General features: G+C 39.2%; 44 protein-coding genes, 2 tRNA genes and 10 pseudogenes (2 of these 56 running past the window's edge). 22 read left to right on the forward strand and 34 right to left on the reverse strand.

Annotated elements, in window-relative coordinates; translation table 11 throughout:
* From nusB to JFY49_RS00545, 6 genes and pseudogenes are all read right to left on the reverse strand, one after another.
* On the reverse strand, window positions 1-173 hold the start of the coding sequence (nusB, locus tag JFY49_RS00520) for a transcription antitermination factor NusB (RefSeq protein WP_086196721.1). Its footprint begins 277 nt before the window's first position; 173 of the gene's 450 nt are visible here — the first part of the coding sequence; the start codon lies at window positions 171-173; its stop codon lies beyond the left edge, outside the window.
* A 4-nt stretch (window positions 174-177) separates the two neighbouring features.
* Window positions 178-648 carry a 6,7-dimethyl-8-ribityllumazine synthase gene (gene ribE, locus JFY49_RS00525; RefSeq protein WP_086196720.1) on the reverse strand — a complete coding sequence of 157 codons (471 nt, stop codon included), beginning with the start codon at window positions 646-648 and terminating at the stop codon, window positions 178-180.
* An 18-nt stretch (window positions 649-666) separates the two neighbouring features.
* Window positions 667-1,782 carry a bifunctional 3,4-dihydroxy-2-butanone-4-phosphate synthase/GTP cyclohydrolase II gene (gene ribBA / locus JFY49_RS00530; RefSeq protein ID WP_180176252.1) on the reverse strand — a complete coding sequence of 372 codons (1,116 nt, stop codon included), beginning with the start codon at window positions 1,780-1,782 and terminating at the stop codon, window positions 667-669.
* Between the two features lie 585 nt (window positions 1,783-2,367).
* On the reverse strand, window positions 2,368-2,604 hold the full coding sequence (locus JFY49_RS00535) for a VF530 family DNA-binding protein (protein WP_002058193.1): 237 nt from the start codon (window positions 2,602-2,604) through the stop codon (window positions 2,368-2,370).
* A 118-nt stretch (window positions 2,605-2,722) separates the two neighbouring features.
* Window positions 2,723-2,907 (reverse strand): annotated as a pseudogene (locus tag JFY49_RS17450) (type II toxin-antitoxin system HipA family toxin); the annotation flags it as partial.
* A gap of 64 nt (window positions 2,908-2,971) precedes the next feature.
* Window positions 2,972-3,274, reverse strand: coding sequence for a helix-turn-helix transcriptional regulator (locus tag JFY49_RS00545; RefSeq protein ID WP_087013817.1), 303 nt, complete (start codon window positions 3,272-3,274; stop codon window positions 2,972-2,974).
* A gap of 199 nt (window positions 3,275-3,473) precedes the next feature.
* Here JFY49_RS00545 and JFY49_RS00550 point away from each other — a divergent pair, with 199 nt between their 5' ends.
* From JFY49_RS00550 to JFY49_RS00565, 3 genes are all read left to right on the forward strand, one after another.
* A complete protein-coding gene (locus JFY49_RS00550) occupies window positions 3,474-4,565 on the forward strand; it encodes an ATP-binding protein (RefSeq protein WP_180042640.1) in 1,092 nt (363 codons plus the stop codon).
* Window positions 4,566-4,895: 330 nt separating this feature from the next.
* A complete protein-coding gene (locus JFY49_RS00560; protein WP_087013822.1) occupies window positions 4,896-5,174 on the forward strand; it encodes a helix-turn-helix domain-containing protein in 279 nt (92 codons plus the stop codon).
* Window positions 5,175-5,358: 184 nt separating this feature from the next.
* Window positions 5,359-8,706: a DEAD/DEAH box helicase gene (locus tag JFY49_RS00565; protein ID WP_180038326.1), complete on the forward strand. Its 3,348-nt coding sequence runs from the start codon at window positions 5,359-5,361 to the stop codon at window positions 8,704-8,706.
* A gap of 17 nt (window positions 8,707-8,723) precedes the next feature.
* Here JFY49_RS00565 and JFY49_RS00570 read toward each other — a convergent pair whose 3' ends face one another.
* The 10 genes and pseudogenes from JFY49_RS00570 to JFY49_RS00615 form a co-directional block, all read right to left on the reverse strand.
* Entirely contained in the window at window positions 8,724-10,013 is a 1,290-nt protein-coding gene (locus JFY49_RS00570; protein WP_180082144.1) for a type II toxin-antitoxin system HipA family toxin, read from the reverse strand.
* The gene (locus JFY49_RS00575; RefSeq protein ID WP_004282130.1) at window positions 10,010-10,318 is read right to left on the reverse strand and encodes a helix-turn-helix transcriptional regulator; all 309 of its coding nucleotides are present in this window, start codon (window positions 10,316-10,318) and stop codon (window positions 10,010-10,012) included. The genes JFY49_RS00570 and JFY49_RS00575 overlap by 4 nt, the downstream gene beginning before the upstream one ends.
* Window positions 10,319-10,508: 190 nt before the next feature.
* Window positions 10,509-10,769, reverse strand: coding sequence for a helix-turn-helix domain-containing protein (locus JFY49_RS00580; protein WP_004907126.1), 261 nt, complete (start codon window positions 10,767-10,769; stop codon window positions 10,509-10,511).
* 295 nt (window positions 10,770-11,064) lie between these two features.
* Window positions 11,065-11,427, reverse strand: a complete 363-nt coding sequence (locus JFY49_RS00585; protein WP_004907123.1) for an MbcA/ParS/Xre antitoxin family protein — start codon at window positions 11,425-11,427, stop codon at window positions 11,065-11,067.
* Window positions 11,428-11,557: 130 nt separating this feature from the next.
* The gene (locus JFY49_RS00590; RefSeq protein ID WP_004907120.1) at window positions 11,558-14,773 is read right to left on the reverse strand and encodes a tyrosine-type recombinase/integrase; all 3,216 of its coding nucleotides are present in this window, start codon (window positions 14,771-14,773) and stop codon (window positions 11,558-11,560) included.
* Window positions 14,757-17,084: a hypothetical protein gene (locus JFY49_RS00595; RefSeq protein WP_004907117.1), complete on the reverse strand. Its 2,328-nt coding sequence runs from the start codon at window positions 17,082-17,084 to the stop codon at window positions 14,757-14,759. Before JFY49_RS00595 ends, JFY49_RS00590 begins: the two co-directional genes overlap by 17 nt.
* On the reverse strand, window positions 17,084-17,752 hold the full coding sequence (locus JFY49_RS00600) for a hypothetical protein (RefSeq protein ID WP_010588950.1): 669 nt from the start codon (window positions 17,750-17,752) through the stop codon (window positions 17,084-17,086). The genes JFY49_RS00595 and JFY49_RS00600 overlap by 1 nt, the downstream gene beginning before the upstream one ends.
* Before the next feature lie 553 nt (window positions 17,753-18,305).
* Window positions 18,306-18,728, reverse strand: a pseudogene (locus JFY49_RS00605) (polyphosphate kinase 2 family protein); the annotation flags it as partial.
* A gap of 261 nt (window positions 18,729-18,989) precedes the next feature.
* Window positions 18,990-20,249, reverse strand: coding sequence for a type II toxin-antitoxin system HipA family toxin (locus tag JFY49_RS00610; RefSeq protein WP_200223455.1), 1,260 nt, complete (start codon window positions 20,247-20,249; stop codon window positions 18,990-18,992).
* 4 nt (window positions 20,250-20,253) lie between these two features.
* Window positions 20,254-20,556 carry a helix-turn-helix transcriptional regulator gene (locus JFY49_RS00615; RefSeq protein ID WP_044431308.1) on the reverse strand — a complete coding sequence of 101 codons (303 nt, stop codon included), beginning with the start codon at window positions 20,554-20,556 and terminating at the stop codon, window positions 20,254-20,256.
* A gap of 188 nt (window positions 20,557-20,744) precedes the next feature.
* Between JFY49_RS00615 and JFY49_RS00620 the strand changes: the two genes are divergently transcribed.
* Entirely contained in the window at window positions 20,745-20,960 is a 216-nt protein-coding gene (locus JFY49_RS00620) for a hypothetical protein (RefSeq protein WP_227609507.1), read from the forward strand.
* A gap of 180 nt (window positions 20,961-21,140) precedes the next feature.
* On the opposite strand, the gene JFY49_RS00625 is transcribed toward JFY49_RS00620, so the two are convergent.
* The 3 genes from JFY49_RS00625 to JFY49_RS00635 are packed head-to-tail and all read right to left on the reverse strand — an operon-like array spanning window position 21,141 to window position 26,910.
* Entirely contained in the window at window positions 21,141-24,104 is a 2,964-nt protein-coding gene (locus JFY49_RS00625; RefSeq protein WP_200223457.1) for a site-specific integrase, read from the reverse strand.
* On the reverse strand, window positions 24,101-26,281 hold the full coding sequence (locus JFY49_RS00630) for a hypothetical protein (protein ID WP_200223458.1): 2,181 nt from the start codon (window positions 26,279-26,281) through the stop codon (window positions 24,101-24,103). Before JFY49_RS00630 ends, JFY49_RS00625 begins: the two co-directional genes overlap by 4 nt.
* Window positions 26,278-26,910 (reverse strand): hypothetical protein, encoded by a 633-nt coding sequence (locus JFY49_RS00635; RefSeq protein WP_227609509.1) that lies wholly within the window; start codon window positions 26,908-26,910, stop codon window positions 26,278-26,280. Before JFY49_RS00635 ends, JFY49_RS00630 begins: the two co-directional genes overlap by 4 nt.
* Before the next feature lie 169 nt (window positions 26,911-27,079).
* On the opposite strand from JFY49_RS00635, the gene JFY49_RS00640 reads away from it, so the two are divergent.
* Window positions 27,080-27,343, forward strand: coding sequence for a hypothetical protein (locus JFY49_RS00640; RefSeq protein WP_078210212.1), 264 nt, complete (start codon window positions 27,080-27,082; stop codon window positions 27,341-27,343).
* A gap of 68 nt (window positions 27,344-27,411) precedes the next feature.
* Here JFY49_RS00640 and JFY49_RS00645 read toward each other — a convergent pair whose 3' ends face one another.
* The 3 genes from JFY49_RS00645 to JFY49_RS00655 form a co-directional block, all read right to left on the reverse strand.
* The gene (locus tag JFY49_RS00645; RefSeq protein WP_078210213.1) at window positions 27,412-27,726 is read right to left on the reverse strand and encodes a hypothetical protein; all 315 of its coding nucleotides are present in this window, start codon (window positions 27,724-27,726) and stop codon (window positions 27,412-27,414) included.
* Between the two features lie 99 nt (window positions 27,727-27,825).
* Window positions 27,826-28,131, reverse strand: a complete 306-nt coding sequence (locus JFY49_RS00650; RefSeq protein ID WP_200224775.1) for a DUF4236 domain-containing protein — start codon at window positions 28,129-28,131, stop codon at window positions 27,826-27,828.
* 20 nt (window positions 28,132-28,151) lie between these two features.
* A complete protein-coding gene (locus tag JFY49_RS00655) occupies window positions 28,152-29,180 on the reverse strand; it encodes a transposase (RefSeq protein ID WP_200223267.1) in 1,029 nt (342 codons plus the stop codon).
* Window positions 29,181-29,335: 155 nt separating this feature from the next.
* On the opposite strand from JFY49_RS00655, the gene JFY49_RS00660 reads away from it, so the two are divergent.
* Together JFY49_RS00660 and JFY49_RS00665 are read left to right on the forward strand one after the other, a co-directional pair.
* Window positions 29,336-37,714, forward strand: coding sequence for an ESPR-type extended signal peptide-containing protein (locus JFY49_RS00660; protein ID WP_200223461.1), 8,379 nt, complete (start codon window positions 29,336-29,338; stop codon window positions 37,712-37,714).
* Between the two features lie 71 nt (window positions 37,715-37,785).
* Window positions 37,786-38,616: an OmpA family protein gene (locus JFY49_RS00665; RefSeq protein ID WP_004912705.1), complete on the forward strand. Its 831-nt coding sequence runs from the start codon at window positions 37,786-37,788 to the stop codon at window positions 38,614-38,616.
* A gap of 205 nt (window positions 38,617-38,821) precedes the next feature.
* Here the strand turns inward: JFY49_RS00665 and JFY49_RS00670 are convergent.
* Window positions 38,822-39,007: pseudogene (locus JFY49_RS00670) on the reverse strand (transposase); the annotation flags it as partial.
* A 64-nt stretch (window positions 39,008-39,071) separates the two neighbouring features.
* On the opposite strand from JFY49_RS00670, the pseudogene JFY49_RS00675 reads away from it, so the two are divergent.
* Window positions 39,072-39,605, forward strand: a pseudogene (locus tag JFY49_RS00675) (IS3 family transposase); the annotation flags it as partial.
* Between the two features lie 66 nt (window positions 39,606-39,671).
* On the opposite strand, the pseudogene JFY49_RS00680 reads toward JFY49_RS00675, so the two are convergent.
* The 6 genes and pseudogenes from JFY49_RS00680 to JFY49_RS00705 all read right to left on the reverse strand — a co-directional run bounded on the left by JFY49_RS00680 (window position 39,672) and on the right by JFY49_RS00705 (window position 43,680).
* Window positions 39,672-40,895 (reverse strand): annotated as a pseudogene (locus JFY49_RS00680) (IS3 family transposase).
* Window positions 40,896-40,972: 77 nt separating this feature from the next.
* Window positions 40,973-41,395: pseudogene (locus JFY49_RS00685) on the reverse strand (ATP-binding protein); the annotation flags it as partial.
* Between the two features lie 10 nt (window positions 41,396-41,405).
* Window positions 41,406-41,960, reverse strand: coding sequence for a DUF1376 domain-containing protein (locus tag JFY49_RS00690; protein ID WP_200223462.1), 555 nt, complete (start codon window positions 41,958-41,960; stop codon window positions 41,406-41,408).
* 68 nt (window positions 41,961-42,028) lie between these two features.
* Window positions 42,029-42,277: a hypothetical protein gene (locus JFY49_RS00695; RefSeq protein ID WP_004895356.1), complete on the reverse strand. Its 249-nt coding sequence runs from the start codon at window positions 42,275-42,277 to the stop codon at window positions 42,029-42,031.
* Window positions 42,267-43,451 carry an Arm DNA-binding domain-containing protein gene (locus JFY49_RS00700; RefSeq protein WP_200223463.1) on the reverse strand — a complete coding sequence of 395 codons (1,185 nt, stop codon included), beginning with the start codon at window positions 43,449-43,451 and terminating at the stop codon, window positions 42,267-42,269. The genes JFY49_RS00695 and JFY49_RS00700 overlap by 11 nt, the downstream gene beginning before the upstream one ends.
* Before the next feature lie 13 nt (window positions 43,452-43,464).
* Window positions 43,465-43,680 carry a hypothetical protein gene (locus JFY49_RS00705; RefSeq protein WP_078210241.1) on the reverse strand — a complete coding sequence of 72 codons (216 nt, stop codon included), beginning with the start codon at window positions 43,678-43,680 and terminating at the stop codon, window positions 43,465-43,467.
* Between the two features lie 110 nt (window positions 43,681-43,790).
* On the opposite strand from JFY49_RS00705, the gene JFY49_RS00710 reads away from it, so the two are divergent.
* Entirely contained in the window at window positions 43,791-44,009 is a 219-nt protein-coding gene (locus JFY49_RS00710; RefSeq protein WP_010588955.1) for a helix-turn-helix domain-containing protein, read from the forward strand.
* A 387-nt stretch (window positions 44,010-44,396) separates the two neighbouring features.
* Here JFY49_RS00710 and JFY49_RS00715 read toward each other — a convergent pair.
* Window positions 44,397-44,472, reverse strand: a tRNA-Gly gene (locus tag JFY49_RS00715).
* Between the two features lie 48 nt (window positions 44,473-44,520).
* Window positions 44,521-44,593, reverse strand: a tRNA-Gly gene (locus tag JFY49_RS00720).
* 234 nt (window positions 44,594-44,827) lie between these two features.
* On the opposite strand from JFY49_RS00720, the gene JFY49_RS00725 reads away from it, so the two are divergent.
* The 5 genes from JFY49_RS00725 (at window position 44,828) to JFY49_RS00745 (ending at window position 47,684) form a co-directional block, all read left to right on the forward strand.
* Window positions 44,828-45,142, forward strand: coding sequence for a BolA family protein (locus JFY49_RS00725; RefSeq protein WP_166169801.1), 315 nt, complete (start codon window positions 44,828-44,830; stop codon window positions 45,140-45,142).
* A 13-nt stretch (window positions 45,143-45,155) separates the two neighbouring features.
* A complete protein-coding gene (locus JFY49_RS00730) occupies window positions 45,156-45,548 on the forward strand; it encodes a SirB2 family protein (RefSeq protein ID WP_180176462.1) in 393 nt (130 codons plus the stop codon).
* 83 nt (window positions 45,549-45,631) lie between these two features.
* Window positions 45,632-46,468, forward strand: coding sequence for a ParA family protein (locus tag JFY49_RS00735; RefSeq protein ID WP_086196684.1), 837 nt, complete (start codon window positions 45,632-45,634; stop codon window positions 46,466-46,468).
* A gap of 15 nt (window positions 46,469-46,483) precedes the next feature.
* Entirely contained in the window at window positions 46,484-46,870 is a 387-nt protein-coding gene (locus JFY49_RS00740; RefSeq protein WP_200223464.1) for a hypothetical protein, read from the forward strand.
* A 223-nt stretch (window positions 46,871-47,093) separates the two neighbouring features.
* Window positions 47,094-47,684 (forward strand): LysE family translocator, encoded by a 591-nt coding sequence (locus JFY49_RS00745; RefSeq protein WP_086196681.1) that lies wholly within the window; start codon window positions 47,094-47,096, stop codon window positions 47,682-47,684.
* Here JFY49_RS00745 and JFY49_RS00750 read toward each other — a convergent pair.
* Window positions 47,681-48,313: a DedA family protein gene (locus tag JFY49_RS00750; RefSeq protein WP_200223465.1), complete on the reverse strand. Its 633-nt coding sequence runs from the start codon at window positions 48,311-48,313 to the stop codon at window positions 47,681-47,683. The genes JFY49_RS00745 and JFY49_RS00750 overlap by 4 nt on opposite strands.
* A 194-nt stretch (window positions 48,314-48,507) precedes the next feature.
* Between JFY49_RS00750 and JFY49_RS00755 the strand changes: the two are divergent.
* The 4 genes and pseudogenes from JFY49_RS00755 to JFY49_RS17455 form a co-directional block, all read left to right on the forward strand.
* A pseudogene (locus JFY49_RS00755) lies at window positions 48,508-48,962 on the forward strand (DoxX family protein).
* A gap of 163 nt (window positions 48,963-49,125) precedes the next feature.
* Window positions 49,126-49,485 (forward strand): NirD/YgiW/YdeI family stress tolerance protein, encoded by a 360-nt coding sequence (locus tag JFY49_RS00760; RefSeq protein ID WP_413784597.1) that lies wholly within the window; start codon window positions 49,126-49,128, stop codon window positions 49,483-49,485.
* Window positions 49,486-49,759: 274 nt separating this feature from the next.
* Window positions 49,760-51,328 carry a glutamine-hydrolyzing GMP synthase gene (gene guaA / locus JFY49_RS00765; RefSeq protein WP_086196676.1) on the forward strand — a complete coding sequence of 523 codons (1,569 nt, stop codon included), beginning with the start codon at window positions 49,760-49,762 and terminating at the stop codon, window positions 51,326-51,328.
* Window positions 51,329-51,586: 258 nt separating this feature from the next.
* Window positions 51,587-51,670 (forward strand): annotated as a pseudogene (locus tag JFY49_RS17455) (restriction endonuclease); the annotation flags it as partial.
* Here JFY49_RS17455 and JFY49_RS00770 read toward each other — a convergent pair.
* A complete protein-coding gene (locus JFY49_RS00770; protein ID WP_086196675.1) occupies window positions 51,671-52,939 on the reverse strand; it encodes a GGDEF domain-containing protein in 1,269 nt (422 codons plus the stop codon).
* Window positions 52,940-53,403: 464 nt separating this feature from the next.
* Here JFY49_RS00770 and JFY49_RS00775 point away from each other — a divergent pair.
* Window positions 53,404-53,592 (forward strand): annotated as a pseudogene (locus JFY49_RS00775) (transposase); the annotation flags it as partial.
* Window positions 53,593-53,608: 16 nt separating this feature from the next.
* Here the strand turns inward: JFY49_RS00775 and JFY49_RS00780 are convergent.
* Complete coding sequence (locus JFY49_RS00780) at window positions 53,609-54,637, reverse strand: transposase (RefSeq protein ID WP_086197162.1); 1,029 nt, start codon at window positions 54,635-54,637, stop codon at window positions 53,609-53,611.
* Between the two features lie 55 nt (window positions 54,638-54,692).
* On the opposite strand from JFY49_RS00780, the pseudogene JFY49_RS00785 reads away from it, so the two are divergent.
* The 3 genes and pseudogenes from JFY49_RS00785 to JFY49_RS00795 form a co-directional block, all read left to right on the forward strand.
* Window positions 54,693-55,271: pseudogene (locus JFY49_RS00785) on the forward strand (IS5 family transposase); the annotation flags it as partial.
* Between the two features lie 81 nt (window positions 55,272-55,352).
* Window positions 55,353-56,735, forward strand: coding sequence for a transposase (locus tag JFY49_RS00790; protein ID WP_200223469.1), 1,383 nt, complete (start codon window positions 55,353-55,355; stop codon window positions 56,733-56,735).
* A gap of 87 nt (window positions 56,736-56,822) precedes the next feature.
* Window positions 56,823-57,671, forward strand: the 5' portion of a protein-coding gene (locus JFY49_RS00795; protein ID WP_200223470.1) for a pirin family protein. 99 nt of this gene lie beyond the right edge of the window; 849 of the gene's 948 nt are visible here — the first part of the coding sequence; its start codon is at window positions 56,823-56,825; its stop codon lies beyond the right edge, outside the window.

A 57,671-nucleotide genomic window follows, 5' to 3' on the forward strand; every position in this document is an offset into this window, starting at 1 on the left:
AACAATTCATGATAATAGCCGAGATCCACTTTGTGCATGGCATTCTCCACACGTGTACGTGCTTCAATTTCATGTACCGGATTGTGGCTCATCTGCCATTCATAAATTCCTTGTACAGTAAAACGACGTGCTTTGCGTTTTGCTGCATAAGTTGCTTGAAGTGTTTGCGACATAGCGTTAAATAGCCTTTAACAAGTTAACCATTTCAATCGCAGTAAGAGCAGCTTCACTGCCTTTATTACCTGCTTTTGTACCCGAGCGTTCAATCGCCTGTTCAATACTATCCGTAGTCAATACACCATTAATGATCGGTAAGCCAGTGTCCAGGCCAACCACGCCTAAACCTTTGGCACATTCGCCAGCAACAAAGTCGAAGTGCGGCGTGCTACCACGAATCACTGCGCCCAGGGCAATGATGGCATCAAAACGATCAGCAGCAGCCAGTTTCTTAGCCACTACCGGAAGTTCCCAAGCGCCAGGTGCATGAACAACAGTGATATTATCCTCTGATACACCATGACGTTTCAATGTATCAATTGCGCCTTCTAATAGATGTTCGACAACAAAACTATTAAAACGACCCACTAAAATCGCGTAACGGCCTTCGCTCGCGAGATGTAACATACCTTCAATACGGCGAACTGCCATAGCAACCTCGATGATTTCTTAAGTTGTTTGATGTGCAGTGATGTATTCCACCACTTCTAAGTTAAAACCTGATAACGCATTAAAACGTAATGGAGAGCTGAGCAATTTCATTTTCTCAACGCCTAAATCACGTAAAATCTGGGCACCGACACCAATGGTTTGGTACTGCTGAGACAGTGCAGCATTGGATTTGGCTGGTTTGGGTGTATTTAAACTTTCCAGCGCAGGGCCAAGGTCCGGTAGATGATGTTGGCCAATCCACACCAAAACGCCACGCTCGCTAGAAGCAATTTCTTTCAGCGCTTTGTCAAGATTCCAGGCCGGTTCGCCATCTTGCTTGTTGATTTTCAGCAGGTCACGTACTGGGTTAAAGCCATGAACGCGAACGGTAGTGACCCCTTCTTTTGGTTCACCTTTAACCAAGGCTAAATGAATATCCGGGTTACCAATTTCACGGTAACGGAACAGTTCGAAAGTTCCGTATTCCGTATTTAAAGTTTGTTGATCCAGACGTTCAACCGTTTGTTCATTGGTCATGCGGTAATGGATTAAATCCGCAATAGTCCCGATTTTTAAACCATGCTTTTCAGCAAAAATTTCTAAATCTGGACGGCGCGCCATGGTGCCGTCTTCTTTAATAATTTCACAAATCACTGATGCAGGTTCAAGTCCTGCAAGACGGGCCAAGTCACAGCCTGCTTCAGTATGCCCGGCACGGTGCAATACGCCACCTGGCTGTGCCATCAACGGAAAAATATGACCCGGTTGTACAATGTCCGCAGGTTTGGCATGCGCGGCCACAGCAGTCTGAATGGTATGAGCACGTTCAGCTGCTGAAATACCTGTGGTAATACCGTTGGCGGCTTCAATTGAAAGCGTAAAGTTAGTCCCATGCTGGGCGCCGTTGGCATCTACCATGAGGGGAAGATTGAGCTGTTGACAACGGTCGCGGCTCAAGGTGAGACAAACCAAACCACGTGCATGTGTGATCATGAAGTTGATGTCTTCAGGACGTATGTGAGTCGCAGCAATGACGAGATCACCTTCATTTTCACGGTCTTCATCATCCATCAGGATGACCATTTTTCCTGCACGGATATCTGCTACGAGCTCTTCAACGGTATTGAGCGGCATCAACCTTCACCTTCTTTTTGTCTCAAATGACATTTTGCTTGCATTGATTGTTGCATAGTCTACCGTTTTTTTACGATGTTTGCCTATGCTTATTGATTTCCATTCCTGGTTCATTGTTATACACAGAGCCTGAACGCTTGAAAAGAGGCCTTTATTTTAAAAAGCCGTGATTATGCTGAATCTTTAAGCAGTTGAAATACATAAATAATGACAAGCTTATGCAAAATGCTGCTGATTTATAGGGTTTTGTATGCGAATAGAATAAAAAAGCCCCCATCTTTCGATGAGGGCTTTTTTGAATCTGGAGCGGGAAAGGAGACTCGAACTCCCGTACCCCAACCTTGGCAAGAGTCACCGACATAAAATACACTAAATAACATAATTGGTATTTTAATAAACTCTATATATAACAGTTATATAGGGTTTTTATTTTGTGTGGTGTAATTTAAGGTAGGGTGGAGTACTTTGATTTTTGGTCACTAATTTATTGTGATAATCAACAATAATAACCAACATACACATGCTTAATCTAAAGGTATTTTACTGACTGGTATAATTTTATGATGAGAGGGGTGTTGCCTGGGGCTACGGTTTCTGTTTTGCCTTTTGACGTAATACGTACAAATATAAGCTTTCTACTTTTTCACGTGCCCATGGTGTGGTACGCAAGAATCGCAATGATGATTTAACACTTGGGTCTATGCAAAAACATCTAATTTCAATTTTACGACTTAAACCTTCAAAGCCACCGTAGTAATCCAATAATTCATCCAAAATGTCAGCAAGTTTTTTGCCGTGTAAAGGGTCATTGGAGGTATTCATAATAGATCAATAGTATTTTGGGTGGCCATTATTATAACCTGGGCTAGTTGGAAAACTAGAGAGTTGGAATGTAGGTAATGATGGACTGAATAGCCACCAAAATTCTGGAGCACGCCTAGCCATCGGGTGATGTATCATATATATGACTTTGTAATCCCATTTGCTGTGTAGGAAATTTTTTCTTAATGGGTCACCTTTTTATGGAAGTAGGTAAGAGAAAAGCTCTAAACCTTTACGGATCGCTTCAGCACTGTACTTAAAGGCAATTAATGGTTGACCTGTGATTACTGTTGAGGCGACCAGTGTACCCTAAAGCCAATATTCACCCCATCCATTGTAGTAAACATTAAGTTTTTTGAGCATGGGTTTATTTTCTTTTGATACGTTGGCGAGCCGTATTGCTCTCATAGCGAAGAATGTCATCTACACTGTTTAAATGAGGTTTGAAGAGTTCCTCTAATTCTTTTAATCGGCCTAGTACCATGGCAACGCGTACTAAATTTTCAAATGAAACATTTCGACCTGCTTCCAGATTGGATACTGTATTCACACCAATACCAGCACGTGCAGCAACATCTGCCTGAGTCATTTCCAGATAAAGCCGTTCTTTACGAAGCCTCTCACATAATAATGCAACAACTTCTTCAGGTTTTCTGAATCTTAAATCCATAATATTAGGTCTTATGTTTAGATATAGCTATTAAGCCACAAAATAATGGAGTTATAAAATGTGTCGGTTGATCGATGAAAAGGTGCTTTATTGGCCTGATTAGATCCTATTAGATTAAAAAGATCTAATTAGATATTTACAATCTAATGGAGTCTAATACAATCTATGGTAATAAATAAATCATTGCCGAGTAATTAAAATGATGACCATCTCCAATGACCCTTGGCACTTTCCACGTACCGAATTGGCGAAACAAATTTTAGGCATGTTTGAGACTGGACTAGCTAGTTCTCTGACTTTTTTTGCCCCACGCCGGATGGGAAAAACTGAATTTTTACGAAAAGATATTACGCCCCTAGCAGAACAGCTTGGATGGCGCGTTTTTTATTTCAGTTTTTTAGATGCAGGCCTGCATAGTGAAGGGCAGTTTGTAAAAGCTCTTGATGAGTTTTCAAAACAAAATGGCTTAATGGGGAAAGCCACAGATTGGATTAAAAATATTGGTTCTTTAAGTACAGAGGTGGCAGGGGTAAAAGCTGAAGTGACACTTCTACAAGGACAAGTGAATTCCAGTATTTTGTCTAGCATTACTAAACTGGCTCAGCAGGGGAAACCTATTTTACTGTTACTTGATGAGATTCAGGCTTTAGCTAGTTCAAAATATAAAACCACGATTGCCAGTTTACGTACCGCTTTAGATATGCATAAAGAAACAATAAAGGTGATTTTTACTGGTTCAAGTCGAGAAGGCCTGAGACAAATGTTTTCTGTGAGTAGTGCTCCATTTTTTCATTATGGACAGAATTTACCTTTTCCAAATCTAACAAAAGCATTTACAGATCATCTGGCAGATGTATTTAATCAGACAACAGGACGTAGTTTGAATAAAGAAATTTTATGGCACGCTTTTTTAGATATGAAGCAAAGTCCTCAACTAGCAAGATCATTAGTGGAGCGTTTAGCCTTAAACCCAATGCTGGCTATAGATTTTGCCAAGGAACAGCTTATAGCCGATACAATGGGGCATCGTGACTTTTCGGGATTATGGGGAGAGTTTAAGTTATTAGAACAGCTAATTTTAAAAGCCATAGCGGAATCGCAAGTTGAACTTTATAGTAGCCAATTTAGACAACATCTGGCTGATTCCATTGGTGTAGATAACATTGCGGTATCAAGTATTCAATCGGCCCTACGTTCTTTATCAAAAAAACAAATTATTTTTAAACCAGAAAATGGTACTTATGAAATCGAGGATGCTCTTTTTAAAGAATGGATTATGGATGAAGCATAATTTTGAAAACTCACTTGGATAAAAATAATACTTTACTACTATAATAAGTATATAATAGGCAAAACTGCCTGTACTTTACTATTTAAATAGAATTATGAATGATTTTTGATCTTTCCAAATATTTCTGAATAATCAATCGATCGATTGTGCCACTATTGAAGTAATAGGTGAAAAAGCTAAAGGTTGGAAAGCTAGCTGCGGAACATATTATTCAATGGATTACGCAATTGAACATAACCAAGATGAAATCTATCGGGATAGATGATGAAATTCTAGAAAATTGTGCATATCGCATTGAAGATATTTGCGCACAATTAAAGGAGATTTGTTATGGATAAACGTTTTATTCCACTCTCTCAAATAGAGCAAATTAAAAAAAGACAATATGTCTTAGAACAGATTCAACTGAATCCCGATTGGCCGATACATGTCATTGCAAAATTCATTAGAATAGAGCTGCATCTGACATTACATGAAATGTCCAAGATCACTAAAATTTCGCTTCAAACTTTACAGAAACTAGAGCGATCAGATGCAAATCCAACTCTAGAAACAATGCTAAAATTTTTAACCCCATTTGGTTTAAAATTAACGGTCGTGAAGAAATGATCACTTCTATCAGGATATTTTCGACCTCAATGATCTGTTTAACTTCTCGGATTTGATTGTCTTTACTCACAATATTCCTATTGAGTGAGTCGAATCTGTGCTCGGGTTGAGCAGTTCGGCTACTGTTCTGAAATGACAGCTTTGTCCGTTATAATTGTATAAACATTTTTAGTGTCTGGTAATTATGTCCTCATTGATCAATTTTCTATCTCGCTTTAGTACAGCAACTCTTCAGCGCAGTCTTAGCTATGCTAAACGCATTGATAGGGAAACGATTGAGTTCTTTGAGGAAAAAGACGGGGTTACGATGTATGCCCAAATTGAAGGGACAGATTATTACGATACTGCAATTACCTATAATCCCCAAAAAGACCGTTTAATCGATGACGACTGCACTTGTCCGGTTGGATATAACTGTAAACATGCTGCTGCTTTAGCGCGGTTATTCTTTCAGGAATATCGCCAGGAATTTCAGCAGCGTTATGCTGACTCTCAATCCCCGCAGGGAATCGCAAAACGCCTACGGGGGGATGATCAGGCACAGCGCTGGCTGAATGATTTTAAACGGTATTTACAACAGACTGAACCAGAGCAATCTGTCAAAACAAACAATTATTTAATTTACCTGTTAGATCAGTCTGTCAGCTTAAAGAAATTGACAGTTGATGTTCAGAAGGCCAGACGCAATAAAAACGGCTCAATTGCGGGGGAAAGTTATTATACCCAATATGAAAATATCACCAGAAAGCATCTGACTTTACCTGAACAAAAACGACAATTATTTAACCAGATTTATTATTATGCCAAAATAAACAGTGACGAACGTTTTTATCAAAGCAATCTTGATATCTCCGGAATTTTATTGGAGCATTTCAAATCTTTTATTCAAAGTGGCGATGTGTACTGGCAAAAAAAGAGCCATACTGCACTTCAATGGTCAGAACAAGGCTATCACATCGAACTGATCTGGCAACAAGGTGTAAACAAACAGACAGAGCATTTAAATATTGAATTGGTCAATGGTGATATTCGACTCGATTTAAAATCAAATCCACATATCCAAATTCTCGCTAGCCAGCCACCGTGTTATGTGGATATTCAACAGAACACGGTGGGCCAGTTATATGGTGAATATACGGCAAATCTTCTGTACCATTTTTTACAGATGCCTGATCTTCCATCTATGCTCTTGCCAGAGTTTGAGAAACTGACTCATCAATATTCAGACGTGAAAAATCTGCCTCAGCCCGAGTCTATTCAGCATATTGATGTCCTTGAGGGTAGTCCCCAGCCAATTTTACGCTTCGGTGTTTTAGATAAATTTGATTGGAAATGGGAAGAGTCTGTTTGTGCTGAAATTGAATTCTCCTATGCAGGCGGGCGAATTAAAGCAGGTACATCAGGTGACAGTTTCATTGGTGAGCAGCATGACAAAATGGTGCGACAGCTTCGGGACTTAGTTCAGGAACAACAGTCAATCCAGCGTTTACAGCTATTGGTCGAATCACTGAAGTGGGTGAAAGATCTTAGTTATGACCAGCAATTAAAACTGGATAAACAACGTCTCGATTCTATGGTTTTTGCTTTCTATGGAGACTGGATCAAACAGCTGATGCCCATCAATCAAATTGAGTTGATGGGCTGGCAGATAGAGCATCTGGAAAACAGCCCCTTTAACCTGCAATATGTTGAAAATTTAAATATTTCTATCACTGAATCTGAAGGCCAGCAGGACTGGTTCAATATCGGGGCGACGGTTCAAGACAGTGCAGGCAATTCTTATAATTTACTTGATGCGCTCGTAGCTTTGGTGCGAGTAAATCCTGATTTACTTGATCCGCGGACTTTTATTCATCTGCATGACAGTCAAATTTTCACCGTGAAAACTGCAGTTGATCAACCTGATTTGGCGCTATCCGCCAGGGATATTAAGCCGGTATTATTGCATCTGCAGAGCATTTTACAGCAAGAAGAGCGCAGTATTGATCGCTATGATGCGAGTCAATTATTAGAATTGCAGCATAATCTTGGGATGACATGGCAGGTCAGTGATCGCCTGCAGAAATTTGTACATAAATTCAAACAAGGCTATCAGCAACAACTGCCGACACCACAAGGTTTTCAGGGGGAGTTGCGTCTATACCAGCAGCAGGGCTTAGGCTGGTTACAGTTTTTAAGGGAAACCCAGCATGGCGGGATTCTGGCAGATGATATGGGCTTGGGGAAAACAGCACAAACTTTAGCCCATTTACTCATGGAAAAGCAGGCTGGATATTTGCAGGATAGTCCCGCCTTAATTGTTGCACCCACATCGCTGATGCATAACTGGTTCAAAGAAGCGGAGAAATTTACCCCAGAGCTCAAGGTATTGCTGCTACAGGGGCCCGATCGCCATCAGTATTTTGAGCAGATTCCGCACTATGATATTGTGTTAACCACCTATCCGCTTCTGGCGAGAGATGAAGAGCAACTAAAGCAATATGAATATCATCAACTCATTTTGGATGAGGCGCAGAATATCAAAAATCCGCGCGCCAAAGCTGCACAGGTAGTACGGCAATTAACAGCGCGACATCGTCTATGTCTAACCGGTACACCTATGGAAAATCATTTGGGTGAGCTGTGGGCACTATTTTATTTCCTGATGCCAGGATTTTTATATTCACAAGAAATTTTTAATAAAAAGTACCGTCATCCGATTGAAAAGCGCGGTGATGAGCAGTTAAGACAAAAGTTGGTCAACCGGATTAAGCCCTTCATTTTACGTCGCTTGAAAACTGACGTAGCCAAAGAGTTGCCAGAAAAAACCACGATTGAAGTCAATATTGATATGAATGACCAGCAATCCAAGTTATATGAGGCTGTTCGTGCCACGATGCAGGCAAGCATTCAGAAAATTGTGGCAGAAAAAGGCTTTAAACGTAGTCAAATTCAAATTTTAGATGCCTTACTGAAGCTACGTCAGGTGTGCTGCCATCCTAGCTTACTAAAGCTGGATTCAGTGAAAATTGGGCAGGCGCATTCTGCCAAACTTGAACAGTTGATGGATATGGTCGTTCCAATGGTGGAAGAGGGGCGAAAAATTCTTATCTTCTCTCAGTTTACCTCAATGTTGGAACTGATTGAACAACAGTTCCATCACGCAGAAATTGGCTATGTGAAGCTGACTGGAAAGACCAAAAAGCGAGATGAAGTCATTACAGCGTTTCAGTCTGGACAAGTGCCGGTATTTTTAATCAGTCTGAAAGCAGGAGGGGTCGGTTTGAATCTAACTGCCGCAGATACGGTCATTCACTATGATCCATGGTGGAACCCTGCTGCTGAAGATCAAGCTTCAGATCGTGCATGGCGGATTGGACAGGACAAGCCGGTATTTGTCTATAAGCTGATTACTAATAAAAGCATAGAAGAAAAAATTCTTGCCTTACAGCAAAATAAAGCAGAACTGGCACACTCTATTCTAAGTACCGATCATGAGGGCGAAGCGAAACTGACGGAAAATGACGTGATGAACTTGTTTGAGAAATTTTAGTTTGGTTTCAGATTACCCTAATCATCTGTAAGTATCTGAAAGTCTGGATGCAATTTTTTCCAATGTTCTCTTAATTTTTCTTTATGAGCAGAAATCATAGGTAAGTCTAGTAATAGCACTGGCCATACTGACCGTGCTTTGTCCATGATCGCGTGAAGTTGTTTTTCAATAACACGCCATGGAACACCGACTTTTTCAGCCCATTGTTCAAAGTGTTTCATCTCAGCTAAATACCAATCTTTATTTTTAGCAAGATTCAATGCGAAATGACGCTCATTTTCAATATATACACTAGTCATCAATATATCGTATGCGGGAGATAATCTTGGTGTTCTTTTGTCCTGATAAATCATACTCCAGTTTTTTAAGTGTGCATCTCCATTGGCGAGCAAAATATTGACAAGTAAGCGGCTGGCAAATTGCTGAATATCAAGAATTTTGTTATCTGAAAATTGATAAATGATCTTTCCTATCTGCTCATAATTTGTGGTGCTGTATTTCTGCTGTGGATATGCACCGAAGATCTGAGCAAAGTCTTCGATGTGAATAAGCTCTGTAGTATCAGCAGTACTCTGTCTATCAAATCTTTTGATTGCGAAAGCATATTGCTCTTGGGGTAAATTTAATGGTGGAAGGTCTTGTAAAAGGGCCATATCCACCAAGCGAATCTCAGGGACATCTATTCCGACCGTTTTGGCAAGGGTCATCATAGAATATTCATTTAGCGGAACAAAAGCATGTCTGGAAGAAGGAGTTTTGATAATCCAGTCCCCGAGTAGAGTCGTTTCCGTTGCCTGTGCTAGTGTAAAACGCCCATCTTTGGCTTTCATGGAAAACTTCATTTGGACGCCGGCCAAGGAAAACTTATTATCTGTTCGAATCTCTTGCTTTAAAATTTGATCTGGATTCGAGATCTGCAGTTTGAATTTTATTTCATCTGGAATTTCTTCTGGATCTAATGGAGTCGCAATGAGTGCTCCAGGTAAATCATGACCTAAAGCTGCCAATAACTGAAATTCATTGTCTATATGTACTTTGAGGCTTTGTGCAATCAGTTCACGTAATGCACCTTCTGGTAGCAAGTTTGATAGCAAGGGGTGTAAGCGCTGATGTGTAACATAGGTCTTTTCTAAAATTTTATCCGCTTGAGGATACAAGGGGGAAGTCAGCAGGCTCAAGGTCGGACGTTGCTGATCAAAGCGGAAAGAATCTGTAAAAACCAGAATATTTTTTCCGCTCTGAAATCCTGCCAAGTATCCAACGATACCGTGATGTAATGTTAATTTCAGGACGGCAACAGTATTCATGGTTCCTCTCCTCCGAGAAGACCCTTCCATGGGTTAGTCATTAAGTCATCCTGATCTTCAATAGTGACTTTAATTTCATCATTCAATAATTGTCTGATCAAATGAACCTTATCATCAGGGATGAGCATCAGTTGAGCATTTAATCCTGCCGCTATAATTTCTAAGGTCTCTAATCGAGGGTTGCCCTGACTTTCCAGTTTTTGGTACTGCTGTCTTGAAATGCCTGTACGGGATTGCATATCAACTTGCTTTAAGCCCAATTGGGTTCGTCTTTTTTTGATTTGCTGAAGTAAAGACTTATTCATTGTAGATACATTTATTGCTTTTAGGTCCTATAAGAAACATATTAGTTTCTTTTTTTTTGAAAAGCAATTTATGAATTTATCATTTCGATCTGTAAAATAGCCCTACTTGTATGAGAAATGGGTGTTCAAGTTGTTGTTGATTTTGCATTGTTGGATGTAAATACCAAATGATAAGAGCCTGTAAATAATTTCATTCATCATATTCTGAAAATATTTCTTCAATTTCATCCCACTGTGGCAATTTAAACTTTTTTTTATTCACTTCGAATTGTAAACCCACGCCATCAAGCACACGTTCAAATATGTCAAATGAACCTGTAAAACGGCCATTCTCTATCTCTGAAATTGTTGTTTTATTGACTTTAGTCTTTTCTGAAAGACTTTTCTGTGTATAGCCTAATCCTTTTCTTGCCAAACGTATTTCTTTACCTATTTCGCCTCTTGTAGCCATATCAATTTTTCGCTCCCGAAACTTGTTAGCCATATAGCAAACTTTTAACTAATTATGGTGAATGTTTGCTATATAGCAAACTTCTATAATGATTGTTGAATAGTTATTGAATTTATAAGGGGGATTTACCTCGCATCAGGTTAATAAAATCCAATATATAGCAGCAGTTCGCAATTAATTGACGGAATTAGGCCAGACATATACATCTTGAGAAGAAGGGGGATTCTTATACCTCGCATTTGAATTATTGGAGAGGACTATCACTTTCAAATTTTTCTATAATACTTTGCTTATCTTAAAGTTTAGCCCGAAGACCTTCCACCAATTGTAAAACAGAGGCCAATCCTTGAGGGTTCTGAATCTGTTCTATTGGAATACCACTCATCAATTTATTGGGTGATTTCATAAAATGCTGCATCCAGGCTGTATCCCCACCTGTAAGAGCATCTAGTGATGTGGTAATACGGATTAAAGTGAGGGCGATTTCTCCCTGTTTTGAAGTGGGATCTAATTCAAGAGAGGTTAATTTTTTCACTGAATCTATATTCAGTATTAAGGCTAGTTGATCTTGTGTAAGACCAAGGCGCTCAGCAGCAGCTAAAACTGCCTTAGCTAATATCATTTTCTGTTTTGCAGTTTTTTCTGATGTTGTACGCATGACTGATCCCTGTTTCAGACGCTGCTAATTCATAGAGTTTATACTATTTAATTATCGTTGATCAGACATCCAATTTTTACTAAAGATATATTAAATTTGACTTTAGATAAGGAAACAACGGTTAAATTATTTAACAGCATGTAGTGATTTCTAGTCCTGCAACTTGGAGTTCAAGAGATCGAGGTCTACCGATACAGGCTAAATGTAAACAGAATTTAAACGCTGCCAGTGCTTTGGCATCTTTTGTTGAGTAAAGCTGGAGACGAACATAATCTTCTTGAGTCGTAGGATGCTCTGTTGTGCTCGATTTAGTCAGCTTCAGTAATAAAGGTTGTTTCTTTTTATCTAACAATTGTACCAAGTCTTGTCCAAGCAAATGCCAAAATTGATGGGGAAACAGGTCTTTTACCTTGGAATAAAATGATTCCAATTGATCGATTTTATTCCATCGATAATGAATGCCGGTATGAGAAACTGTAACACGACTTAAAAATGTCTCAAGCACCGCTTTTATTTGATCTGGCTTTTTTTCAAATATATTTTGAATATTTTCAAAAAAATAGTTCCTTGCTGTGCGCTCTTCAACGGTATCTATCATGGCGGGTTTCAAAGGTTTATCCAGATGATTTGTGTTGTTGAGATCAAATAATCTTGGGTTATTTTTTTGAGACTTGAGCTGGCCTAGTTGTTTTGCATTTTCATACCAGTAGTTAACCAGTTCTACAGGTAAACACATTTCCTTTGAGACTAGATCTGGATCATGATGAATTTCCAGTAAATTTAAGCATTTAAAAAACCATGCAAATGAAATTTTGGATTCCTTTGTTCCTGCAAAATATTTAAAAAAATCATGAGGCTGAGCGTTAAATGAAACCTCATCTAGAATATCTTCTACGTTACTTTTTAACCAGTCAGTTTGATCGTTGAGTAACTGCTGACTTAAATGGACAGCATGTTTTTCGAAATTGAATGGAGCAGAATCTTTTACTGTGTTTAAAAATTTGAAAGAAGGCAGGTAGCCCATCATTTTCTTTGCTAATTGAGTATCTATGTCTGGGTGATATTGCAGTATTTTATGTCCAGCGATCAGGTAGCTCAGATGAATATAGCTTTTAAAGGTTTCCGTAGGGTCAATGTGACCCAGTAAATGGGCAATCATAAACCAATGATTTTGACCATGCGTATTACGGAGTAACTCTGTCCGAATGGACTGATATTCTTCTGCAGTATAATCCGTAAGATTCTTGACCAGTGGAGCATAATCGCAGTTGAGCAGAATGGATAAGTGATTGGCAGCCGTGTGTCGAAATGAGTGAAAAGAATAGTCATGAGTTTTAAAAAGCTCGTTCATAATCATTCTGAAAGGTGTTGTCACCGTATGTTTGTTCAGCTTGCTATTTTCATTCCAGTTGCTGAATAGGTATAAGTTTTCCTGATTGAGTAATCGTTGCTCGACTACATGATTATGAAATATTTGATATTCATCGGTTTTTAATAAGCAATATACAGGGACTTTGCGTTCAGCACTATCTGTTTTAAGTTGATGTAAGTTTCCTTTCTTTTTTGAGCCGTAGGGCTGAATCCAAACGGATAAACAGCTCAAGCCCTCGATATCCCGCACACGTAAGCCGAGAATTTCATTAATACGCATACCGGTACGGTAAGCTAAAATATAGATGATTTTTAATGTCTTATACGTATTTTCTTGACTATTAGCCCCTGAAAATAAGGTATCTAACTTGTTCATGAAAGCTTGATAAGTCATGGGACCAATGATACGTGCTCTCGGTCTGTTTTGTATGGCAATTGACTCTAATTCGAGAGACTCAGCGTCAAAAACTGTTTGTTGAAAGCTATGGAAGCGTTTCAACATTCTGACGGTCTGACCACTGGATTTTTTAAAGTTAAGCTCGCCTGCCTCATCTGCAAGTCGGGTATTCGTAATGATTTGCTGATAGATATTAGCCAGTATCGTATTCAGATCATCTTCGCTATCTAGATATTGTAAAGAATGGGTTAGCCAAGGCTCGGCAATACGCGAATAATAAGTGTAAATCGAACCGTCTTTTAAACGCTTATTCTGCTGAAACGATTTTTGAAATTGGTTTACGCAAAAATTAAAACGTTCAGCCAGTGGCTGAATCTGTTCTAATTCTGGTTTATAAAGGCTGATGAGCCATAAGGCGACACGTTTACTATACTCATTAAATTTATTAGTATTTTCAATGCAATATTTAATGATTAATGCATCGATACTTTGATCAGTTTGTGATGTACGAATCAGTTGTAAAAGGTCTTTGTGAATCTTTATAACATCATCCAAGGCTTGCTGAATGTCATCATTAGAGTAGGATTCCCTCACAGTAGATGGTGATTTTTCTACATTTGAATCAGTAAGAGTGTCCTGCTGATATTTAAATTTTGGATGAAGAAATCTTTCAAATTCTATTTCTGATAAGCCACAGGTTGCAGTATTCTCAATGAGGCATTGTGAAAGTGCAGGATCAATGTCAACTTTCGGGAGTTGCATCCAGTTAAAGTTGGCGTAGTCGCGTAACAATTTATAAGTTTTGAGATTAAATGGTAACTTAATCTTATTAAAAATAAGCTGTAGATAGTCTTCTACATTCTGGTTTACTGTACGAATATTTCTGCTATTAAAATGAATTAACCATAAGCGTGTAATTTGATCCGGAATAAAATTACGCGATTTACGGATGGTTTTTTCATCAATAAAGAGATCTCCATAAGAGGGGGAGAGCGGTTCTAAAAATATAATGTTCAGATCTTCGATCTTTCTGATTTTTGCCGGATCTTTTAAGTGTTCAAGCAAAGCTTCTAAAGAGGATTTTTGATTTAAGCCTGAGTAAAGCAGGGCAGAAATAACAATATTTCCAATGATTTCATCATCAGAAAATGTCTTGCTATCTTTCGCTAGAATCCAGTAGTCCCAAAGCTTATCAAGAACTTCATCAACCTGATGTCCCTTCTCGATCCAGTCCATTGTAAAAACCGGCTGATCACGCTGCATCTCAAATGTCAGATTTGGTAGGGGCAAAGTCTCACGACGATTTAAATTGATTTGCTTGATATATGACCGAAAAAATTCATGCGCATATTTTTTCCAGGCCAAGCTTGGAGCTTTGCGTTTAATAAACTCATAAATTGCTGGATAGAAGGATTCAAGATGCCCTTTTTGTTCCAAATCTTGTTCTTGGAAGTATTGAATTAGCTCCTGTTCTACATCTGCTCGAAGCTGTTTTTCCTGATCGAGTCGGTCTTGTTTTCTACGTGCTTCGGCATATAGTGTTCGAGTTTGCTTAGTACGTTTATTGAGTGAGGACATCTAGTTCAATACCGGTAATATTAAAATGATCTTTCATTTGTTCAAGAATATGAGCAATGCTTGAATATTGTGAAATAGATAAGCTGGAATAAGGATGAGCAGCTTCTTGCTGCATCGGTTCATGACCGAATAAAGCTAAAATTTCAATTTCGTTAATTTTATTGCTGAGAAACGCACGGGCAGTATGCCGGTGCCAGTTTTCATGCTCCAAACCTAACTCAGGATGAAAGTTTTTTACAATTGATGGCCTTAATGGGTGCCATTGACCATCCTGAAAGATATTCAAAAGTGGAAGCTTGCTCTCTAAAATATGTTGAATATATTGTGGAATTTCTGGCTGACTAGGAGCAATTTGAGTTTTAAAATAATGTAAAAATTCTATGAATTTCTGGAGTTCTTGTGCGACAAAATGACCCAGTGGAATTAAACGTCCATAGCCTTGACGCCCACCCACCTCTTTATCAGAAACCATGCATATTTTTCTTTTCAGGTTAAAGCTTTTTAAAAAACCTGGAAATTCAGCGACGGGTCGTGCAGCAGTAAAGAGCAACAAGAAATGCCACATCCACAGATTGTAATGATTGAAAATTGCTATCCAGTCGTCTTCTTTTTGTGAAATTATTCTGAATTTGAGTGTGGCAAAGATATTTTGAATCACATTTGAAGTAGGTGCTTTGCGGCTACCAAAGTTTTTTTCTGCAGCATATTCGATATTCTGGTAGTCATCGGATAACGACTCACACAGCTCTTTTAAAATTGAGACATATTCAGTCTGTAAAGTCAGGATATTTTGATGACAATAAGAAGTAGAAGAAGACTTATTTGCATCAATACCGGTGAGAAGGTCAGCAAGCTGTTTATTTCCAGTGCGTTGCAAAATAGTCTGATGTAAAAGAGAGCTAATTCTTATTAATGATAATTTTGGAATATAAAGTTTGGCTCTCAGCTGTTTCAAATGTTGCTGAATGTCCTCTTCCGTAACGGTGTTACCATCTCGTAGCGAAGCAATAAATGAATTCGGGATCGGGATGTCCAGATGAACTGTTTGGTTGAGCAAGCCATCTGGATAAGCAAAATCCTTATTTTCAAAAATTGAAAATTTACTTCTCAGAAAATATTGCCCATTGCTTTGCTTGATCTGTTGGCGAGAATTCAATTTTTTAGCACGTTTACTTTGTAGATGTAGCCACTCCTGGATTTTATTTCCGGTCAGAAATGACAGCATCAGGATCAAGGATGCCTTCTTTTTTTTGGTTTCTTTATCCTTGTCTTTAGAGTCTTCTTCAATTTCAACAATGTAATTTTTATATAGTTCAGTAAGTAGAGCACTTATACTTGTGATATTAGGAAAGAGGCTGCTGTATGGCAGCAAATGTTCTTTTCGTTGAATATGTTTGGCAACCAGAGGCAGCACATAGCTCTGGCTGGATTCTGAATATTCAGCCAGAGGGGTAACGATGGTTGGGTCTACAAGTATTTGACGTGTATCTTGGTCATCTAGTTGTTTTTCTATATTGAGAGCTTTAGATTTTTGCCCTTTTTTAATTTCTGAACTTTCTACAATCAGCTGATCTTCGTCTAAAAATTCATGTTGCAGTTGAGTCTCGATGCTCTCTTTGGCAATTTTTGCTTTATTTTCCAAAACATAATTAAAGGTGATGCGGATCACTTTGAGCAGGTTTTGCATAAAATCATTAGATGACTCTTTATCACGTTCTTCATCAATAACCTCATTCAAATACCGAATAAATTCAACTAAGGAAAGGGATGGATCTTTAAGATACTTTTTCCAAAGAAGCATATATTCAGGAGTATTTTGATATTCTTTTTCGGAACTCAGAACCCGATTGGCGGTACGGAAGCGCTGGAATAAACGTTTTACAGTGTTGAAATGTTCTGTGTGATCATCTTTAAAAAGTTCAGGTTGAATGTCTGGAAGCGCAATTAGGTAAACTGCTGCTTTTAAGACCAGGATATTCCAGATTAACGCATTTTCTTCTGACTTTGCTAATTGTGCAATTGAGTTCACATACCAAGTGACTGGTGTTGCGCGAACAGTATGTTTTCGAGAGGAGACCAAGGCAGCGGGTCTAGCAACAACAGAACTGGTTTCTAGATCAAAATCTAATAGATCGAGATTCAGCCCTTCCAGACATTGATCAGTTGGATATGAAATCAGTAAATCAGCAACATATTGAATATGTTTGGTACGTTGGAGCTGCTCGTCACCAAAGAGTTTTTCCAGTGTCTGTTTTAATGATACCCGCGTAATATCAGCAGCATTTTGATGGCTTGGGTTAGATTCTGACATTATGCTTTCCATAGCTGATCTGGCGTGAGAACGAAGTCGGGATTGTTTAGAAGCTGCTGCACAATTCCACTGGTTTGCTGCAGTTGATCAAGCACATTCTGTCTTTTCCGGTTTATAACTTTATTGCGGTAATTCAGTTGATTTTGTGTGCATGACAGCAGTTCTGCAAGCAGATCCAAGCTCATAGTACGGTGAGGTTTGAAAGAATTTTCTTTGTTTAAAGCCAGGATAACTTCAGATGAAATATGGGCATTAATCAGCGATTGCATTTTTTTAGGGTTAAGTCGGTCCAGTTCATGATAAAAGGACAGAAATTTTATGAATTCTGAACTTGCCACTTTTTTTAATAGCTCAATTTTGTCCTCATCTTGAGGAAAAGAATGAACAAGTACGTTAATATTTTTTGGTATATGCTGAGACCAATATAGAAACCACTGAAAATTATTTGTAATGGTAAAACCAGAGAAATTAGGATCTTTCCATACGTGAAGTTCGAGACTTGGATTTAATGTAGACAAATCAGTTTTTAAGGATTTAAAAGCCTCTTGATAGCAAAGATAAATTCCAGAAAAATAAGGATGTACACTGATTTGGATTTTATTAAAATTTTTACACAACAATTTTTTAGGTGTGCCAAATTTTTCATTGAAATCAAAAGCCGTTTCCATAGTCCCCATAAGTGTAAAAAACAATCAATTGAATATTCTTATAATTTTTTGAAATATTAAACAAGATTGATATACCCCATATCTTGTGTATATTTACAATTAATATACAATATATTGTTATTTTTATATAATTTTAAGAACTAAATAACAACCTATAACATGCTGTATATTTGAAGATATAGAGGTTCTTACTTGGGAAATTAAACAATTGAAACAGGTAGAAGTTGTTACAGATATTCTATGCAATCAATCTCCCACTTGAGTTTTCAGCCTTATTCGCACATTGGAGGTATAGTTTCAAGCCTGATGAAAACGGAGCTTGGAAATTTTTATTAGCTAAAGAACTGAAAGAAGTTGAATATTAAATTAATACAGCCTCAAAATTAAAATGGACCTCTTTACCTAGAGGGCTATTATTTTGAGTTCATAGGGGACAGCTCTAGTTATCCCAGTATGAGACAGCCTCATTCTGCCCTGTTTCAAATGCTTTTGGACTCATTCTTTCGAGATGCTAATGGCACCTGATTTGATTATAAAATATCTTTATATAATCTTATAAGTTTTCTAAGTGACCTAAATTTTTATTTTGTACGCTATGAAGGATAGTTTGCAAAATTTCAATTCGTGCAGCATATTTACTATCATTGGCAATGATGTGCCAAGGAGAAATATCTGTGCTCGTATATTTGAACATATCTGATGCTGCTTGTAAGTAGGCATCCCACTTTTCTCTATTACGCCAATCATCTTCTGTTAATTTGAAGCTTTTTTGAGGTGTATTTTTTCGCTTGTAAAAACGACGTAATTGTTCATCTTTTGAAATTGCTAGCCAAAATTTTATAACAATTGTATTTGTATCAGACAGTTGTTTTTCGTACTGATTTATTTCTTCATAAGCATTTTGCCATTCTATTGGGTTAATTAAATCTTCTACACGTTCTACAAGTACACGTCCATACCAGCTGCGATCAAAAATGACCCCAACCTTGGCAAGGTCACCGAGATTTATTCCATTAAATGACGCTAATTATAAGTATATGATTTAATTAATAGTATATGTTTTTTGGTGGAGTAAAATTTTTAGTAATTTAGATCATTTAAGGGTATTTTGGTCACTTTATTTTAGACATTTTAGTTTGTAAAAGTCACCTATTTTTTGATACTGATTTTCATGAGAAATAACAATATTATATGATTTAATATAATGATTCTTAATCCTCATGAAAATGTTTTATATTCAATTCAATAAATGAATATTATGCTCAATCCTATTTTGGATCATTTGGAGAGTCTCTGCTTGAATTTGTCCAGGTAATAGATCATGAGCGATATTGCTGAATCGGATTGCAACCTTACAAATCGAACTAATAATTTCATCGACTTCTTGGGCAGAAAGTTCCGCTTCCTGAGTACCAAGTTTTACAAGAGCTTGTCGAGGAATATCCAGTGCCTCACCCATGATATCCATTTGATGATATCCACCTGGCCCTTCACAGAAAGTAACATCATAGGCAGGGGAGAGTTTCCATTGCCCATTTTGGGACATCAGAAATGAAAAGTTTTTACAATGATCATCTCGATTATTGAAGACTACATTGAAAACAGCTCGCTTGAATGCAATTGCTTTTTCGCGAACATCATTGGTGCAAAAGTGTGCAGCGCGAAGAAAGTTACTGTAGTCTAAACTCCCTGGTGATTTAAAATCAGCTCCGGTGAAGGCCGCTAAACTTTGCATAGGGATACGCATGCCATCGTGGCGGTCAAATCTCTTCGATGCAAATGCGGTTAATCCATTCGGAAGAGTAAAATATTGAGTATCAGGGGTATCAATATCACAATGACGTAAACATTCTGCATAAACAGCTTCAATTGCACAAACTTCAGGATGCTCTTGCTGAGCGGGAAATTTGATCAGCCAAGCTTCATGTTGATGTGAGCTAACTGTTGAGAATTCGTTGGTGACAAAATCACGATAGACGAGTGCTTTTGGCCTTGCACCTTGTGGAGATCCACCCATAATTAATAAATGCTGTAAAAATTCTGCACCTTCTCCTTTGAGAACTTCCTGAACTTCTTGAGCGAGTTTAATCAGTGGAATATTTTCAGTTAATGTTAACTCAGGTGCTGAAGGTTCAAAGGATAACGCCCCCATCGCATGTGTACTGATATACGTGAGTCGTTCTAATGGCCCAATCCGTGCTGGATTGAGTCCATTTTTTTTAAATAAGCGATCCATAAGAAGCATGCCCCAACCATCGGGCAAGGCATCATATATAGGACCTGGCAATCCCATTTGATGTGTAGGAAAGTTCGTTCTTAATGAGTCACCTTTTAATGGAAGTAGGTAAGAGGAAAGTTCTAAACCTTTACTGATCGCTTCTGCACTGTATTCAAAGGCGATTAATGGCCGACCTGTGATTGCGGTTGAGGAGACCAGTGTACCCCAAAGCCAATATTCACCCCATCCATTGTAGTAAACATTAAGTTTTTTGAGCATGCACTTATTTCCTTTTGATACGTTGGCGAGCCGTATTGCTCTCATAGCGGAGAATGTCATTTACACTGTTTAAATGAGGTTTGAAGAGTTCCTCTAATTCTTTTAATCGGCCCAATACCATGGCAACGCGTACTAAATTTTCAAATGAAACATTTCGACCAGCTTCCAGATTAGATACTGTATTCACACTAATACCAGCACGTGTAGCGACGTCTGCCTGAGTCATTTCCAGATAAAGTCGTTCTTTGCGAAGCCTTTCACATAATAAAGTAACAATCTCTTCAGGTTTTTTGAAATTTAAATCCATAATATTGGGTCTTATATCTATATATATTTATTAAAACACAAAATAATGGATTTATAAAAATAAACCATTTGATGTAAAGAGGATGCTTAATTGGCCTGATTAGATCTAATTAGACATTTACAATCTAATAGAGTTTAACAACCTGCTTTAAGCTCAATCAGTTTCGCCTATTGTCGCGAGGAACCGGTATGTGCTATCAGATTAATCTGGAATATCTGGCACAAGTGGTTTGGAGCAACGAGGTTGATGGGCAGGGGGCTGTCTTTTCTGATACCTTATTGGGTACCGATTCACAATTTATTCATCATATTCTGAAAATATTTCTTCAATTTCATTGTACTGCGGCAATTTATGCTTTTTTATTCACTTCGAATTGTAAACCAATACTGCAAATTCTTGTTTAAATGATCATTAAATTTTGTGCTAACTTGGACAGACATTATTTGGCTAGTGGGACAAACAGTTATTGCTCTTTAAGATGATTAATTTAATCACTCACGCTTGGAAGTCTATATTAAATCATTACAGGAATGACTGGTAAACCACGAATAAGAATGCGTGGCAAACTTATCCAATAATTTTCATTAAAGATGAGAAACTATCATCAGATACATCAGTAACTTGAATACCCCGAGTGCTTTTGCATCTTTACCCTTGAAGCAGAACTTAATTCGCCTTTCATTTTCATTCAGGCTGAAATTTTCTGTCCGTAATGCTAAATCCTGTAATGTCTTTTTGAGCTGTTCCTTACTCCGTTGGGAAAGCTCAAGATGAAGATATTTTTTAGGAAATAAACTGCTGATAAAAGACATAAACTTTTTCAGTTGGCGTTTTTCATTCAGTTCAAAAATGAACTGGGCTGAATTGGGCTGAACTTTTTCAAGATAAATTGAGTAGATCGTATGAAGCTGTTCTTTGTATTTACTTTGTACATTTGCATAACGCTCCTGAACATGTTGAATGACCTTTTTTTCCTCCTGATTGGTTGGCAACATGGTGACCAATGCATTCGGAGTTTTCCTTAAAAAATCTGTGGTAAATAACCTCGATGATTTTTTTTGGGTTACACAGGAGGTTTTCAAATGATGGGCTCTAGCACGTAATTTTTGCGCGATTTGCAAAGGAATGGCTTCAGGTAACATAAGGTCTTGTTCTTTTTCTACTGCAAGAATGTGATGCAATAATTCAAAAGTCATCTCTGAGTCATGAGCTCCTAGCATCAGTGAATCAGGCGATTTCTGTTGACCTAGTTGAAATTGATGATCATGTTGCCTGTAACGGTCTTTAGTGAGTTGATCAAATAAAAACTGTTTGATCGCCCGCTGCTGAACAGGATATTTAATGGCATCATCTTGTTTCAGAATGTTAAAATAGGCTTCTTTAGGAAGCGGGCTGTGCATTTGATTCAGCTGGTAGCTAATTGCTAGATGCATTAAATGCAGGTAGCTTGAACAAGTGGTTTCAGGCGTTAGGTGCCCGGCAAAATGAGAAAGTGCATACCAGGTTTGCTGAGTATTTCTGTTTCGCAACAATGCATAACGGATACGTAATTGTTCATGTGGGCTATAGTCAGTAAATGCATCTGCAAGTGTTGAGTTTTTTAAAATCAGGTAAAGATGATTAAATGCAGAATGGCGCAGACTATGGTAAGTAAAATGGTGTTCTCCAAAAACTGTCTTGATCAATTGTTTCAATAGGGAATTCACTTCATTTTCATGAGTTTCTTCTAAGGACTGTTTTAAAAACAGCGGTTGTGTAACTGATTTTCCCTGTTCTTTTAGCAGACGTTTTCTATTCTGACTATATGTTTTAAATGCATGTAATTCGTCGGCTTTAAGTAGATGATGCAGGGGAATCTTGCGGTAAGCTGAGTAGCTTTTTTGATTTTTATTGCGATTGTTGCGAATGGTGAGTATCACAGCATCTTCACTAATAAATAGATCACGTACGAAGATATTCAATGTTTCATTGATCCGTAGTCCGACTCTGAACCCCAGAATAAAAATCAGTTTAAATATATTTTTATCCTGAATCGAAATATCTTGAGTATTTTCGAGCTGCTCTAGCGTGTGGTAAAAAATATGGGGCGAGATCAATGCGGTTCTGCAGATTTTTACTTGGATTAAACTATCCAGATCCACAGTGGGCGCGTTAAAAAATAATGTCTGTTTGTGATGAAACTCCTGTAAACGTTTTTGTAAAGTCTCTCTAGTTGTTTCTTTCTTTAATAAAAGCATTTCTCCATACATATCTTCAAAATCGGCATTTGAAAATGATGAAATGTCTCTGTCTTGCGTTGCCATCAGCCAATCGATGGCAAACTGTGAAAACATGGTATTTAGAGAGCTTTGCTTAATAGGTTGAAAATCTGCACGTATAAGCTTGCGCTCAAATCGTTTCTGTTGTTGGATAATTTGATTTAAGCAGTTTAATTGAGTCTCTGTTAATTTGGAACGTAGGATGGTCCACAGCAACAAACGCTCTAAGGCAGGAGACAGTTCTCTGGAATATAACCCTATGAGTTGATCTTTATAGTTTTTTGCACGAATGGCTTGACGTATTTCTACAAGAGTTTCTGCTATATCTGATGCGATATTGACTCTAGAGTGGTTCTGATGGTTTTCACAAGTATTCTCAACTTTAATGTTATTGGTGTGCTTTTGTTCAAACTGAACAAAATAGGCTTCTAATTGTTTTTCGAGAGGACTGGAACTGTAAATTTCATTTTTTAGGATACAAATGGACATTTGATCCAGTCCGCTGTTTTTCAGGAACTGTGTATAGTAAAAACCGTATTTTAACAGGTCTTTACAACGTACCTTTTCCTCAGGGAAGCATTCAATAATACAAGCGTTAATCAGATGTTCTGCATCTTCAATATCCGAAAATAAATCAAACTTTTGATGTTTAAGTCTGTAGATCCAGCATTTCACAATGTCGTGTAGCACAAAAGTTTTTGTATAGCTGACTGAAAAATCAGGGTCATTTATACGCTGATTACCGAAATTCCGGTTCGGGATTTCGAGTGTTACCATATGATTAAGGTTTAAAAAACTTTGAAATTTCTTTGTTTTTAAAATGATTTTTAAAAAAAATTGCAATTCGGCATGGTTGTAAATGCCATTAAATAATATTGAACTGATCAAACAAAAGCCAAGAGATTGGGTGGGACTGAAGTCATTTCGTTTTGTCCAGTAAGCAATCATATTTTGGGCAAATTGAGTAACTTTTTTACCATGTTTTAAGGTTTCAATATTTTGTAGTGGCAGAGACCTTTCGTACCTTACGGGAGCGGCAGGCACTGGATAGTACTGATTCGATGAAAGATTAAAGCGCTTGATATATTTAGCAAATTCTATACGTGCCATCTGATAGCTACGGATGTTTGACTTACAGTGTTCTAAAAGCTGATTATCAACTTGACGACAAATTTCCGAATAGTTCTCAGGCGTCAGTTCTATACATTTCTCACTAAACAAGTTCAGAAGAAATGCTTTGTTTTTTCTATGCTTTTTTATTCTTTTAAGGGAGTGTGGGTGTTTACTCATTCAATCAGGAACCCGTTAAATGTAGACATACTTTTAAGCTTTAAGAGTCCGACCAGCTTGTCTTGTGCTGCTCTAATTTGATCGTAATCTGTTGTCTCAAAACCTGAATAGCGGTCAAACAGTTCCTGCATAGCTTCGTCATGACCAAAGATGCCTTTTATTAGATCTTCATTGCAGTATTGGGCAAAAAAATAGCGAGCGAAGTGGCGGGTCCAATTGCGCTGTAATGCTATTTCAGTACAGTATTTTTGAATATCAGAAAGTTCCAGATTTCGGACATATCCTTTCGAATCGTAAAATAAGAGCAAGAGATGTTCACCATCGAAGACCTCTTGGATTGCTTGTACTTGTTCTTGCGACAGATAGGCTTTAGTGAGGTGCAGAAAATGTTTCAAATACTTTAGGTAATGCTGTATTTCATCACGGAGAAAATTATTAAAAGGTAAATAGCGTCCAATGGTGCCCGAATAACGCTGCTCTTTATCTGCAACAGCCATCAATTGGTTGTCAAGGTCAATATAATCTAGATTGGGTGGGAAGGACTCACTCGGCCGTGCTGAAGTTGTCAGCATACAAATATGCCAAAGCCAGATTGAATAATGATTTAAAGTCTGAAAGGGATTGGGATTATTCCGAACTTGGTGGTCAAGCTGGTAAAAAAAAGACTGGACGAATGGGAGATCCGGTACTTGCTGACTGCCAAACGTAATAGGGGATTTAAATTCCTCAATATATCCAGTGTCAAGCTGAGGACCAACCAGATCAAGTGTTTGAATATAAATATCTAAGATATCAATAATTTTTGTTGAAAAATAATGGCATGGCGTGTAGTTATTAACGTTTTCTCCTGCCAATAGTTTGCTTTCTAACTCATATCCAAGTTCATTCAGCGTAATATCACTGATTAAACGCGGAAGATTTTGCGCTGTTAAAGGAAAAGTAAGCTCATTGCTGATTCTATGTAGATATTCTTGTACCTCTGAAGCAATATCGGCTTTATCCCACTTTTTTAGCTGAAGTATCTGCATCAAATAAACTTTGGGTAAGGGGATGGTAAAAGAATTGCCGATATTGAGCATGTATTCTTTTAAAAATGTATCTTTAAATTTAGAGCTATCAATACTTTGACGAAAAAAACAGTTTTCATGATTAAAGCGGATTTCTTTACTTTTTGAGCTTAGTAAGAAACGTGTTCGGAATACTAGTAGCTCTTCATAATGCGTCAAACTGAGTACTGAAAATAAAAGCAATGCATGAATTGGAGAGTTTTCTGCCTGTTCTAATAAAATTTGCATAATGTACTGTGCAGTAGGCAAATCGAAGACATGAGGATTTGCCTTGCTCATTAATTCATTCTTGCTTTGATGCAGAATTTTGTTTTTGAGATTATTGATCTGAGCTGTAATAGAACATTGCTCTAGTGAATTGAATTCAAAATTATGGTCTTCAACTTTTTCTATAGTTTTATCCTCACGTGGTTGTTTTGCTATACCGCGTTCAAAATGAGTCTGATACGTTTGTTCATCATCGAGAGATATTCTTGATATCTTTTGAACATCAGTTTGAGGAGCTTCTTTGGCACCTGAACTGCTTTGGCGATTTCGTTTTAAACGTTCAGACTGAGTAAAGACATATTGATAGATAACACGTAGATTTGACAGCTGGCCAATTTGTTTTGCTGTTAATTTTGGAGTAGAACGTTCAAGTAAATCTTTATTCTCTTCTTCAGTTTCATTTAAAAACTCAAGCAGATCCTCCAAATCCATAGGAAGAGCTCGTAAGAAGCTATAAAGCCAATGGTATTCCCGCTTTGTGCTGGCTAAACGAAAACGCATACAAAGATTAGCTACAGTGGAGGCATGTTCTTGGCTATCAAGCGATTCAATACATTGAGTATTGAAAATGGCCCATTTCAGTGCATTAGCTTGATAGGCTGAAGGGGTGTTGATCACTGCAACAAGGTAATGAACCAAAGGATATTCACTGATTGATTTGTCTGCAAGTTGTTGATTTATAATATTCTTGATTTCAACGATTTCAGTAGGTTTAATGAAGTCATTGAGTTTGATTGAATTTTGAAAACTTTCTAGCTTTGCTTCTGCTAGTGTTTGATAGAATTCTCGAAACGGCTCAAGCTTTAATTCTTGAGTATCTTCTAAGTAACTATATCCGTTCATGATGATATTCCAGCCAGAATTTTTTCTAATGAAAGTGGACCAGCATAATTTGAAATAGAACTTACTGGACTTTTGGATTTAGACAGTCCTGATAATTCTCGTAGATGATTGATAGTTAGAACTTCCTGACCGAAAACTTCCTGAAGATGTGCGGCTAAGTATTGTTCATTTAGCCAATATGCGATGATATCAAAGCCATGAATTGAGTGATGTAATCCGGAACACAGTAAGGCCCTAACTTCGCTTAAAGCCTGGATGGTGAATTGGTAGGAATTATTTTTCTCATAAGCTCTGAACTTAAATTCATTTTTATTCTTGTTGTAAAAATAGGCATAGATCCAACTGAAATGACTACTAAAAAAATAGTGATCAGCTTTGTCTGTTGTCAGAAGAGGGATTTCGATATTCTGTTTAAAAGTTAAATTCAAGTGATAGTTCTGCTGTTTCTCATTAAGCTGAAAAAATAGAGCAATCCAGATTTGGTAGGCATGCATACATTTTGGATAACACATTAATTGTAAGTTTTTTGAAGATACACGATGACTTTCAATAGCTTTTTTTTTATAGACATATGCTGATGTCTCCCCATATTTATGCCAAGTGGCTGAAAAATAAGCTATAATATTCACGTATTTTTTATAGGAGAGTCAAGGGTTGCACACTCTATATTGTGTTATTAAATTGTAAATTTCACTATATATAGTGTTTTTAATCTTTTTAGCGGTAATTAAAACCCTATTGAATTATGTTTTTAGTAAATATGTAGAATATTTAAGTTGGATTTACAAGGAATTGCATATGGAGATCAAAGAACTGAAACAGGTAGAAGTCATTACTGATGTTTTATGTGATGTATGCAACCAATCAACGAAACTAGAGTTTGGAACTTTATCGGCGCATTGGGGCTATGGTTCCAAGCATGACGGGGAAAGATATGAATTGCAGTTATGTGAGAAATGTTTCTTTTATGCCTTGGCGACATTAAGAAAAGAGCGAGCAGATGAGTTTATGTTTGATGAAAATTTTGACCCTTCAACACTAGATGGGTTTGGGTTGAAGTGAACCTATCACGCGACAGGTTCTAAGAATCCAAAAAATACTGACTCAGATCCAAGCCAGCAACTTCATTTTTAATGGCGAGTAAGCGATTCAGGAAAAATATTTTTCTTTGCTTCGAGGTCACTGAGTTCGGAAAAGGCCTGAATACCGCCTGCGGCTTTAATTCCATCTAAAGCGACAGATAGAGCTTCCTGATCTGACGGGAATGTTTCATCCCATACCGTAGAAGTACCATTTTGGTTTACCACTTCCAGTGTCCAGTCACTATCGGGTAATCGATAAATTAGAACTTCAATTTGCTCATTATCCTCTTTTAAAATTTGAGACAAGGGAGAATCGATTAAATCATTTTCATCATAATCCATAGTACTGTCATTATCAGACATCAGCGGCAGCCTTTATTGTATTTAACATCCGTCCATAGTAATGAATGAATTAAATTTTGCCTAGCAGTGGATATTATAGGATACAAAGAATGGCTAAATTCAAAAAATAATTGCCCCGACAATAAAACAAAATAATCCAAAAATTACCCAAATCCAGATATTCGATTTGGGTTGCTCGGTATCTGGTGTATAGAACGGTTGTTGTTCCTGAGAAGGATTTTCTAGGTTGCTAGCTCTATTTTTATAGGATTGGTGCTTGGAATAGGATAGGCCTGTGCCTGGAATACCAACGCTGGTTCGGGTACCTTTTTTGCCAATATTTAAAGAAGCACCAGGTTTGCCAATGCTTGCACTGCTGATGCCTTTATGCGTCAGATTGATTTTTAATCCAGGTAATATTTTAATACTCTAGGACTTACGCAGTATTATTTATAGATTCTCTGTGGTAGCAGATGATTTTTATCGAGAATAAAGTCATCAATGAAGTTTTTGATCATTGGTCTAAATAATTTCTTCTGCCAACGATATACATTTTCAAAGATCCGCTCAAACTGGTTCTTTTGTATCTCGACGTAGGCCATCAAGGCTGAAAAAATATGATTCAAAATCAGTTTAGATCGTCTTACTTGAAACTTTTCAATATGACAAACCTGTTTAATCACCCGGTGATATTGTTCTATTTTCCAATGACTTGAATGTAATTCATGAAAACTCTCAAAGGACAATAAATCATCTTCATCTTGATGCACAATATAAAACCTCTGCTGTTCTTTTAACTGAGTCTTAAATAATTGTACAAAGCCAAAATCTTTGAGCCAGACCACTTGACCCTGATGGAAATTTGGCAATAAACGCAGTTGAAACCATTGTCCTTTTTCTGGGGAAACCTTACGGTTACAGTCGATACCAAACATAAATCGAATACCATATTTTCTTATGGTTTTTAGATTTCCAGTCGATGAATACCAACTATCACCTGTAATAAATTGAATCTTTGCACCCCAACTGAGTACTTCACTTAACATATCCATAAAGTAATCATTCTTGGTTTTACTTTCAGATTTGTCATAAATTCGGAAATTAATTGGAATATTTTGACCATTTTGATCTGTCGCATACAAGGTAATGAGATTAATACCCTTGACGGATCGGTGGTGTTTGCCTGACCAAAAATAGCTAACTAAGTCCATATGCTGACTATACGGTTTATCTAAAACAGTATCATCAATACTGACTATAAGTTTATTATTATCAATATGTTGAATTGCTTCTTGATATAGGTCGTGAGGTGTGTAGTCTTCACGCTCTAGAAAGCGATTTACACTATCATGCGAGATGTTATAAGTCTCGGCAAGTTGTGTGCAGCTAATAGAGTTCGGTTCTGTCATGAGAAAGCCCATATAAATGGGTAGAGTACAAGTTGCTGTAGAAGCATTTTTAATTCGTCTGATCACAGATACTTTATAAAGTATTTTAATACTTTTTTGAATCCGTCAATGCGTAAGTCCTATATATATTAAAGTTACACTAGTTTTGTTTTATGTTATTTTATTGTTATATGTTTGCATATTGCTGATTAAGTACCACTTCCTTAAGGAGTTTCTTTTGTATGAATAAAGTATATAAAGTAGTGTGGAATGCCTCTTTAGGGGTATTCGTTGCCGTTTCTGAACTTGCTACTGCCAGAGGCAAATCAAGTTCTACAACCAACAATGCTGCTAGCTCTGCAGATAAAAAGGCTGGCATCTTCAAGCCTGCTAAGACAGCGTTAGTGCTAGCTATGCTATTTGTTCTACCGCACAGTGTTATGGCGGCAGAAAATGTTGATGCTAACAACTTAACGGTTGCAGGCACATCTACATTCACAGGTGCGGCAACTTTCAATGGTGGCATCACCGCCAATAGTATCACCGCCAATAGTATCACCGTTGGTGGTAAAGCGGTTGCTACATCGGATCAAATCACTAATCTAGAAGCCAACAAAGCTGATAAAACAGCTGTGGATGCGCTTTCAAACCGAGTTACAACTTTGGGTCTAACAGACGAATACACTGGTATCAAATATTTCCGTGTAAAATCAACTGCGGATGACGCTAAAGCAAATGCGACAGATTCTGTTGCAATAGGTCCTAAGGCACTCACAGAAGCATCAGCAACTAAAGGCATCGCTATTGGTGATAGCGCTAAAGCAACAGGTGTAGAAGCGACAGCGGTCGGTCCTTCGGCGCAAGCTGGTAACTTTGGTCTGGCTGCAGGTAGTAATGCTAGAGCCACTGGTCAGGCAAGTGTTGCTTTAGGTCAGGATGCTCTTTCCAATTCTCAAAACACAGTTGCTATCGGTAAAGGCGCTGCAGCACTAGCTGCAGATGCGATAGCGGTCGGTAATTCGGCGCAAGCTCTTGAATATAGTCTGGCTGCAGGTAGTAAAGCTAGAGCCGATGGTGTCGCAAGTATTGCTTTAGGTCAAAATGCTCAATCCACTTCTGAAAACTCAGTTGCTATCGGTAAAAACGCTCAAGCTAAACCTTGGAGAACGATCTCAATTGGTCAGGATGCAGGTAAAAATCAGGTAGAAGATATAATTGGTGACAAGAACGAACACATCAACATCGGTGTTAGAGCCGGTGAAAACATCGATGGTCAGTTAAATATCAGCATTGGTCAATCAGCAGGTTCCAATACGCAAGGTAAAGGTAACATTGCACTTGGTCAAAATGCAGGTCAACATACTGGTGGTACTGATAGTAGTGTTGGTAATAACATTGCAATCGGTACTAACGCCAACCGATTCTCATCTTCTACTGGTGTTCAAGAAGCAACAGCAATTGGCTTTGAAGCAATGGCATCAGGCACAAGATCAGTTGCGCTGGGTAAACAAACCAAATCAACTGCGCTAGATTCTGTAGCTATCGGTACCAGTTCTGAAGCTAAGGGTACAAACAGTGTCGCAATCGGTCTTAGCGCCATTGTAAATGGTGCTGATAACGTTGCACTGGGCGCCAAATCTGTAGCCGATACAAAAGTAGGTGCAGGCTATCTGACAGGCAAACCTTCTAATACTGTTGTGTCAGTAGGTAATGACACGCTTCAACGCCGTATCGTTAATGTTGCAGATGGTGCTGACGATCAAGATGCAGTAACTGTCGCACAGCTAAAACGAACTTCTGATGATGTTTTCAGCAAGGTTAACGCTGCGATCAATAATATTCCTGCCAATTCAGGCTCGGGCATTAATTACGATACCACTACTAGACCTGGCCAGGCGAATAGCATCACTTTAAAGAAAGATACTGTTATTGGTAATGTAGCCCCAGGTGTACTAGATACTGACGCTGTTAATGTCAAACAGCTAAACCAAACAGTTGAAGCGAACAAAACCCACTACTTCAGCACCAAAGTAACTGGTGCTACACAAGGCAACTACAACAACGATGGTGCCCAGGGTGACATTTCTCTAGCCGTTGGTATGGATGTTTTATCAACTGGCGATCGCAGCGTAACTGTGGGTAACAAATCTACTGCAGAGAGCAAGGGTGGTATCGCCATCGGTGCACTTTATGAGGGCTCAGCAGCTCTAGATGATAAAGTACCTCAAAATGCCGTCCAAACTGTAGCGAAAAGCAGCAATGGACAGCCTTTTGAATATAACATGGCAATCGGCGCTGGTGCATCTTCAGAAGGCAATAACTCTATTGCCATCGGTTCGCTTGCAAAAACTTCAACCAAGCAACAACAAAACCTCAGCCCAGATCGTGCCATCGCAATTGGTTATTTCGCTGCTGCATCAGAAGTAAAAGCAAATGCAATCGGTGATCGCGCCACCTCAAGCGCCGAGAAGGCTAATGCATTTGGTAGCCAAGCTTTCTCTTCTGGTGTTTCATCTACTGCTATCGGTACTGTAGCTCAGGCTAGCGGTCAGAACTCTATCGCCATGGGTACACACCAACGTGTAACGGGTGCCAACTCAGGTAGTATTGGTTACGCTGGTGATTACACTCCAACAAATGTCGGTCGTGACCCCAGCGGCACACATGCTGATAATGCAACACTAGTTTCAGGTACAGGTACATATTCTGTTGGTAATACTAACAGCACTGTTACTTCGAATGAATCTGGTATCTTTGGTAATGACAACTTCATCCAAGCCGTAGAGAACGTTCGCGTTGTTGGTAACAAGAACACCGTTAGCAAAAACAATCCACCACCAGGGATCACCAAAACACTAAAAGATGTGTATATCACTGGTTATAACAACCAAGTTGATGTCGCAGCTACGCCAATGGCAAATAGCAAAAACCTATTTATAATGGGTGCTGCTAACAAAATTGGTACAAAAGATGCATTAACCATCACAGATTCTTATGTGATCGGTACTAATAACACCATCAATACTCCTAACACTGCAAGCGATTCTGACGATCCAAGCAATCCTGGTGCTAAAGTAGGCAAAGGCTTCTTTATCCTAGGTAATAATGTTACCGCGACCAAAGAGAATTCTGTATATCTAGGTACAGATGCTGCGTACACCGCCAAAGGCGCTTCTACAGACGGCGACGCTGCAGTCACCGAGCCGGTAACTGTGGGTGGCACGCTGACCTACGGTGGTTTTGCCGGTAAAACTCCTGTGGGCGTGGTGACTGTTGGTGATGTCGGCAAAGAGCGTCGCATCCAAAATGTGGCAGCAGGTCTGATTTCTGCGACTTCAACCGATGCCATCAATGGCAGTCAGTTGTATGCGACTAATGCCAAACTGGGCAATGTGGCCAATACCGTGAAGGAAAACTTCGGTGGTAATGCCACTTTGAATCCAGATGGCAGCATTACATACACTAATATCGGCAATACCGGTAAAGACAATATCCATGATGCGATTAAGGCTGCTACCACCAAGGTTGAAGAAGGTGCCGGCATCAAAGTAGATCCTACAAAAAATGCTGACGGTTCAACCACTTACACCGTATCTGCTAAGACTGATGGTACTACTACGAAGATTGATGACAAGGGCAACATCGCAGCTGTCACCGCACCATTAACAACTAACACTGATGGTAAGGTAAATACACCAGCAGCACCAAATGCACTAGCAACCGCAGGTGATATCGCTAATGCGATCAACAACTCTGGTTGGAAACTGGCAGCAGATGGCACAACTGGTACCGAGCTTATCAACCCAAGTGATACCGTAACCTTCAAAACTGGCAGCAGTAACCTAACTGTTCAGCGTGATGGTGCGAATATCACTTATGATTTGGCAAAAGACATTAACATCAACAGTGTTAAATTCGGTAACAATGGCCCAACCATCAAAGCTGATGCTAACAACAACATTAATATTGCTAAATCAGATGGCTCAGCAACCAAGATCACCAATGTAGCCGCAGGTACAGGTGATAATGACGCAGTCAATGTCAGCCAGTTGAAAGCGGCTAAATCAACCGTTGAAGGTGACAAAGGCGTATCAGTAACACCAAAAACTAATGCTGATGGTAGCACGACTTACACAGTAGCAGCGAAGACTGATAACACGACTGTTAAAGTAGATGGCAACGGCAACATCGCAGCTGTCACCGCACCATTAACTACTAACACTGATGGTAAGGTAGATACACCAGCAGCACCAAATGCACTAGCAACCGCAGGTGATATCGCTAATGCGATTAACAACTCTGGTTGGAAAGCAACATCAGGTGCAACAGGTTCAGGTGTTGTTAATGGCACGACAGAAGAGCTAATCAACCCATCTGAAACAGTAACATTCCAAGCTGGCGATAACATGGTTCTAAACCAAGCTGGAAATGTATTCACTTACAGCTTGAATAAAGACATCAACATCAACAGTGTTAAATTCGGTAACAATGGCCCAACCATCAAAGCTGATGCTAACAACAACATTAATATTGCTAAATCAGATGGCTCAGCAACCAAGATCACCAATGTAGCCGCAGGTACAGGTGATAATGACGCAGTCAATGTCAGCCAGTTGAAAGCCGCTCAAGCAGCTGCAACCACCAAGGTTGAAGGTGACAAAGGCGTATCAGTAACACCAAAAACCAATGCTGATGGTAGCACGACTTACACAGTAGCAGCGAAGACTGATAACACGACTGTTAAAGTAGATGGCAACGGCAACATCGCAGCTGTCACCGCACCATTAACTATCACTGATGGTAAGGTAAATACACCAACAGCACCAAATGCACTAGCAACCGCAGGTGATATCGCTAATGCGATTAACAACTCAGGTTGGAAACTGGCAGCAGATGGCACAACAGGTACCGAGCTTATCAACCCAAGTGATACCGTAACCTTCAAAACTGGCAGCAGTAACCTAACTGTTCAGCGTGATGGTGCGAATATCACTTATGATTTGGCAAAAGACATTAACATCAACAGTGTTAAATTCGGTAACAATGGCCCAACCATCAAAGCTGATGCTAACAACAACATTAATATTGCTAAATCAGATGGCTCAGCAACCAAGATCACCAATGTAGCCGCAGGTACAGGTGATAATGACGCAGTCAATGTCAGCCAGTTGAAAGCGGCTAAATCAACCGTTGAAGGTGACAAAGGCGTATCAGTAACACCAAAAACTAATGCTGATGGTAGCACGACTTACACAGTAGCAGCGAAGACTGATAACACGACTGTTAAAGTAGATGGCAACGGCAACATCGCAGCTGTCACCGCACCATTAACTACTAACACTGATGGTAAGGTAGATACACCAGCAGCACCAAATGCACTAGCAACCGCAGGTGATATCGCTAATGCGATCAACAACTCTGGTTGGAAACTGGCAGCAGATGGCACATCAGGTACCGAGCTTATCAACCCAAGTGATACCGTAACCTTCAAAACTGGCAGCAGTAACCTAACTGTTCAGCGTGATGGTGCGAATATCACTTATGATTTGGCAAAAGACATTAACATCAACAGTGTTAAATTCGGTAACAATGGCCCAACCATCAAAGCTGATGCTAACAACAACATTAATATTGCTAAATCAGATGGCTCAGCAACCAAGATCACCAATGTAGCCGCAGGTACAGGTGATAATGACGCAGTCAATGTCAGCCAGTTGAAAGCGGCTAAATCAACCGTTGAAGGTGACAAAGGCGTATCAGTAACACCAAAAACCAATGCTGATGGTAGCACGACTTACACAGTAGCAGCGAAGACTGATAACACGACTGTTAAAGTAGATGACAAGGGCAACATCGCAGCTGTCACCGCACCATTAACAACTAACACTGATGGTAAGGTAAATACACCAGCAGCACCAAATGCACTAGCAACCGCAGGTGATATCGCTAATGCGATTAACAACTCTGGTTGGAAAGCAACATCAGGTGCAACAGGTTCAGGTGTTGTTAATGGCACGACAGAAGAGCTAATCAACCCATCTGAAACAGTAACATTCCAAGCTGGCGATAACATGGTTCTAAACCAAGCTGGAAATGTATTCACTTACAGCTTGAATAAAGACATTAACATCAACAGTGTTAAATTCGGTAACAATGGCCCAACCATCAAAGCTGATGCTAACAACAACATTAATATTGCTAAATCAGATGGCTCAGCAACCAAGATCACCAATGTAGCCGCAGGTACAGGTGATAATGACGCAGTCAATGTCAGCCAGTTGAAAGCGGCTCAAGCAGCTGCAACCACCAAGGTTGAAGGTGACAAAGGCGTATCAGTAACACCAAAAACCAATGCTGATGGTAGCAAGACTTACACAGTAGCAGCGAAGACTGATAACACGACTGTTAAAGTAGATGACAATGGCAACATCGCAGCTGTCACCGCACCATTAACAACTAACACTGATGGTAAGGTAAATACACCAGCAGCACCAAATGCACTAGCAACCGCAGGTGATATCGCTAATGCGATTAACAACTCAGGTTGGAAACTGGCAGCAGATGGCACAACAGGTACCGAGCTTATCAACCCAAGTGATACCGTAACCTTCAAAACTGGCAGCAGTAACCTAACTGTTCAGCGTGATGGTGCGAATATCACTTATGATTTGGCAAAAGACATTAACATCAACAGTGTTAAATTCGGTAACAATGGCCCAACCATCAAAGCTGATGCTAACAACAACATTAATATTGCTAAATCAGATGGCTCAGCAACCAAGATCACCAATGTAGCCGCAGGTACAGGTGATAATGACGCAGTCAATGTCAGCCAGTTGAAAGCGGCTCAAGCAGCTGCAACCACCAAGGTTGAAGGTGACAAAGGCGTATCAGTAACACCAACAACCAATGCTGATGGTAGCAAGACTTACACAGTAGCAGCGAAGACTGATAACACGACTGTTAAAGTAGATGACAATGGCAATATCGCAGCTGTCACCGCACCATTAACAACTAACACTGATGGTAAGGTAAATACACCAGCAGCACCAAATGCACTAGCAACCGCAGGTGATATCGCTAATGCGATTAACAACTCTGGTTGGAAACTGGCAGCAGATGGCACAACAGGTACCGAGCTTATCAACCCAAGTGATACCGTAACCTTCAAAACTGGCAGCAGTAACCTAACTGTTAAGCGTGATGGTGCGAATATCACTTATGATTTGGCACGCAATATCAATGTGGACAGCGTTCAATTCGGTGCTAATGGTCCTAAGATCACCAACGATGGCAACAACATCAAGATTGGTGATAAAGACGGCAAAGCCACGAAGATCACCAATGTTGCCGCAGGTACAGACGACACAGATGCAGTCAATGTCAGCCAGTTGAAAGCAGTTGAAGCAACAGCAAATAAAGGTTGGAATTTGACTACTAATGGTAAAGCTGATAGTAAATCAAATGTAAAACCTGGTGATACTGTCGACTTTGCGAATACTGATGGCAATGTGAAGATTGAAAACACTGGCAACAAAGTTACCGTCAATCTAAACAAAGACATCGACTTGACTAAAGACGGCTCTGTAACCATTGGCGATACAAAAGTCAATAATGATGGTTTAACCATCGTTGGTGGCCCAAGTGTTACTAAGTCTGGTATCGATGCTGGTGATAAGAAAATCACCAATGTTGCTGATGGTAAAATTACTGCCGATTCTCAAGATGCTGTGAATGGTGGTCAAATTCACGACATGATGGGTGCTGGTGCTTATGACACCAATGGAAATCTCAGTAATATTGGTGGTACAGGTCAAAGCAATATTAACGATGCTATTGCAGCAGTAAACAAAACCGCAGTTCAATCTAAATCGACTGTGACTGAAGGCAGCAATATCAAAGTTGTGAGCAATTCAAATGCAGATGGCAGTACTAATTATACGGTGTCAACAGCTGATGATATTACGCTGAACAGTGTTACAGCGAAGGATATTAATGCAGGTACTGTAACGACTGATAAGGTGGTTGCTGGCAATACCACTGTTGATAGCAGTGGCTTGAGCATTAAAAATGGTCCATCTGTGACCGCTTCCGGTATTGATGCAGGCAGTAAAGTAGTGAGTAATGTCAGCAATGGCGTGCAAAACAGCGATGCTGTGAATATGGGGCAGTTGTCTCAATACCTAGGCGGCGGTGCTGGCTATAACAACATCACGCAAAGTTTTGATGCGCCAAATTATCAAGTCAATGGTGGTTCTTATAACAATGTCGGTGATGCATTAGGTGCGCTCAATCAGGCCGATCAGGCATTGGGTAACCGTATTACAAATTTGGGTGATCAGTTACAACAAGCATTCTACTCAACAAATCGACGTATTGATGATGTTGAGAAAAAAGCCAATGCAGGTATTGCTGCGGCAATGGCATTAGAAAATGCACCGTACATTCCAGGTAAATACACTTATGCGGCAGGTGCTGCCTATCATGGCGGTGAAAATGCAATTGGTTTGACTTTACGTAAAACTGCGGATAACGGTCGCTGGTCATTGACTGGTGGTGTTGCTGCCGGTTCATCAGGTGATCCAAGTGTACGTGTTGGTATCAGTGGTGTAATTGACTAATTTCATAAGACACGAGGAGATTCTTGTAATGAGAGTCTCCCATCTTTAAATATTAAATTGAGAGAATAGAGATGAAAGCATTAAATCAAGCCTTAATGTTGAGTGTGTTAACTGGATTAGCCATCACCATGACTCATGCCGAAGATGCTGCAACATTACAACAATCTTCAGAAGAAATTCATTTTCCACAGGTTGAGGATAGCTATCTTAAACAAGTGAAACGTTATGAATATGACGATGTTGCACGTTTAGAAACAGGGCTCACAAAAGATCAGTTCCGTCATTTATTGGGTAATCCCCAATTTAATGAGGGTGTAGTTGTCAATCGTGTTTGGAATTATGTACTTGATATTCGTATTCCTAATACACAGGAATATAAACGCTGTCAGTTACGTATTGACTTTGATGAGAAAAAGATTGCACAGAGTCTAAACTGGAAAGGGCAGGATTGTCAGAATTTTAAAGTAGCACAACCCGTCATTCCAGTAGTACCACCTCAAGCGCAGGTTGAAACCCTAAATTTAAGTGCTGACGCATTATTTAAATTTAATGGTTCCAGTCTGAATGATTTATTACCACAAGGTCGTAATGAGCTCAATCAACTGGCCTCTGTGATTGCTACAGGCTATGTAAGTGTTAATCAAATCCATTTGGTGGGACATACAGACAGACTGGGTTCGGAAAGCTATAACTATCAGTTGGGTTTGAATCGTGCCCAAACAGTTCGTAACTATTTGGTACAACAGGGAACACCCGCTGAGGCCATTAGCTTTGCAAGTGCAGGAAAAAGTCAGCCAGTAACTAATGGTTGCTATGATGTTAAGCAGCGTCAGGCTTTACAGGCTTGTTTGCAACCGGATCGTCGTGTTACTGTCCAAATTACCGGTGTGAAAAAACAGTAATAACAGAATTTATTCTACAAAAGAAGACCGTATTCGTATGCGGTCTTTTTTTTATGCTTTCCCTTTAGGGCGATGAGTTATAGAATACACAGGCTTTGTTGCATAAATATGTAAGCATCTGATTTAAATAAATTTAATTTTAGATCAAAAAATAATCAAAACTTTTAAAATCATATAGTTATGAAATCTTTGTGCAACAAAGCCGATCAGGTGAATACTGTTTTGTACCTGCTAAAGTTCCAGCCTTTGCTTTGGTATTCCAATTTGAAAGAGTTTGCATTGAAATGCTAAGTTGTCTAGCTGTTTCCGAGACATTGCCTTGATTGGCTTCAATTAATTTGATGGCTTCAGCTTTAAATTCTGTGGTGTAAGTCTTGTGTTTCTTGCTCATGGTAAACTCCTGATGAGTGTGTTTAGTTTACCAAGTTAAAACCTCCTGTTTTTTCAGCACACATCAACAGCTAGGTATACAAGGTGTTTGGCGTGGTAAGAATAAACAAACAACGCGTAGCCGAGATGATCAAAAATCAGCAGATGATTTAGTAAAACGCAATTTTAAAGCTGATCATCCTGATCACTTGTGGGTGGCCGACTTCACGTATATTCAAACCAATTCAGGCTGGGTCTATACCGCATTTATTATTGATGTGTTCTCACGAGCAATTGTTGGATGGAAAGCATCAACACGGATGAATACCGACATGGTGCTCGCTGCACTTGAGCAGGCATTGCATGATCGAGGAATGCCAAATAACGTGATTCATCATAGTGACAGAGGCGTACAGTATCTTTCAATTCGCTATACCAACCGTTTAGAAGCAGCGAATTTACGAGCATCAGTCGGCACTACGGGGGATTCATACGATAATGCATTGGCTGAAACAGTGAATGGGTTGTACAAAACAGAGGTGATTGAATATTTAAAAGCAGATTGGCAAGGTTTAGCGGATGTACAACTTGCGACATTAAACTGGGTAGATTGGTTTAATGTGGTTCCGTTAATTAGACCACTCAATTCAGTTTTATAAGTGATAAATCCGCTCTAAATATTTAAATTATGCTGCCATTACTTTTAGTAAATGTTGATCATAAAATTCATCCGGTGTTGCCTTATTCAAACTTGAATGAGGACGTATCATGTTATAAAAATCCAAATATTCAGCAATTGATTGTTTCGCTTGTTTAACCGTATCGTAAGCCTTCAAATAGACTTCCTCATGCTTCACGCTGCGCCATAAACGCTCAATCATTACATTATCCATCCATCGTCCTTTCCCATCCATACTGATACGGATATTTCGCAATTTTAACTCATTCAAAAATGCCTCGCTTGTGAATTGACTGCCTTGGTCTGTATAGTCAAACTACTTTATTATCCGTACAGGATTCTAAAAAAAACTCGAAATAATTCATCGACTGATTTGTATTGGTTTATAATGATTTGACTATATTGAACACCTCAGGACAACCATATTTCACAATTGCTTCTTGCAACGCATCTATGCAAAAGTCTGTTTCCATACTGATCGATACACGATGAGCCAGTACTTTACGACTATGCCAATCTATAATTGCACACAAATAGACAAAGCCTTTAGCCATAGGAATGTACGTGATATCTGTACACCAGACTTGATTAGAGTGATCGATGACCATGTTTTTCAACAGATATGGGAAAATAGGGTGTGCAAGATTAGGCTTACTGGTATTGGGTTTTGGATACAAGGCATGTATTCCCATCAAGCGCATTAAACGTCGGACTTTACGCCGACCTATTTGATGCCCTTGACGCTGTAGCATATCTCGTATCATTCGACTGCCCATAAAGGGGTAGTCGAGATGAATTTCATCGATCAGGCGCATCAAACTCAAATCAGTTGATGAAATCTCTTTGGACTTGTAATACAACGTACTGCGATTGATTTGAATCAATTGCGATTGTTGTCGTACCGAAAGTTGATGGGTCTTATCGATCATTTTTTGCCGCTCAGCTGCCCTATTTTTCTGAGCGCACCTTCTAAAAAATCAATTTGCAATGCCTGATGTCCTATCTTGGCATGTAGAGCTTTGAGGTCAATCTCTGGTTCTTGTTGTGCTGTTGGTCGTGAAAAAATATTGACTGATTGCTCAAGCAGTTGATTTTTCCAATCGATGATTTGGTTTTGATGTAAATCGAATTGAGTAGAAAGTTCAGCGAGTGTGTGGTCGCCTTTAATTGCTGCGAGAGCAACTTTAACTTTAAACTCTGCTGAATGATTACGACGTTTTCTTCGTGTCATGGTTGACTCCAAAAACAAGCATTTCCCATGCTTATTGGGGAGTAGATTATCACTTATAGGCGTGGTCTAAAATCCTGGAACCACATCACAGATTTTGTACTGTTATGCAGAATGTTGCGAATAATTGACGCACTCAGATGGGTTTTACCTGTACCCGGTGTACCAATCATCAACATGTTCGGGTTGTGGTCAGAAATAATCTGCTGTGCAAAAGCCTGACATAGCTTGATGGTATTGTCTTGTGCAGTACATGCAACTACATAATTCTTGAAGCCACGATCCAGGTAGCGTTTATTGAGTCCTGAATTTTTAATTTTCTGTTTTAGTAATCGCTGTTGCAGTTCATTCTCATAGGCTGGATGTGAGTGTTGGACGGTTTCTTTGGCACACAATTTACAGATCCTGTGACCTGCAATTTCTATCAAGGGTACATCATGGGTAGGGCAAAGTGTTTCCGTTGTTTCTGCGCGAAACTGTAGTGTTTTAAGCATTGTATTCATGGCTGATCTCCTAAATCCATTTTGAATTTTCTAAAAAACTCTCATTTTTTTCTTCAAAATTTGAAGATGAAGATGAAGATGAAGATGAAGATGAAGATGAAGATGAAGATGAAGGGCATGATTCAAGCATGACTTGAGTAATACTCGGGCTTTTCTCAGGAACTGCTTGAGCATTTACTTTTCGTTGCTTGGTTGATGCTTGAGCATTACTTGCGGATTTCCCCCAACGTGCTTCAGCTGCATTTTTAGCTTTATCAGATTTCATTTGCTGATTTTGCAATGCCTGGCTTTTTAAACTGGTTAAGAAATTTGAATGAATCTGCTCAGATTCGACTTCAAACAATTCCAGGGCTATCAGTGTATTCAATAAAGTTTTAGCCTTGGTATGTTGCGATAATTTTGTGATGCTACAAACAGTCGCTAGGTCATGAGGAATGGCACCATTTTTCCAGAAATCCATCATTAACAGCAGTGCCGCACCAATTTGTTCTGCTGTCATTCGTGCAAATTTCGCTTGTAGGTCGCCAATATAGAGTGGCATCCAAATTGAAATATCTTTATGCATGTGTTCACCTTTTTATAGGTATAGAGGGGCTAAGGTCATCGATTTGATGACCTTTTATGTTTGTTTTATTAGTGAGCTAGGCTCATTAAGCGGAGACGGGCCTGTTGAGCCAAGTCATCGTAATGAGCTTGTCCTTCATCCAGCATTCGTTGTAGCCAGAGTCTTAATGCTTGGTGATCATCGAAGCATTTATTGATTTCCAGCAAAAAGGCCAGATTGTGCAGTTTGGGAATATGTAACTCGTGAATGAGTTCACGCGCGACCATATCTGCTTCTGGACTAACGACTACGCCGCCAAAGAAAGCTTTACTGTTCATGGGCAAGCTCCTCTGTATTAAGTCTCTCCAGCATGGCTTCAAAAGCGCTACCATCGCGACGTGTAACATTCGGAATGTAGCGGCTATAGACCCGAAACAGCATTTCAGTGGTTGAATGTCCCAGCTGGCGTGCGATCCATTCCGGATTCTCGCCTGCCGACAACCAGAGTGTTGCTGCGGTATGACGTGTTTGATAAGCACGACGGGGCTTTAGCCCTAAAAAGCGTAGCAGGGGATGCCAGACACGCTTGTTTACCAGACGATAATCGAGAGGTCCACCATCACGATTGCAGAATACAAACTCTGATTTACCATTATTTAAGCTTTTCTGTTGCAGAAAGGCTTGATAAACCCGATCACTCATTTGGATGGTACGGTCAGAACCATAAGTTTTGGTTCCACCAAGCTCGCCATTTACTAACGCTTCTCTGACATGGATTTCACGACGTGGTAAGTCCACATTTTTCCATTGCAAGCCATCGATCTCACTGGTGCGCATACCTGTGAAAAATCTAACAGTATAATAAGGCTTGAAATCATCACGAACTGTGGCAAGGATTGAGTGTACTTCCTTTAATGAAAAAGGTGTTACTTCAATCTTTCCTTGCTTTAAGTTCTTGATATTCTTATAAGGGCTATCAAAGTCATATCGTTCAGCAGCACTATCGAGTATCATACGAAGTGCTATCATAATCTGGTTGATTCTTGATGGTGAAAGACATTCTTGGTTTTTCCCGTGAGTCACTTTGGCGAGGGATGAGCGGAATCCAAGAATGTCTGACTTTTTAATATTAATAACCGGAATTGTGCCAAAAAAAGGGATTAAGTACTTTTTGATCACAATTTGAATTTTTCCCTTGTAGCTAGTACGCCATTCTATTTCTTTATCAGTGAACCAAATTTCACAGAATTTTGAAAATAGAGGTGTTTTAGAGCTGATCTCATTTACTCTGTTTTCTGCATTTTTGATTTCTTTCAAACGAGAACTTTTTGGAAAGTATTTAGCATAGTCAAAAATACCCAATAAGATTTCTGCTTCCATTCGCTCAATCGCTTTTTCAAGCTTTTTGCGATTTTGAGCATTGTCTTCCAGAGCTGTTGTTTCACGACAACGGATGTTTAAGTATCGAAAATCGACACATAACTTACCGTATCTAGTACGAATGGCAGCCATAAAAATATTCTCCTTACTGAAGTTGTAGGCTGTTTAGCGAGCCTAAAGTGGTTTTAGTCATATCTTCTTCAATACGCTCCCATACATATAAAATTTTGCGTCCACCAAAAGGGCGAATGTAATGAATGCCTTCGATTAGAACACTGTCTTTCAACTGATTACGGATGGTACGCTCGTTGTAATGGATTCGTTCCGCCAGTTCTTTTGTAGTAATATAAGTAAGATTCATGTCTGTATCCTTTTATAAAGTATCACAATGGTGTTATTTAAGGTCACAATGCAATAATAAATGCGTTTAAGACACCATGCAAGTACTTTATTACACAATGGTGGTAATTAATGATAGTTTGTAACTTGCCAGTACTTTTGGCAGAACGAAGAATGAAAGTAGCGGATGTAGTGCGGGCGACTGGAATGAGTAAGACAACATTACATAAGTTATATAATGGTCAATCGACTCGAATAGATTTTGAAACATTAGAAAAATTGTGTGTATTACTTAATGTTGAAGTAGGTGATTTATTAAAATTTAAGAAAAATGAAGAGCAAAATGATTGATTGAAAGAGAATAAAATTAAGTTTTTATCATAATTAATTGTTTTAATTATATATTTATGGTGACCATATTTGGTCACCATAAAAATTAATAAAATAAAAAATACTAAAATTGATGGGAAAAAGAGAAGTCAAGTGTATGGGGGAGGGGTTCTGATTATCTATAATGAAATTGTTTAAAAAAATACCAAAATAGTGAACGAGTTGATTTGTATATGATAAAGGGAAGGCACGTTTAGGGCACTTTTGGTCACGCACCAGCTTCAAAAAACACGTTGTCTAAAAATTTTAGAACTTCTTCTAAAGCTAAAATAGAGAGGTTTTAGAAAAAATATTTTTAATAATCAACAAGAAAAAAGCCCTAATCTTTCGACTAGGGCCTTTTAAATTTGGAGCGGGAAACGAGACTCGAACTCGCGACCCCAACCTTGGCAAGGTTATGCTCTACCAACTGAGCTATTCCCGCGGAGTCTATAAAGTTTTTTAAGTGAAAAAACTAAATGAAAAAATTTTGAGCGGGAAAGGAGACTCGAACTCCCGACCCCAACCTTGGCAAGGTTATGCTCTACCAACTGAGCTATTCCCGCATGCCGTGTATAATACAGTATGCAAAAATAGGGTCAATAACTTTGTGAAAAAACTTGCATCAATTGCATAAAATAAAACCATTTTGTACGGTTTTGCTGATTTTATAAACAAGATTGAAGTTTGAAAAGAAAATTTTATCCTGAAATCCAGGAATGATAGGTTGTATAGGCACGAAGATTGAATCGGAACACGGTATACTGAAGCAAGAAATTGAACTATTTCGGAGTATCTTGATGAATTTAGAACAACAGTTGATTCAACGCCTGCAAGAGTTATCACCAGTTCATTTAGAAGTGGTGAACGAATCATCCGGTCATGGCGGCTATTTCCCGGGTAAAGAGTCGCATTTTAAAGTGATTGTGGTGAGTGACATTTTCCAAGGCTTGCGTTTGGTGCAACGTCATCAAAAAATTTATGCAGCAGCAGGGGACTTGCTTGCACCAAGCCGTATTCATGCCCTGGCGATTCATGCTTTTGTGCCATCAGAATGGCAAGGACAAGATACCTCAAGTCCTGAATGTGCACATGCGCCAAAAGCTGAATCATAAGGAAGATTAAACAATGGATATGCAGCTGACGGTAAAAATTGTGCATATGATTGCGGTGACTTTATTGATTGGGGCAATCCTTGCACGTGCTTTTACTTTATTTGTTGGAGTCAACGGCAATCAGCCCAATTCGGTGGCACGAAAATTTTTGGTCGCCTGGCAGCATCTTGCCATGACCATTATTGTTTTGACCGGGCTAACTTCATTAGTGATCAAGAATTTTGAAGTACAACCATGGTTTTATGCCAAAATCATCCTGTTTCTGGTGCTGTTTTCTTCCTTGATCAAAGCCTATAAAAAAGATGACCGTATTTTACTGATCCAGCGTCGCGCAGGTTTAATGATTGCAGTGGCTGCACTGATCGCCATTATCGGATTAGTCATCATCAAGCCGAATTTTGGCTAATTGTTAGACATGATTGTTCTAGATGTAAGATGTGTAGGATAAACTGCAATTCATAGATAACTATAAATGATAGGGGGCTTCCAATGCTGGTACGTGTGGTTTTTAATCAAAAAGGTGGGGTCGGTAAGTCCAGTATTGCCGTCAATCTGGCTGCAATTAGCGCACATCAGGGGTTGAAAACCTTGCTGATTGATCTCGACCCTCAAGCCAATTCTAGTCAATATCTATTGGGGGATGATGCGACCTATACGGTGGATAAACCGGCGCTGGAACCCAATATTGAAAATTATTTTCAGGAAGTGTTGGGGGCAACCCAAAGCAAAGGACTTTTAGGCAATGCCATTGGTTCCATTTTAAAGAACCGTGATAAAGGTCTGGAGCATTACGTGCACCAATCACCTTTTAAAAATCTGGATGTGATTCCTGCAAGTCCGACTTTGGGTGCACTGGCTCATGCCTTGGAGTCGAAACACAAGATTTATAAATTGCGTGATGCCTTGCAGCAACTGCAAGGACAGTATGACCGGGTGTATATCGATACACCGCCGGCTTTTAACTTCTTTACCTTATCGGCGTTGATTGCTGCCAGTCGCGTGCTGATTCCTTTTGATTGTGACGTATTTTCAAAACGTGCATTACAGACTCTGATTGAAAACGTCATCGAAACTCAGGATGATCATAATGAACGTCTGGAAATTGAAGGGATTGTGGTCAATCAGTTTCAGGCCCAGGCTAAATTACCGCGTGAAGTGGTGCAACAGCTGAAAGATGAAAGCTTGCCTGTATTAGACAGCATGTTGCCGCCGTCCATTTTAATGAAAGAATCGCATCTTAAAAATCAGCCTTTGATCCATTTGGCGACTGATCATAAATTGACGCAAGCCTATCAATCGTTGTTCAATGAAATTGAGCATATATAAGTATTGAGATTTCTCATGAAAACGATTTATCTAAGCCTTCTTTTGGGAAGTACGGTTTTATTGGCGGCATGTGCAACGACGGTGAAACCGAGTTATGTTTCTCCGACCCAGTATCAAGCGCTCAATTGCCAGCAATTGCAAAGTGAATATAACCGTATTCAACAATATATCGACAATGGTGTGCAGGCACCAAAACGCACTGGCGTCGGAGTGGGTGTCGGTGTAGGCGGTGGTTGGGGTAGTCATGGCGGCTGGGGAATCGCTCCGAGTGTTTCAGTCAATATGGGGCAATCTTCAAATAGCAAAAACACTGAACTGGCACGTCTATTGGGTGAACAGGAAGCTGTAGTTCAAGCAGCAAAATTCAAAAACTGCCCAATTATTGTTCGTAATAAAGTTTAATAATTCATCAATTTATCCCGCTGTTGAGGTGTTGTACCCGACAGCAGGGTGATAAAATATTAGCAAAATGTTTCAATGTAAATATTATTAATATCAATTGGTTGTTGTTTTTTGATGGAATCTTTAAACGCATCAGGTGATGTTTTTTTATCGAGAAATACTTGTCATTTTTTATCGGTTTCATATATGGTGTGCCCCATCAGGATGGTGATATCAGGTATGTATGATCGAGAGTTGGCTTTTTGTATTGGCAGTGATTGCGGTATTGATGATTCCGGGTCCAACCAATGCATTACTTGCAAGCTCGGCTTATCAACAAGGCATTGCTAAAACCAGTCTGTTTATTCCGGCAAAAATGCTTGGCTATTTTTATGCCATTAATTTGTGGGCATTACTTATTCATTTGTGTGATCCAGTATGGCCGAACTTTATTCATATCCTGCATTTTTGTAGCGCCATTTATGTGAGTTGGATGGCTTTTCATTTGTGGAAAGCGTCAGATTTAGAAAAGCATAATCAACGTCATCCTTCGATCCGACCTCGACAACTGTTCTTTTCTACCTTCAAAAATCCTAAAGCCTTATTATTTGCTGCCGGTGTTTTACCGCTTGAAACCTGGAGCAATCCCACCAATTTTATTTTGGTATTTGCAATGTTCAGTCTGGTCCTGTTACCTACGGTGGTGTTCTGGATGTTTTTTGGGCGGGCCATTCTGGCAGGGCAGTCCAGACAAATAAAAGCCGATCTGTTATATAAAGGATCGGCCATGTTGCTGATTATGTGTATGTTACCCGTTGTGATACGCTTCTTTTAATGTGCCTTTTTGAGTTTCTGGCGAATAAAACCAATAATGCCCGGCAAGACACTAATAATAATGATGCCAAAAATCAGATGGGTAAAATTGTCTTTAACAATCGGCATATTGCCAAACAAGTAGCCTAAAATTACAAAAGAACCGACCCAGCAAATGGCACCAATGACATTAAAGCTGAGGAAATATCTATAATTCATGTGACCTGCACCGGCGACAAACGGGGCAAAAGTACGGGCGAAAGGAATAAAACGGGCAAAAATAATGGTTTTTCCGCCATGTTTTTCAAAGAATTTTTGCGTATAGGTTAAATGCTTTTTATTAATGAACCGTGATTCAATTTCAAAGACACGCGGCCCAATAAATTTACCAATATGATAATTCAGCGTGTCGCCCAATACTGCGGCAGTAAACAGCAAGATGACCAGAATATAAGGATTCATTGCGCCTGTGGATGCTGCTAAGGCTCCTGCTGCGAACAGTAGGCTGTCACCTGGCAGAAATGGCATAACCACCAAACCGGTTTCTACAAAAATAATCAAGAAAAGAATGGCATAAATCCACACGCCGTAATCGGTGATAAATTCGAGCAGATGGGCATCAACGTGTAAGATAAAATCAAGCAGTTCCATGGCGCTACAGACAGCAAAAATGTGCTGAAATCCTAGCAGTCTGGGGCATGAAAGTCAGTACCAAAAAGAAAATTAATTGCATTTTCATCCTTCCCTTTTTTCACAATGATTTATCTTACAAATTATTTATTGACCCTGATAAAAACAGGCTTAGCATGAAGAGGTCATTAAAACAAAAATCAAAAGGTGACCTCATGTTTAATCCGAATATTTTTATAAAAAATCTGCTGCAAAGTCTGCAAACCGATGCCTTTATCGCTTTGGTTGCACGTGTATTGATAGCCTATATTTTTCTGATGTCTGGCTGGATGAAAATCAATGCTTATACTGCAACGGCCGGGTATATGGAATCTAAAGGTGTCCCGGGCAGTCTGCTGCCTTTGAGTATCCTGGTCGTCGCTGGCGGTGGTCTGGCCTTGTTCTTTGGTTTCCAGGCCCGCCTGGCTGCCTTGGGCTTAGCCGTTTTTACCTTTATTTGCGGCTTTATTTTCCACGGCACCGGGACTCCGGATGATGCCATTCACCTGATGAAAAATATTGCCATGACTCTGGTGGACTATTGTTCTTGATGTTGCATGGTGCAGGTAAATTCAGTGTAGATGACATGCTAGAGAGATCATCACCAGAATTGAGGAAAATAGAAGGTTGATTCTAGTTTGTACAGGTCTTTTGGTAATTACATAAAACCTGTGCACAGTACATAAAAGCTGCGTACAAATTGCCAGGATTTTGCTTCAATAAAGCTTGATGAAGCTACCAAAGTGGAGTCAGCCATGAAGCAAATGTTATGGGTAATTTTTATCTCTGGTGTAATGTTTTCTTCAGCATCTTGGGCGGGTAAAAGTGATCAGATGATCGTGAATGAAGCTGCCCAAAATATGGTAACGGTTGTAGAAGCAAAACAACTGGCAGATGAAACTGCAGTGACCTTGTCTGGAATCATTGTCAAACGAATACGGGGCGATCATTTTGAACTCAAAGATGGTTCCGGTTCAATTGACATTGATGTCGATGATGATTTTTGGAAACCGATGGGCTTAAAGGCCGGTGATCAGGTGAAAGTGATGGGTGAAGTGGATACTCAAAGTGATCAATCCACTAACATCGATGTTGTTAAAATAGAAAAACTGGTAAACCCAAAGGATAAATGGCTTTGGTATAATCAGGACTAAGCTGCAAGATTTGACTTAATCACCAAAGTCCTAGAGAGCATACGACACGGTCTAAACAGATGAGGTCGATATCCATCATGATGAAATTGAAGGATATCTAAATCGTGAAAATAGAAAAATGGCAATATAAATAAGGCATCCGGACGGGTGCCTTGTTGTGCCAGAAATATAATGCAATCAACGAATTGAAAGCCTTGTGCGAATAGTGTGCTTAATGCGCCGAAAAATGATAGAATGCAGCGCTTATTTCGTTTGCCTTGCATAGTTGTTTGTCATGACTACCAATACTCAAATCACTGAAGACCGCATCCTGATTCTGGATTTCGGTTCTCAATACAGTCAGCTTATTGCACGTCGTGTACGTGAAGCTGGCGTATATTCTGAAATGTATGCCTATGACATGTCTGAAGAAGACATTCGCGCATTTAAACCAAACGGTATCATCTTGTCGGGTGGTCCGGAAAGTGTTCATGAAGAAGGTAGTCCACGCGCACCTGAAGTTGTATTCAACCTGGGTGTACCTGTATTGGGTATTTGCTACGGCTTGCAAACCATGTCCGAACAGCTTGGCGGTAAAGTAGAGCCAGGTACCGTGCATGAATTTGGTTATGCTGCGGTAGACGTTTTGGTTCGTGACCAGCTTCTGGGTGATTTAGACGATGGTGAAAACAAACTCAATGTTTGGATGAGCCATGGCGATAAAGTCAGTGCAATTCCTGAAGGTTTCCAGGTGACTGCCAGTACACCAAGCTGTCCATTTGCAGCAGTAAGCGATGAAAAACGCCGTTTCTATGGCGTGCAGTTCCACCCGGAAGTGACCCATACTGCAAAAGGTGCCGAGTTATTGTCTAACTTTGTACACAGCATTTGTGGTTGCCGTAATCTTTGGAACTCGGAAAACATCATCGACCTGCGTGTTGAACAGTTACGTGAACAGATTGGCGATCAAAAAGTATTGCTTGGTCTTTCAGGTGGCGTAGATTCATCTGTAGTTGCTGCGCTTCTTCATAAAGCCATTGGCGATCAATTGACTTGCGTATTCGTAGATAATGGCTTGCTTCGTTTGAACGAAGGCGAGCAAGTGATGGATATGTTTGCGAAAAACATGGGTATCCGTGTAATTCGTGCCGATGCTGAAAACCGTTTCTTGTCCGCTCTCGCAGGTGAAGTTGACCCTGAGAAAAAACGTAAAATCATTGGTCGTGAGTTCATTGAAGTCTTTGCTGAAGAGGCACGTAAGCTTGATGGCGTAAACTTCCTGGCACAAGGCACAATTTACCCGGACGTGATTGAATCTGCTGCAACTAAAAACGGTAAGGCACACGTAATTAAATCACACCACAATGTGGGCGGTTTACCAGAAGATTTAGCATTTGAACTGGTTGAGCCAATCCGTGACCTGTTTAAAGATGAAGTACGCCGTTTAGGTACCACTTTAGGCTTGCCGTTTGAGATGCTTTATCGTCATCCATTCCCGGGTCCAGGTTTGGGCGTGCGTATTTTGGGTGAAGTGAAAAAAGAATATGCCGACATTCTTCGTCTGGCTGATGACATCTTCATGCAAGAACTTCGCGCTAGCGGTTGGTATGACAAAACTGCTCAAGCCTTCGCTGTATTCCAACCAGTTAAATCTGTTGGTGTAGTGGGCGATGGCCGTCGTTATGCATGGGTGATTGCACTTCGTGCCGTTGAAACTGTTGACTTTATGACAGCTCGTTTTGCGCATCTTCCATATGAATTGGTAGACAAGATTTCGACTCGTATCATGAACGAAATCAAAGATGTTTCACGTGTGGTTTATGACGTGTCATCTAAGCCACCAGCAACGATTGAATGGGAGTAACTTTCAGCATAGCTGAAAGTCTTGCGAGGTGACAAAGCAGTGCTTTGTTATTTCACCTCTCAGGGTTTCAGGAAGCACTGCTTCCTGCCTAAATTACGCCATGAGCAAAATTAAAAGCATTGCTTTGAATTTTGTGCAAGATGCGCGCGGCAGTTTAGGAATCTAGAATTATTCAAATAAAAAAGAGCGCTTAGGCGCTCTTTTTTATATTTTAAAAAATTAATCTTTGAAGAATAGGAATAAATATTTTGAGCCACTAAATTCGGCTTTAGTATGCAAGTCGAGCGCAGTTTTCATATTTATAAAATAGACCAAGGCTGTTTCGATGAAGATAATTTTTAATTATTCATGGGTATAAATCGCCACCTGATTGCGTCCATTTTTCTTGGCTTGGTAGAGTGCAATATCGGCATTTTTAATCAGCAGGTTTAAATCACTTTGATTTGGCTGCAGTTGGGATACTCCAATCGACACACTGAAATTAAAAAAGCACTTATCTTTAACACAAATTTGATGGCTTTCAATTTTTCGGCATAAGCGGTTGGCAATATTCATCGCATCTTCCAGTGTGGTATCGGGTAGCAAAGCAATAAATTCTTCCCCCCCAAAACGGGCCAGTACATCGCTATGACGCATTTCCCGGCGAGTAATATCAGCCAGTACCCGCAGCACTTCATCTCCCACATCATGACCATATGTATCATTAATATTCTTAAAAAAGTCGATATCAAACATCAATAGACAGGTTAAATTATATTTGGGCCATTGCTGTATGTTCTGTTCGGCCAGTTGTAAAAATTGTCGGCGGTTATATAACTGGGTCAGTTCATCCGTATGCGCCATTTCAGTTAAGGTGTAATAGTTCCAGTCATTGAGTAATACCCGCAAAAAATTACGTTTTGAATTTAATGTGTTATTCCAGCTGATATACATGCTGAGCAATAAAACCGGCGCGTAAATGAGTGAAAATAAAATCAGTTCCTGGACACTGACCAACCTGAATACGCCATTAAAAATCACCGCACTAATCAGCAGGGAACTAAAAATAGAATTACGAAAAGATACCTGTATGCATAAATTGCCCAATAAAATAAAGATGATGCTGGCGTAGAGATACGTATTCACAACGGGACTATGTGATAAATACAGCAGTTCAAGCCATATTGCTGCTGCAGCTGCAACAGAGGCTGGCAGCAAGCTATCCAGAATTTTAATATTCTTGCAGTAGCGGAAAGCCAGCCAGTTGACCGACAGTGCCAAGATGACAAGACTGAGCCGTGCAATACCGGACAGCATGCCAATGTCCGGTAATAAAACCCAATCGACAAAGAAATAGCTTAAAAAAGTCAGCTGACCAATAAAATTGACGCATTTTAAAAACTGTCGTTGGTGCTTATTTTGATAATCCAGATAATATTGTTGAAATTGTTCCGGAATACGGGTGCTAGGATGTTCTAGTTGGTGTTCTATCTGTTTTTGATTGGCGAGCGTACACAGCTGCTTGGGTAAAATGGCAGTTCCGATATTTGAATATTTATCTTTATTGTTCCCGATATGATTATATTCTTGATTTTCAGAGTAATGAAAATTTTCCTGCTGTCCTTGGGACATGATTATCCTCTTCTATAGCAGATTGGTCAGGGAGAAATAGTATGCTGAGGAAAAATATCTGTATACAGAAGACTGGGTAAGTCATCGCTATAATTGTGACAAAAAATTTTTTTCCTATAAAATTCATATGAATAGGGTAAAAATAGTCAATCATTTATCGCGTTTAGACCTTGTTTTATGAAGAAAATTTCAAAAATAATATTGTCCTGTCCATAGTATTCAGCGTACTAACTTTAACTATAGGCTGAATGATGAAGAGTAATTAACTACAACTAAAAATATAGACAAATATTTGCATAAGTGCTCATTTTGTCTATGTCGATTAACTAGTGGCAAGGTGGATATTTATTAGAGATTTAAATGATTATCTTTTTTTATTTTAGGTTAGGGTCTGTTGACATTTGTTGCTTAAAAAAATAGCGAGATAGTAAAATTAAATCGCCAAACCCAATTTTACTCTCGCTATGCCTCGTACAATGCTGAATGATCAACAATGGTCTAAGTTACTTTCTATTTTCCGAAATTTTGATATCTATTTCAAATCTAATTTGAGAAATTTTGTCGAAGCAATACTTTATAGAATAAGAACAGGCTGTCCTTGGCGTGATTTGCCTAAAGAATTTGGTTCGTATAACTCAATATTTAAAAAATATTAGGACTTACGCACTATTACTTATAGATTCTCTGTGGTAGCAGATGATTTTTATCGAGAATAAAGTCATCAATGAAGTTTTTGATAATTGGTCTAAATAATTTCTTCTGCCAACGATATATATTTTCAAAGATCCGCTCAAACTGGTTCTTTTGTATCTCAACGTAGGCCATCAAGGCTGAAAAAATATGATTCAAAATCAGTTTAGATCGTCTTACTTGAAACTTTTCAATATGACAAACCTGTTTAATCACCCGGTGATATTGCTCTATTTTCCAATGACTTGAATGTAATTCATGAAAACCTTCAAAGGACAATAAATCATCTTCATCTTGATGCACAATATAAAACCTCTGCTGTTCTTTTAACTGAGTCTTAAATAATTGTACAAAGCCAAAATCTTTGAGCCAGATCACTTGACCCTGATGGAAATCTGGCAATAAGCGCAGTTGAAACCATTGTCCTTTTTCTGGGGAAACCTTACGGTTACAGTCGATACCAAACATAAATCGAATACCATATTTTCTTATGGTTTTTAGATTTCCAGTCGATGAATACCAACTATCACCTGTAATAAATTGAATCTTTGCACCCCAACTGAGTACTTCACTTAACATATCCATAAAGTAATCATTCTTGGTTTTACTTTCAGATTTGTCATAAATTCGGAAATTAATTGGAATATTTTGACCATTTCGATCTGTCGCATACAAGGTAATGAGATTAATACCCTTGACGGATCGGTGGTGTTTGCCTGACCAAAAATAGCTAACCAAGTCCATATGTTGACTATATGGTTTATCTAAAACAGTATCATCAATACTGACTATAAGTTTATTATTATCAATATGTTGAATTGATTCTTGATATAGGTCGTGAGGTGTGTAGTCTTCACGCTCTAGAAAGCGATTTACACTATCATGCGAGATATTATAAGTCTCGGCAAGTTGTGTGCAGCTAATAGAGTTCGGTTCTGTCATGAGAAAGCCCATATAAATGGGTAATGTACAAGTTGCTGTAGAAGCATGTTTAATTCGTCTGATCACAGATACTTTATAAAGTATTTTAATACTTTTTTGAATCCGTCAATGCGTAAGTCCTAAATATAATCGTTGGTGTAAAAATTATAAGTTAATGAAAGTATTTAAATTAATTTCTTCAAATGCTGATATGGAATGGGTTTTTATTGACGGTCATGTTCGGGCACACCAACATTCTGCTGGAATAAAAGATCAGGATATTTCTAAAAGCATTGGTGGAAATAGTTCTAAAATACACTTAGCTGTTGATGCAGATGGCAATCCAATTGAAATTATTATCTCCGATGGAACGACACATGATGTCAAGATTGCTCCAAAAATGATTGAAAAACTGGATTTGAGTGAAACGGAAGTATGTTGTGCAGACAAAGGATATGACTCTGAATCATTAAGGGAACAAATATCTGCGAAAAAAACTAAAGCTAATATTCCAAGAAAATCAAATACACAGTCAAATAATGACCATATGGATTGGTATTTATATAAAATCAGACACTTAGTTGAGAATGCATTTTGTAGGTTAAAGCAGTTCAGAGGAATAGCAACACGATATGATAAGCTAAAGTGTAGCTATGAGGGTGCAGTTGCATTAGCTTGTATATTTATTTGGCTACCTTTATCGGGTAAATTCTATACTTGAAATGTCAACAGACCCTAATGTCTTGGTATATTAGCATCCATATCTATTGATTATCCAATCCCTTAACCCAGGCATGACTTTGTGAAATTAACACGCATTCATCACTGTAGAAATCTGAATCGAGAAAAGTATAAGCAGCTTGAAAAACAAGCTGTTTTACTTGGTCGTGTTAGAGGTGAGGTTTGGACTAGATATGGTGCTATTTCAGGCTTAAATATCAGTGATAGGACCATTCGTGATGGGTGGATGAAAGAAGGTCGTGACTTCGGTGTGTCAGCAAATGCCTGGAAAGAAACGCTACGTGATTGTATTGGTGATATTAAAGCCTATCGCGAAGCTGCAAAAGAAAAAGTTAAGAAGGCAATTCGTAAAAGAACAACATGCGATAAAGAGCTAAAAAGGCTTTACACCCTTCTTAAAAAAGATGAATGGACAACAGATAATTTTCTTCATCGTCAGATGCGTAAGCATTTTAAACATGGGGTGAATCACACGTATAACCAAATTATTGTACGTGCTGATATGTGTAAAACCTTTGAGTTAAACGGTCAATGTTGGCTTAAAGTACCGAGTTTAGTACATCGACAAACCATTAAAATCCCACTTAACACCATTATGGAATTTGCACCGCAAGGTACGTTAAGGATTATTCTTCGGAATGGAAATATCGAAGTTCATTCAACTTATGATGCGATTGAAACTCAAGATTGTGGTCAAGAAACTATCGGTGTTGATAAGGGGTATTCAGAAGCCTTTGTAGATTCTGATGGTGCTGTGTATGGTCAAGGCTTAGGTAAGCTGATCTCAAGTGAATCTGATTACCTGAATCAAAAATACAAGAATAAAAACAAGCTAAGAGCGCTTTCGAGGGCAAAGCCACACAAGAAGCAGAAAATTGAGCTAAACAATTTAGGTCGAAAGAAGCTAGATAAGCGACAAGACACTCAAAAGGCAAAACTCAAGACGCTGATCTTTACAGCGAGTCACAAGCTAGTCAATAAAGCTAAAGTGATTGTTGCAGAGGATTTAACTTCTCCAATTCAAAGCAAACGTAGCTATGGCAAAAATACCAATAGACGCTTAAATACATGGGTTAAAGGTTTATTAGCTGATGCCCTGAATGTTGTATCTCACCGTAGAGGTTCTACGGTACATCTAGTTAATGCTTCATATACTTCGCAATGTGATTCTTTCTTGCATGGGCTTTTAATAGGCACACGTAAGGGAGATCGCTTTTACCGTTTTAATGGGGAAGTTGTGCAAGCTGATTGGAATGGTGCGAGAAACGTGCTTGCAAGATTAAACGACTCTGAGATAAGTCGTTACACACCTTACCGTGAGGTAAGGCGTATATTGCAAGAACGGACTGACCGCTACAAGTCGGAACTGACCGACTTAGGCTCTAGTTACACGCTTGGCAACAAGACATTAACAGAGTGCGAATTAGTCCTTAACTATGTTTGACTACATTTTAAGGAACAGTCTATATGATTGATAACAATAGGTAGGACTTACAAGAACAGTTGCGTTCATGAAATTCAGGATAGTCATATGACCAATAGCAGCTATACAGAGCTTTCCAATTCGGACGATTGTGAAAAATACGTAAACCGCTTTATTCAGGAATTTCCTTTGCGTAGTGCGGAAATTGGACAGGGCACTGTGATTAAGCGCGCCTTACCCAGTCGCCATAAGCGTTTAATTGGGGCATGGTGCTTTCTGGATCATGCTGGTCCCGTGACTTTTCCCCAAGGTGATGGTCTGGATGTCGGACCACATCCACATATTGGCTTGCAGACTTTTACCTGGATGATTGAAGGCACCATGATGCATACCGACAGCTTGGGTACAAAGCAACTGATTCGCCCCAAACAGGTCAATTTAATGACCGCAGGATATGGCATTTCCCATACTGAAGTGGCACCGGAAACCGAAACCCATATGCACGCTGCGCAGCTCTGGATTGCCTTGCCGGATGACAAGATTAATATGGCACCGCGTTTTGATCATTATCCGGAACTGCCGGTGGTGGAAAAAGATCAGGTTGAATTTACCGTACTGGTGGGGGAGTTCTTGCAAACTCGGTCCCCAGTTGCGGTGCATAGCGAATTGCTGGGTGTGGATTTAACTGCACAGGAATCCACCACCACCCGAATTCAACTGAATCCGGAATTTGAATATGGCTTTATGGCGCTGGAGGGGGCTGCTGAAGTCAACGGTCATGAGCTGACAGAGGACAAAATGGTCGTGCTGGAACCAGGCATGACGGAAATTGAAATCCAGTTACATAAAGGCAGTCGAGTACTGCTATTGGGTGGCGAACCTTTCGAGTCACCAATATTACTGTGGTGGAACTTTGTCGGGCGGACTCAGGAAGAGCTGTGCCAAGCCCGTGACCAC

The sequence above is a fragment of the Acinetobacter sp. CS-2 genome (assembly GCF_016599715.1).
In the GTDB taxonomy this organism is placed as follows: Bacteria; Pseudomonadota; Gammaproteobacteria; order Pseudomonadales; family Moraxellaceae; genus Acinetobacter.

Bases quoted from the DNA above. Each gene is read 5' to 3' on its own strand.
- ribE (WP_086196720.1), bottom strand. From the start codon at position 648: ATGGCAGTTCGCCGTATTGAAGGTATGTTACATCTCGCGAGCGAAGGC.
- ribBA (WP_180176252.1), bottom strand. From the start codon at position 1,782: ATGCCGCTCAATACCGTTGAAGAGCTCGTAGCAGATATCCGTGCAGGA.
- JFY49_RS00535 (WP_002058193.1), bottom strand. From the start codon at position 2,604: ATGAATACCTCCAATGACCCTTTACACGGCAAAAAACTTGCTGACATT.
- JFY49_RS00545 (WP_087013817.1), bottom strand. From the start codon at position 3,274: ATGGATTTAAGATTCAGAAAACCTGAAGAAGTTGTTGCATTATTATGT.
- JFY49_RS00550 (WP_180042640.1), top strand. From the start codon at position 3,474: ATGATGACCATCTCCAATGACCCTTGGCACTTTCCACGTACCGAATTG.
- JFY49_RS00560 (WP_087013822.1), top strand. From the start codon at position 4,896: ATGGATAAACGTTTTATTCCACTCTCTCAAATAGAGCAAATTAAAAAA.
- JFY49_RS00565 (WP_180038326.1), top strand. From the start codon at position 5,359: ATGTCCTCATTGATCAATTTTCTATCTCGCTTTAGTACAGCAACTCTT.
- JFY49_RS00570 (WP_180082144.1), bottom strand. From the start codon at position 10,013: ATGAATACTGTTGCCGTCCTGAAATTAACATTACATCACGGTATCGTT.
- JFY49_RS00575 (WP_004282130.1), bottom strand. From the start codon at position 10,318: ATGAATAAGTCTTTACTTCAGCAAATCAAAAAAAGACGAACCCAATTG.
- JFY49_RS00580 (WP_004907126.1), bottom strand. From the start codon at position 10,769: ATGGCTACAAGAGGCGAAATAGGTAAAGAAATACGTTTGGCAAGAAAA.
- JFY49_RS00585 (WP_004907123.1), bottom strand. From the start codon at position 11,427: ATGCGTACAACATCAGAAAAAACTGCAAAACAGAAAATGATATTAGCT.
- JFY49_RS00590 (WP_004907120.1), bottom strand. From the start codon at position 14,773: ATGTCCTCACTCAATAAACGTACTAAGCAAACTCGAACACTATATGCC.
- JFY49_RS00595 (WP_004907117.1), bottom strand. From the start codon at position 17,084: ATGTCAGAATCTAACCCAAGCCATCAAAATGCTGCTGATATTACGCGG.
- JFY49_RS00600 (WP_010588950.1), bottom strand. From the start codon at position 17,752: ATGGAAACGGCTTTTGATTTCAATGAAAAATTTGGCACACCTAAAAAA.
- JFY49_RS00610 (WP_200223455.1), bottom strand. From the start codon at position 20,249: ATGCTCAAAAAACTTAATGTTTACTACAATGGATGGGGTGAATATTGG.
- JFY49_RS00615 (WP_044431308.1), bottom strand. From the start codon at position 20,556: ATGGATTTAAATTTCAAAAAACCTGAAGAGATTGTTACTTTATTATGT.
- JFY49_RS00620 (WP_227609507.1), top strand. From the start codon at position 20,745: ATGTGCTATCAGATTAATCTGGAATATCTGGCACAAGTGGTTTGGAGC.
- JFY49_RS00625 (WP_200223457.1), bottom strand. From the start codon at position 24,104: ATGAGTAAACACCCACACTCCCTTAAAAGAATAAAAAAGCATAGAAAA.
- JFY49_RS00630 (WP_200223458.1), bottom strand. From the start codon at position 26,281: ATGAACGGATATAGTTACTTAGAAGATACTCAAGAATTAAAGCTTGAG.
- JFY49_RS00640 (WP_078210212.1), top strand. From the start codon at position 27,080: ATGGAGATCAAAGAACTGAAACAGGTAGAAGTCATTACTGATGTTTTA.
- JFY49_RS00645 (WP_078210213.1), bottom strand. From the start codon at position 27,726: ATGTCTGATAATGACAGTACTATGGATTATGATGAAAATGATTTAATC.
- JFY49_RS00660 (WP_200223461.1), top strand. From the start codon at position 29,336: ATGAATAAAGTATATAAAGTAGTGTGGAATGCCTCTTTAGGGGTATTC.
- JFY49_RS00665 (WP_004912705.1), top strand. From the start codon at position 37,786: ATGAAAGCATTAAATCAAGCCTTAATGTTGAGTGTGTTAACTGGATTA.
- JFY49_RS00690 (WP_200223462.1), bottom strand. From the start codon at position 41,960: ATGCATAAAGATATTTCAATTTGGATGCCACTCTATATTGGCGACCTA.
- JFY49_RS00695 (WP_004895356.1), bottom strand. From the start codon at position 42,277: ATGAACAGTAAAGCTTTCTTTGGCGGCGTAGTCGTTAGTCCAGAAGCA.
- JFY49_RS00700 (WP_200223463.1), bottom strand. From the start codon at position 43,451: ATGGCTGCCATTCGTACTAGATACGGTAAGTTATGTGTCGATTTTCGA.
- JFY49_RS00705 (WP_078210241.1), bottom strand. From the start codon at position 43,680: ATGAATCTTACTTATATTACTACAAAAGAACTGGCGGAACGAATCCAT.
- JFY49_RS00710 (WP_010588955.1), top strand. From the start codon at position 43,791: ATGATAGTTTGTAACTTGCCAGTACTTTTGGCAGAACGAAGAATGAAA.
- JFY49_RS00725 (WP_166169801.1), top strand. From the start codon at position 44,828: ATGAATTTAGAACAACAGTTGATTCAACGCCTGCAAGAGTTATCACCA.
- JFY49_RS00730 (WP_180176462.1), top strand. From the start codon at position 45,156: ATGGATATGCAGCTGACGGTAAAAATTGTGCATATGATTGCGGTGACT.
- JFY49_RS00735 (WP_086196684.1), top strand. From the start codon at position 45,632: ATGCTGGTACGTGTGGTTTTTAATCAAAAAGGTGGGGTCGGTAAGTCC.
- JFY49_RS00740 (WP_200223464.1), top strand. From the start codon at position 46,484: ATGAAAACGATTTATCTAAGCCTTCTTTTGGGAAGTACGGTTTTATTG.
- JFY49_RS00745 (WP_086196681.1), top strand. From the start codon at position 47,094: ATGATCGAGAGTTGGCTTTTTGTATTGGCAGTGATTGCGGTATTGATG.
- JFY49_RS00750 (WP_200223465.1), bottom strand. From the start codon at position 48,313: ATGGAACTGCTTGATTTTATCTTACACGTTGATGCCCATCTGCTCGAA.
- JFY49_RS00760 (WP_413784597.1), top strand. From the start codon at position 49,126: ATGTTTTCTTCAGCATCTTGGGCGGGTAAAAGTGATCAGATGATCGTG.
- guaA (WP_086196676.1), top strand. From the start codon at position 49,760: ATGACTACCAATACTCAAATCACTGAAGACCGCATCCTGATTCTGGAT.
- JFY49_RS00770 (WP_086196675.1), bottom strand. From the start codon at position 52,939: ATGTCCCAAGGACAGCAGGAAAATTTTCATTACTCTGAAAATCAAGAA.